A 55,312-nucleotide genomic window follows, 5' to 3' on the forward strand; every position below is an offset into this window, starting at 1 on the left:
ATTCACCGTCCTCACTAGCTTTCCAGCTTCTTAGTTTTGTCAGTCAAGCAGGTTGGTTGCGACAAAACCTCTAGTTGACGCAACACAACCTGGATCGACGCGGATGGAGGCTGTGATTGTTCCGAACGTGGCAGAGTGAATTATGAACAGAGGCACTAACAGTTTCTACTTGTGCTCAAATAATGAAGCAGTGTTTGCTGCCGCTCAACTCGGACGTTAGCCTGAAAGGAGGTTGTGTGCTAGATAAGATCGCACAAGCAATCAAATCACTTCAGAATCCAATAGATTGCGCTGAAGTGAACATTTTTATTGCTAAACAGTTCAATCTCATTCATCAACCCGACAGAGCTTTACCGTATATCGAGCAGGCACTACAAGAAATAGCCCTCATTTCAATTGAGGAAAAATTTGTCATCAACGAGTTGAAGTGTAAGATTGCGGAACAACTCGCCAAAGTAGGACTGCAAAACCGCAGCATAGCCATGCTCACTGAAGCCCTTCAGCAAGCTGATGCCTTTGAGAATCCTGAAGATCGCGACTATGCGCTCATCGCTGTTTCGGAGGCTCATGCCGAGATTGGAATGTCGGATCGGGCAATTCAAATTGGATTGATGCTGGACGATGACTACAAAAGGGTATGGCGGCTATTTGACTCAATTGCTCATATAGCTATCGTTCAGCATTCTCATCATGAACAAATCTTCAACATACTTGCAGTTATAGATGATAGCCAAGATAAAGATCATTTTTTACTAGAAGTGGCAAACACGTATTTTGCTAGTAATCAACCGGAACGAGCGATCGCGTTAGTCCCTCTGATGACCTATTCCAGCAGTAAAGCAGAAGCTTTAGCAGAAGCCGTCAAGGGACGTAGTGAAACGATCGCACGGGATCAACTTTTAGACTTACTTAACCAAGCTGAAGCCCACGCCTTTTTAGAGCAAGACGTAGGCATGAAAGCGCAAGCACTGCGAATGATTGCAAAGCAGCATATTGAGCTAAAACAATTTACCCACGCCCATACCCTTCTAGAACAAGCAAAACAGTTCGCCGTCTCTTTAAGCGCAACCCATCTTTTAGAGCAAATTCCTCGTGATGTCATACTTGGTGGTATTGCAAGGGCATTTGGCAAGCTAGCAGAACATAAAGCTGCTACTCAAACCACAGATGCAATGACAGATAAAATGCTTAGTGCATCGGATCTATCTGTCATTGCTCAGAAAGACAGTGTTCGAGAAAAGCCAGATGGCACCTTGAAAACTCAGACCCTGCAAGAGCTATCTGCTGCCGAAGATGCTCTTGCAGGAGATAATTCTCACTTAGCGGATTTGCGACGGGTGATGCTTGCGGAGGCTTGGTCTGCGCTGAAACTATTTGAACGAGTTCAGTCCATTGCAGGGCAAATTAGTGACCCAAATCTCAAGACGCTAGCCCTGCGATATGCTGGTATCGGAGTTGGTGAGTCCCAGTGCGATAGATTTGAGCGCCTGTCTGCTGCTTGTGAATCTGCAACCAAACAGAGGGATTTTGATAAAGGAGTGAAGATCTTAATCCAATTGCTTGAGCAAATACCTTCTCTTGATGAAAATTATTTTAGACGCTCCTTTGTGATTCGCGTCGTGAACGCCTACTTCAACTTATTAGGAAATCTGTAATTAGTTTCATGATCACTGTTGCCTTTCTCACCCAATGCGATTGCTAAAAAACTACACAGTAGTGCTGTGTTCGGATGATGGGGATTACCCCTACAGTTGGACAGTGTTCTTGCAAGTAGGGTTGGAAACGGGCAAGTAAATGCGATCGCTCATTCTCTAGTATGCAACACCCAATATTTGGGTTATAGTTTTTGGCTATACCTTGGTGTTGTTTGGCAAATTGTGGTATCTCGATCGCATGGTGTGGCTGTATGGGGAGATGAAAGACGTGAATGCAGAGTATCAAAGCTGGCTATATTAATTAACGCTGTCGAACAAGCCGCTTGTACCCAACTGTTTAGAGGCTATCTATGAGTTTTCAGGGTTATCCGTATGTCAAATACGCGATTTGCTCTTACCTAAGCTCACCTCAATTGCGTGCATCACTTTGGCTACACTTTCCTCGATCGTTTCCTCTGTAGTAGAGCAAATTACCTCTGGATTCAACGGTGGCTCATAGGGGGCATCAATACCCGTAAACTGTTGAAGTTCTCCGGCGCGTGCGCGATAGTAGAGTCCCTTCACATCCCGCTGCTCGCACACCGCTAGGGGAGCATGAACAAATACTTCGATAAATGCGCCAATCTGCTGCCGCACTTCTTGCCGGGTTGCCCGATAAGGAGAGATTGCCGAAACAAGAACAATGACATCATTGCGGGTTAATAAATGGGCAACAAACCCAATCCGGCGAATGTTCTCCTCGCGATCGCATTGGCTAAAGCCTAATCCTTTGGTCAAGGTTTGGCGCACCAAGTCACCATCTAAATGTTCGACTTTCAATCCCTGCTCAATCAGCTTTTTGTTGACCTGTTGGCTAATGGTCGTTTTGCCTGCACCACTCAAGCCCGTAAACCAAACTGTCAGCCCATAGTGCTGATTGGTGAAATGACACTCGATTGGATCTAACTGATCGGTATGTAACTTACCAGACGGATGATAAACCATATCTGAAACACCAACTGTTTAGTTAAACGGGTGATTGTTTGGTTAAACGGGTGATTGAGCACAAAGAATTAGGAGGGTTGCAGGAGAGCTGCACTTCGGTAATTGAGGTAATCGGCAGAAGAAATGGTACGCGAACATAAACGCTGGAAATAATTATCTACTAGAGCCACATTGGTATCGGTACACGCTTGATGATGATAGTGAGAACGGTCAACGGCAGCAGCGGCATGAGCGACAGAGCTGAGATCAAGCTTGAACCAACGAGCTAGTTTCTCTGTCTCGTTGTCAGGATTCGTCATGAGATCCTCGTAGCAGAGATAGTAGACAGGAAAATTGCGTGTAAAGTAGGTTGCCGCCAAGTTGAGCTGTAGCCAGAACCGTAGATGTCTGTTCGTATCCCATCCCTCCCAGTTATGAAAAAGCGTTTGATTGGATTTGAGAAAACTGGAAGGACGTCTAAACGCAAGAACAACGTTCAGGCTGTAGCCTGCTGCTGAAAGCACTCGTTGCCAAACAGGAAACGTTAAAGAGAAGCGGGGATCCTTGAGTCCGATCAGGGGTTTGTCGCCCCATTCTTGGATCACTTGTGTATGCAGATTACGTTCAATAGCCGCAAAGTGAGTGCCCTCGAAGTCGCTCTCCACTGGCAAGAAGAAATCTGTGTATTGATGACCTAAAGCATTAATTAATTGGTTGTTGCCGTCGTTCACCCAATTCAGCTCAAAGAAAATTGGATTGTGTCCACCTTGGATAAAGTGTTTGTCAGAGCCAAAGTCAATTCCAAATCTGGATAGAATATGGCTCGTAACAGATGTGCCGCTCCGTTGCCCTCCTAGAACCAAAAACGCTGTTTTCATGCTGTGACTAAGCTACAGTGTTGTCTCCTCTATTACGATTCAGGGTCTGTAGTAGCAACATCATTCTGAGGTATCAATCAAGCCATCTTCAGTTGGGGCAGATGTCAGGCATGGAAGAGGTTTGATCAACAATTGAGAATTCAAAAGGCTCAATGCAAAAAGGGGCACTCCTATTGCGGAGTGCCCCCGAAGATGTAATTTGATTGGCGAGTTATGCGATCGATGCCATTTTCACATCGCTGTTTGCCAGCAAGTCTTGCAGTTCTTCTGCATCAACCGTTTCCTTCTCAATTAGCATCGCGGCTAACTGTTCTAAAACGTGACGGTTATCGATAAGAACCGCTTTTGCACGGCGATAGGCTTCTTCGACTAACGTACTCACTTCTTCATCAATCGTCGCGGCAGTCTCTTCCGAGAAGTCGCGCTCTGAAGCGATGTCACGTCCCAAGAACATGTTGCCTTGCTGACGACCGAGAGCGACAGGACCCAAGCGATCGCTCATGCCAAAGCGAGTCACCATTTGACGCGCCACTCGCGCTACCTGCTGGAGGTCATTGGACGCGCCAGTTGTGACTTCTTCATCCCCGTAGATGATTTCTTCAGCCAGACGACCACCAAGGGCAACCGCCATTTGGTTTTGCAGATACGAGCGAGAGTACAAGCCCGAATCCATCCGATCTTCGCTCGGCGTGAACCAGGTTAAACCTCCCGCACGACCACGAGGAATGATGCTGATTTTCTGTACCGGATCGTAATCTGGCATCAGCGCTCCGACTAGAGCGTGACCTGCTTCGTGGTACGCCACTAATTCTTTGCGCTTTTCGCTCATGACGCGATCTTTTTTCTCAGGTCCAGCCAAGACGCGATCGATCGCATCATTCACTTCGTCCATCGAGACTTCGGTGAGGTTGCGACGAGCAGCAAGAATCGCGGCTTCGTTCAGCAAGTTAGCGAGATCAGCACCCGTGAAGCCAGGGGTACGACGGGCAATTCTTTCTAGGTCAATGTCCTTAGAAAGGGTTTTGCCGCGTGCATGAACGTTCAGAATTTCGAGACGACCTGCATAGTCTGGACGATCGACAACGACTTGTCGGTCAAAGCGACCCGGACGCAGCAGCGCCGCATCTAACACATCAGGACGGTTGGTTGCTGCAATGATAATGATTCCGGTGTTGCCCTCGAAACCATCCATTTCGGTGAGCAACTGGTTAAGGGTTTGCTCCCGCTCATCGTTACCACCACCAAGACCGGCACCACGCTGACGACCGACTGCATCAATCTCGTCGATAAAGACGATACAAGGTGCGTTAGTTTTAGCTTGCTCAAACAGGTCGCGCACCCGAGATGCTCCGACCCCAACAAACATTTCAACGAATTCAGAACCCGAAATCGAGAAGAAGGGGACACCTGCTTCACCTGCAACGGCTTTCGCCAACAAGGTTTTTCCGGTTCCAGGAGGCCCAACCAACAGCACGCCTTTAGGAATTTTTGCACCCACGGCAGTGAAGCGATCGGCGTTCTTCAGGAAGTCTACAACTTCGTTAAGTTCTAGTTTCGCTTGGTCAATGCCTGCCACATCGTTAAAGGTGACTTGGGTTTGCGGCTCCATCTGCACTCGCGCTTTGGACTTGCCAAAGTTCATCGCTTGGCTACCCGGGCCATTCTGGGCACGGCGAAGTAAGAAGAACAGTCCCACCAGCAATAAGACTGGGAAGAACAAGCTGCTTACTGCTCGAATCCAGAAGTCGTTGCCATCGGTTGTAGGCAAGACCGAAATATCAACATTATTTTTAGTCAGAATGTTAATCAGATCGGGGTCATTGGGGAGGTTGACGACGACTTTATTTCCGTCTTGCACCTGCACCAGCGCCTTCGAGCGATCGGCGCTCAAACTGACCTTGTTTACGTTATTGCTTTGCACTTCCTGGATGAACTGGCTGTAGCGCCAAGATTCTCGCGTTTGAGGCTGTTTGTCAAAAAACGCGGTCGCCAGTGCAATGACGACGATCGCAAGGAGCGCATATAGCCCAGCATTTCTCCACCGTTTATTCACCGGGGTCTGTCCTCCTAATGGTTTGGGAACGAGGGGTGTCTCAAAGTTTGATTATGTTAATTAATATTAACGTATCTGAGAGACAGATGAGGGATGAGCGAAGTCTTTGACCCGCTTCGCGAGGAGGGATGAGGGATGCAAGAAAGGGAAGAAGGGGTCTACCTCAGAGTTTGAGGCGTTTTTGACTTTAAACGCAAAACTGAGAAGTAGCCTCTTACATTCATCCTTCATCTCTCATCCCTTTCCCAAACATTTCTCGCAATTTCTGAATTCCAAAGTGTCTTGCATCGTAGGACAGAGTAGTATCGTGGCTCAGAACGGTGTGAATTGGAATGACTTCCACCACGCAGTTCGTGTAGGCGATCGCATCAAATTGTTCTACAAGCGCGGCATTCCAATGGAGTTCAGTGACTTCTTCATTGTGCCATCTCAGCCCAGCGATGAGCCGCGATCGCAGTAATCCGGGCAAAATCTCGCTCTCTAGAGGTGGTGTCCACCAGTGCCCGTCTTTCCAGCCCCAAAGATTGCCTGTACTCGTTTCTAGCCACTCGCCTGCAAGATTGGTAAGAATGGCTTCTTGGGCGCTCGATCGCTCAGCCGCTTGCTTGGCAAGCCAGGGTGCGAGATAGTTTCCGGTTTTATGAGAAGGCAGCGATTGGCTTCGCCAAGCTCCGGTGGATCGCGTTATATCTTGAGTTACCAACGCCGTGACGCCATTTGCTTGTCGCTGCATCAGATCGGGCGGCAAGGATCGCCCAGTAATCCATTCTCGCCCGTCTGGAAACACCGTGATTCTGAGAACGGGATACTGCTGCATCATCCATTCTGCGCCGTGGCGTAGTCGGCTCCAGTCAGGTTGCTGCCAATAGAAGGTTTCAATTGTTGTTTTGAGGCGATCGCAGTGTCCTGTCCAATTCGTCAAGGGATGATCTAACGTGCCATACACGCGCATTGTGGTAAACACCGTCGCACCATAGAGCAGTCCCGGATCTGTTATTGAAAGTTCTATCGTGTCTTTGGCAATTGCCCTGCCGTTGTACCAAGATGCAGTTTCCATCAGGATTTTTCATCCATTCTCAACGCTGTAAACTAAACCATACGTCGTTCATTCCCGTTTGAGTATGAGCAAGTCAGGTCAGCACCTCGGCTGGATGAAAAAAGCTGAAACCTTTGTTGGGTGGAAGCAGTATAAGCAAGCGATCGCGGCGTTTGATAAGGCTATCAAGCTAAAACCTAACTATGTGGAAGCTTGGATGGGCAAGGGTCGGGCGTTGATGGATCTAGAGGATCTCGATGCCGCGATCGCAGTGTTCAAAAAAGTGATCAAACTAGAACCCAAAAATTTCGATGCGTGGCTGATGATCTCGATGGCGCTGGAAGATGCCGAGCGTCCTGAAGAAGCGCTAGCGTGGTTCGACGAGATGGTCACGCAACTGCCAGACAATCCCGGAACCTGGTTCTTTCGGGGGATGCACCTGACGCGACAAAATCGCCACGAAGAAGCGTTGGAATCGTTGGACAAAGCGGTTGAGATGAATTCGAATCCGATGGTGTTGATGGCGCGGAGTATTACCTTGCAGCGCCTCGAGCGCTATGAAGAGGCCCTGTCAGATGTCGATCGAGTGCTAACGATGGGCGATGCCTTTGTTGCATGGCTCGATCGGGCAAAGCTGTTAGAAAAACTAGGACGGAACGACGAAGCGCTGGAATCCTATGACGAAGCGATTATCAGCGATCGCGGCAACCTGGAACTGTGGCAAGAGAAGATCTTGTTTATGGAAAAGATCGATCGTCAAGACGAAGCCTTGGAGTTAGTCAATAAGCTGGCAGAAGCCTTACCGGAACGGTGGGATGTGTGGTGGATGTTGGCAGAGGCGTTGAAGCGACGGGAGCGCTATGACGATGCGATCGCAGCTTACAGTCGTGCCCTCGAACTCGAACCAGAAGAGGCAGAAGTTTTCTATGGGTTAGCAACCTGTTATGCCACGCAAGGAAATAGCGAACAGGCGATGGGCAATTTACAGAGCGCAATTTCGATATATCCCGATTACCAAGAAACCGCTAAAACAGAGTCAGCTTTTGACTCACTAAGAAATCTAGGAGAGTTTAAGGCACTGGCCCATTGACATTCAATCACCGCATGTAGTCGCTATCGTGGATCGCGATTAATCAAACCGAAACCGCGATCGCAGTTACGATCGCGGTTTCTTTAGAGCTATGCTCTGCGCTAATCTCGTGTGAGGGATGAACGCGATCGCGTAAAGATATCTGCTAAAGCAGATCGCGTTCTGTCTATCCTTCTATGAAGCTGAAGCGGCTTGATCCGGTTGATTGGACGCTGTAGTATTCGTTGGCGGCTTGAGAGCAAGCAGCGATCGCGAGATACCAGAGAACAAAATACTTGCGCCAACTAAGGTTCCAAGTAGCCAAGGGGCATCGGACGGAAACTGAAGCCAAACCAGCGCACCAAGACCCAGCGTCACGAGGCCATCGACGAGAATCCACGTCCAGTTAGGCTGCGATTTTAGGCGGAATGCCAAGATAATATTGAATGCTCCTTCTGTAAGAAGGAAGCTACCAAGCAATAGCGTCAGCGTTAGGACGCCAGTCAGCGGTTGGAAAAACAGCGACGCACCTGTTGCAATGTAAAGCGCACCAATCAAAAGCTTCCAAATAAAACCCTCTTCACGGGTCTGGAATGCATAAACAATCTTTGTCACACCTGAAGAAAACAGAATTAAAGAAATCCAGGTTTCAACAACTAGCGAAGAAAAAGTAGGGGCAGCAATTCCTATTACACCGAACACAATTAAAAGCAGACCTGACCAAAATGACGCATGAAATTTATTTGAACCTTTTGGTTCCGTAGCAGCTGTCATAAACGTTTCCTTCTTAAATCAGTACGATATAAGACTAGAAAATCGCTTTAGACCTGAGCAGTTCCTTAGGGTAGAACCTTCTAGGGCCGATAGCCCCGTCATGAGAAGGAGATGTTGATGCTACTCGTAATCTTGCTCGATTTTGGCAACTCCAGTTTTAGGATAATAAGTCGCTAAAATTTGCAGATAGCTATATCCCTGCTCTGCCAGATTCAACGCTCCTAATTGGCTCATGCCCTTGCCTTTGAATGCCTCGACCACAATACTGTCAGAGGCCGCATAGAGAGACTCCACAATTCCGCCCTTATAACTGACAAATTCTCCTGCGGTTTCGTCAACGGCTCGACTCGTGCGATCGTCCTCTCGCTCTGTGCCGCTATAAACCTGGTAGTACTCATCAGAACCCATTTGATAGAGGCTATTCACAGGCTTGAAATAATAGGTCAAGGCATACGATCGCGCCGCGACTGCCTGAGCTTTCAAAGCTTGAGCATTCCAACTCGGTGACACTTCACTCGCGACCACACTATGGAGATAGCGCCGCAGATCAATATAGTTAACCACCCAGACGCGGCTACTTTGAACAGCGAGAACAAACCGTCCTCGATAGGGTTTGTCGCCTAAATAGAGAATGCCACCGGAGGCAGGCTCAATGACTACAATGCTGGGTAATTGAGCGCTTCCTACCGTTAGCGTATCGCCGTTAGCTCCAACCGGATAAGCCGTATTAGCAGCGAGTTGCTGGAGCTTTTTGCCTTGCGAATCGGTGATCGTTGCGCCATTAGACGCCGCGATCGCGGCAGAAGGAACGCCCATTGCGATCGCAACTTGCATCTGAATCAGACTATCTATCGTTCCAGACGATGCGGCATATGCCGCCTTTGACCGAGCATTAATTGCGGCTTGCTCTTTGGTGTATTTAGACGGATCAACGGGAGTTGACGATGCTTTCTTGGAAGGTTGAGGAGACGTTTTGGCTTGAGGCGCAGCTTGAGGCGTCGGAGGAAGTGGCAGCGGAGATGGCAGCGACACAGCAGCGGGCGACGGTGAGAAGGTAGGAGCCAAGACAGGAGTGGGTGTCGCTTCAGGATAGCGGTGATTGACGTACGCACCCGTTAGCGGAATCAAGCCCAACACTGGCAACAAAAGCCAAGGGCGTTGCTGCAACCATTTGACAATATCTTTTTTGACAATATTTTTGAGGGTCATCCTATCGTCAGTCACTCACCTTTAACGGATTTTACCTATCATGACATGCTATTCGCTAGTGTCCTGCACCAGCCGGAAAAACAATAAATCGCTCTGTCGCCTCAATGCGTTTGCCGTTGTGAAATAGCTCCTCGTGACGGTTGGTGTTGAGCGTCACCGTAACGCTGTGAGGACCTGTCGGCAGCTTGTCTAAGTAATACCAAGCTCCGTACAGCCGAGTCAGTTTCTTCCCATTCACGTAGAGGTGAGCGTGACCTTCATTCACGCTGCTGGTCTGGTTGACCTGCTCTGGAGCAAACCTGAAATTCTCTGCCTTGACCTGCACATTCCAGCCTCCCATTGGGTCGGGAGCAACCTTCAAATCAACGGCTGGAACAGCGCTTCCTGTCGGGATTTCTAGCTTACCGTGGGCATGAGTAGGGGTCGAAGAGTGAGAGGGGTTTGGAGAATGCATCTCATCGGCTTTGGCTCCACTGGAAATTAGGATGCTAAGAACTGCGCTAATCGCACTGCCAAAAATTCTATGGTTCATTACTTGAGTTAAATCGACGGATGACTTCTCTATACTGTCGCTCCTGAATTTTGTTCGCCAAACGACACTCTGTAGAACTTCTTAAAACGTGTTTATGGCGATCCTTTGGAGCTTGGCAACGCCAATCGCTTTCCTTTACTCTAGAAACAGCTTGTTTTTATCATCGCTATGGCTCCTCTTCCCGAACACCGCCCAAAACATCTCTCCCTCGGCCCGCTTGAGGCTGAAATTCTGAACATTATTTGGGAACTCGAAGCGGTCACTGTGAAAGATGTCCACGATCGCATTTTGAATGATCCCGATCGCGAGTTGGCCTATACGTCGGTGACAACTGTTCTCAATCGCTTGACGGCGAAGGGATGGCTGGTGTGCGACAAACAAAATCGCTCCTTTACCTGGAAGGCTCGAATTTCTCAGGCAGAAGCAAGAGCCTTGCACGCCTACGAACAGCTAAACCAGTTTCTCGCAGTGGGCAATGCCGATGTTGTAGCCGCCTTTGCCGATAGTTTGGATCAAGCCAGCGTCGAACAACTCGACGCGATCGCGCAACGTCTTAAAGCCGTCCGCCAAGCCAGGGAGGAGAAGTAATGCATCTAGTCTTGTTGATCGTGACGTTAAGTGTTGCCCTCTCCGTTCGCCTGATGTGGAATCCTGTCGCTGATGGATGGAGCCAGCGATGGAATCGAACGCTGGGAGCGTTTTTGTTTTCGCCGTTGCTGGTTGGAGTAAGCGCGATCGCTATTTTATGGATGGGGCCGAAAGGACAGATGGTGCGCTGGTGGGAAGGCTGGGGCAGCTATGGCGTCGCGATCGGCTTTTTAGGAATTGGTTTCGTGTTGGCGATTCAATTAGGCAGTGACGCCCTGCGATCGGCTCGTCGCGTCCAACAGTTGCCTCAACAAGACCTTGGTGGAACTGCCGCTCGATTGCTGGATCAGTCCGCGCCCTTTGTCGCTCAAATCGGCTTTTGGAACCCGGAGTTAGTGATTAGCCAGGGACTACTAGAAACGCTGGAGCCAGGCCATTTAGAAGTTGTCTTGAGACATGAAGAAGCCCACGCCTATTACCGAGATACGTTCTGGTTCTTTTGGTTAGGCTGGTTGCGTCGGTTAACCGCTTGGTTGCCACAGACTGATGCGCTTTGGCAAGAATTGTTGATGCTGCGAGAATTGCGTGCGGATCGGTGGGCAGCACAGCGGGGTGATCCATTACTGTTGGCAGAAGCGCTGCTATCTGTTGTGAGTGCCTCTCAAATGGAGTCTGACCAACTGTGCGCAGCATTTAGCAGTGCGGTTGTCAAGAACCGTCTAGCTGAGCGGATCGATGCCTTGCTCGATCCCTCAGAACCCCTTCCTGAAACCAATTCAGGATCTTGGTTGTGGTTGCTGCTTGTGGTCTTGCCTCTTGCGATCGTACCCTTTCATGCATGATACGATTTGCCTCAATAACTCGTACTGAGCCGCACAGACGCGATCGAAAATTATAGAATCAAACTTTTTTAGGGATTGGCTTTCGCCAATCCCTATCGAATTTAATGGCATTAATTAAACGGAGTGCGTGACCAAGCCCCATAGGAAAATTGCGACCATTGCACTCAAAATGGCGACAACCAGACCGGGAACGCCGGGTAACGTGTTCAACGCGATCGTGCCTGTAACCAAAAGCGTGACAACGCTTCCGCCCAAGAATGCACCCACGACACCAAGCAGCATGGTGTTAACGATTCCGCCGCCTTGGTCTCCAGGATAAAGTAGCTTCGCGATCCCGCCTGCTACGATACCTAAAATTGCCCAAGCAATAATATTCATAGTTCAGTCTCCCAGTTTAGTTAGCGATTTGCTCAACTGTGGATAACCTGATCGATCAGCCATACAAACTGTGAGCAAGCCTAATTGTCGGTCGTAGTATATAGCTTGGTCTTATTATTTTCAAGCGATAATCAAACTACTGTAATGACTCCATCTTCTACGTGATAGGTCTAAAATTTTAAGTAGCATTCTTTATATGAATGCGGTGATATTAAACCTACTTTTTTCTGTGCTTCAGATTTCTCTACCTTCCACCCCATTCCTTTTCTCGGTTGCGTTTTCCGCCCTTTTCTCAGACGGTTTTCCTCCCTAGTTGGTCCCGCTCCCACTCATTAAAGTGAATACATAACTACAAAAAAGTTTACGAGTGAGACTCACTCTGAACTCCTTCGTCTGACTCGGCAATTTGCTCAGCAGACATAGCATAGTGGAGAACGCCCCGATGTTTGAATACTTCACAGACCAAGCGATCGCTACAGTCATGTACGCCCAAGAAGAAGCACGCCGACTGCGGCAAAATTCTGTGGGTACAGAAGCGGTCTTGCTTGGATTACTGAAACAAACGGATACGGTAGCGGCGTCGATTCTGAAAGAATTTGGTGTAACGCTCGACATCGCCCGTGCCGAAGTTGAAAAGATTGTAGGTCGAGGGACTGGATCGACACTAGCGGAACTTCCCTTCACGCCGAAAGGTAAGCAAGTTCTCGAACAGGCGCTTCAAGCGGCTCGTCTTTCAGGAGAGCAATATGTGCGTCCGCGTCATCTATTAGCGGCATTAGCGCAAGACAATCAAGGGGTTGCAGCCAAGGTGTTGACGACGCTAGGGGTAGATTTAGCCGCCCTGCACGCTCAAATGATGCAGTCAGCTTCAGAACCTGCTGTGGTTGGTGGTAGTGCTGCTGCTCAGCGCGTTCAACGGATGCCCACGCTGGACGAGTTTGGTACGAATTTGACTCGAAGGGCATCAGAGGGCAAGCTTGACCCAGTTGTCGGCCGTGCTAAAGAAATTGAGCGTGTGGTGCAAATTCTTGGTCGTCGCTCGAAGAATAATCCGGTGTTAGTAGGTGAACCAGGGGTTGGTAAGACTGCGATCGCAGAAGGATTAGCCCAGCGCATTTACGCTCAGGATGTGCCCGATTTGCTCTATGACAAGCAGGTGATCCAGCTTGATATGGGTAGCTTACTGGCAGGCACTCGCTTCCGAGGCGACTTCGAGGAGCGCATGAAGAACATCCTTGAAGAAGTGCAGCAGTCCGGCAACGTAATTCTGGTGATCGACGAGATTCATACCCTCGTTGGTGCAGGCGGCAATGAAGGTGGCATGGATGCAGCAAACTTGATGAAGCCTGCATTGGCACGCGGAGCGATTCAGTGTCTTGGTGCGACCACGCTCGATGAGTATCGTCAGCACATTGAGCGTGATGCGGCTCTAGAGCGACGATTCCAGCCAGTAATGGTGGGTGAACCCACAGTCGAAGAGACGATCGAGATTCTGAAAGGACTGCGCGATCGCTACGAGCAACATCACCAGCTCACGATTAGCAATGCAGCGGTTGAGGCAGCCGCTATTCTGGCCGATCGCTACATTACCGACCGATTCATGCCTGACAAAGCGATCGATTTGATCGACGAAGCAGGCTCTATGGTTCGATTAAGAAACACCAATCCTGCGATTAAGGTCTTGAAGAAGCAGTTGCGGCAAGTCACGAAAGACAAGCAAGCGGCGGTGATGGCTCAAGACTTTGACAAAGCAGGGCAACTCCGCGATCAAGAACTGGCATTAGAAGCTCAGCTTTCGGGTGGTCAAACTCCATCCACCGCCTCTGGCATCACTCCGGTTGTGGGCGAAGAAGACATCGCGCAAGTGGTTTCGTCTTGGACAGGAGTTCCGGTGAGCAAGCTTACCGAGTCTGAGTCTGCAATGTTGCTGCACTTAGACCAGCGCTTGCATCAGCGCGTGATCGGACAGGATGAAGCTGTGGTTGCGGTGGCACGATCGATCAAGCGATCGCGAGTGGGCTTAAGCAATCCGAATCGCCCGATCGCCAGCTTTATCTTCTCTGGCCCGACTGGAGTGGGTAAGACTGAGCTTGCCAAAGCGCTGGCTGAAGCGGTGTTTGGTTCTGACTCGGCAATGATTCGTCTCGACATGTCTGAGTTTATGGAGTCGCACACCGTTTCCAAGCTGATCGGTTCGCCTCCTGGCTACATTGGCTATGACGAAGGCGGTCAGCTAACCGAAGCCGTTCGCCGCAATCCGTACACGGTGCTGCTCTTCGATGAGATCGAGAAGGCTCACCCTGATGTGTTTAACATGTTGCTGCAATTGCTTGAAGACGGGCGTTTGACCGATTCCAAAGGTCGAACTGTTAGCTTCAAAAACACCTTACTAATCATGACCTCGAACTTAGGCTCGAAGGTGATTGAGAAGGGAGGCGCAGGCTTGGGCTTTGAGATGTCGTCCGAGTCGTCTGAAGCGGTAGCATACAGTCGGATTCGCAATCAGGTGAACGATGAACTGAAGAACTACTTCCGTCCAGAGTTTCTCAACCGGATTGACGAGACTATCGTTTTCCATCAGTTGAACCGCGACGAAGTGACGCAGATTGCAGATCTTATGATTGCAGAAGCTGCCCGACGGATTGGAGAGCAAGGCATTACCTTACAGGTGAGAGATCGCTTCAAAGAGCGGGTCGCGTCCGAAGGGTACAATCCGAGCTACGGAGCGCGTCCGTTGCGTCGTGCGATCGCTCGTCTACTCGAAGATAGCCTTGCAGAAGCCTTCCTCGCAGGTCGAATCCAAGCTGGAGACACGGCGATCGTTGAGGTGGATGAGGATGGTCAAATCCAAGTCAGACGCGAGCAGCCCAAAGTCGCAATGACAGTTTAAGTGGCTATTCGATACGACAGATAAGTAAGACAAAGCCGCCCTCTTGAATATCAAGAGGGCGGCTTTGCTGTTTAAGCGATCATCAGATTGACGACTGTAATTCTATCTGCGACCCAACCACTTTGCTGCGACCGCACCCATCGCCGCACCCACAACAGGATTGCTCAGAAACTTCACAAGGACAGGCTGATCGGCTAAGACCTCATGAAAGATATCAGGATGATTGTGATAAGCAAAGCCTGCTAACTTGCCAACATCATCTGCCGACATCTTACTGCCGTGATGTGATGATAACCCCAGTTGTTGCTCTAAATCTTTCTCGCTCAGCCCCCGTTTTTTGAACTGCTTGAGAAATTCGTGAGCAACATCATCTCGCTCATTCGGTTTGATTTGAGCGATCGCACGCTGCAATTCAGGTTCCATCTCCGCAGAAGAGACGCGATTGTGGTGAAACGCTCGGCTAAACAAATTCCGCCGCTCATCCCGAGAAGACCGTTGAGCAAAGTCATCAAAGTTATCATAATTTTCTAAAGAACCAGATTCATCCGGCAGAGATTCTGTATTCCCGCCAGCAAGATCGTTCATGATCTGGCGCTTGTACTGATCACTACTAGCCATTGTTTTATTCTCCTAATTTCTACAAACGCTTTAAAACTTATTACTAGCTAGGTTGCTGATACTGAATTTGCTTAGATTGAGTATCATACCGAGCCGTTAGAATCAATTTTTTATCAGGTGCATACACTAATACCGACAGATCTTGATTCGGGAAGTTCTTATGAAATCCCTGCATCAAAGATTGAGTCAAAGGCTTAACATCGCTAGGGCGAACTTGAGGTGAAATAACAACTCCTAACTTGTTGTTATCGCGCACATAAGCGTCTTTCAATAATCCTTTAGACGTTTGTACAGCCCAGGTTCCAAAGTCTTGACCTGTGGCAGTATTTCCTCTTGCGATCGAACCATAATCGCTGCTAGCAACTGGAGATTTCGTTTGAGGTTCACGAGCAACCGCAGAACTGCACGCTGTCGTAACGGTGAGAATTAGGACCAATGCCAAAGCCGCTAAAATCCTTCGGCTTCGCTGAAAAAAGCTCATAAGCTACCTCCTAAAGACAATGAGTTAAATCACAAAACGAGTTAAACAACAAAACGAGTTGAATAACAAAGTTTTAACCAGAAAGGAAAGGTCAATTCGGTGCAATGTTGAGTATAAAATTGCAGCAATTGATACAACTGTGCTTTCTGTTCGAGCATAGGAAAGCACAGTTTTACGATCATCTCTCAGTAGGAATAAATAACTCTGTTTATTTCTTTTTAAGTAGTTCTATCCAATCAAAAGAGAGACCAAGTTTTGACACCCGAAGCGCTAACAAATAAATGGCTTCTTTAACACTAAACATCACAATACTTAATCTACTTTTGTTAAATGTGTTCAACACTTAGAGGTGTCAACTAACAACGTTTACACTATTCGATATGACAGCGCCCTTCTTGCTTACATTCAAGCCGCTGCTGCCGATCAGCAACAACGATCGCAAGACTCGGACGGCGGGTGAGCGGAAGTCGCCAATCTGCCCAAAGCTCGTAGAGTTTATCCACAATAAAGCCAATTACGGGCAATTTAGTGGCGGCATAGATCCAGCCCATTCCTAAAATGTCATAAACGCGGCGAAAAACTTCTACATTTTTGACTACTGTTCCGTCTGCAAGCACGGCATGAATTCTTCCCATCGCTGTTTCAAAATCGATTCCACCATTTGCTTCAGGAGTGTAATCATCGTCTGCAATATCAACAAATTCTACTCGCCCTCGACCCGCATCTCGTTTTCTTAGAAAATTGACTTCTCGCATACATAAGGGGCATTGTCCGTCATACAGAAGTTTAATTTGCCAAGATGGAACATTGAGCGACTGCCGAGTATCAGAATTGGAAGGTTGAGAAGTTGGGAGCGCCATATTGGAAGGCAACGTTGGACTCTTCTATTGTAAGAAAATGTTAAGTAATAGGTAGAACCGTGAAGACGCGTTTAGCACTCAGCGCAGCTCCGCAGGAATCGCACCCATGCCTAAATTTTCTTCATTACTTGAACTGCCGAAAAATACTTGGTCTGAATAGTTTCGCCGCATTCTTGCTGTAGCACACTCCTCAGTCCCGCAAATAAAGCCGCTTGGTTCTGTGGCTCCAGCGCGATGTAAGGCGACAACGTACTCAAAAGCGCTAAATAATCATCAAGCTCATAAACGATCTCACAGGGCCTCAGTTCAACTGTTGGCTCACTGAACAAACTAGATGAAATTGCAGCCTCTCCAAACGCGCTAATATTCGATTCGTGCGTTTTTCTGTCCTCATACTTGGCAAGCGACGGAGCATGAAGCTGATATACCTCTTCTAGGGCTTGGTAAACTTCATAGCTGGGCTGGGGCGGAAAATTCCACAGCAAGATTAGAGACCCATTGTTTTGCAATGCGGCTGCGGTTTTGGAGTATCGAGTTTCAGCTGAAACCCAGTGCAGCGAGGACGCAGCGAGGATAGCATTAAATCGCTCAGGCTCTAACGTCCATTCCTCAAACATACAGTTCTGAATCTCGACTTGTGGATACGCTGCACAATTCTGCCCAGCAAATTGACAAGCCTCTTTGCTGGGTTCGAGACAAAGCATTGAAAAGCCCAATTGAGCAAATTCGACTGTTGCAATTCCGGGACCGCAGCCGATCTCAAGCAGGGTAGCTGCGGGAGGAAGTTGAGCCAGCTCAACAGCGCGATCGATAATTTCTCTTGGATAACGGGGGCGCGTTCGATTGTAAGCTTCTGCCGCGCCGCTGTACCAATCTTTTCGTCGCTCTACTGGGTACTCAGCCGACCAAGGATGAGCGTCTTCAAGCTTTTTCATGCCTAACCTATAGAAGATTTAAGCAGATCGTAGGAGATCAGCCACGATTCGGCATCCACCTCAAATTTGCTTAACCGTTAATCCAAATTTTGCACCCGCCTTAATTAATTGACAATGCACTTAATTAGCAACGCATGAGAGTTGAAGTTGACGCAAGATTGAAGTTAGCCCTTCGAGGCGACCTCAACCGCTTCAACAAATTCATCAAACCACTGCTGATGCGGCATCAATGGTTCTGAACGGTAAGGCGTTTTCGCTGCCAGCTTCCAGCGTCGCTTTGCGCTGAGGTGAATGTTGTTGTCAAAGAAGTGTTGATCGAACTTCGCGAGGGGATCACCCGGATCAAGCAACTCCCGATGGAGTGTACCGGTCAGCTTGAAAATGCCACTAATCTCAGAGTCAAACGCGATCGCATAATTGGGTTTCACGCCTCCTTTTACCAACGTCGGGTTAAACTCTAGTCCTAACCCGACCCGATTGGTTTCTTCCATCATCCACTGCAACGCTCCGTCTGATAATCCATGATTGGCGTCGCTACCTCCTCCAACGCAGCCATGAACGCCCGGAAACCAAACCTGCCGTATGTTGGTCGTCGCACCCTCACTAGGCTGCATTCGAGTCACGTCAAACACCTTCCGACGCTCATCAATCGCGACAGCGTGAAATGCATGTTGAATCCGTCGATTCAGGCGCGTGTCATGAAACTTGTACTTTGCGTTCAGCCAATTATCAATCGGAAGGAACGGAATCTGATCTGGAACGCCGAGTTCACCGACGGTATCCCAACAGCCCAGCAGCGTGATCGGGACATTCTCGCCGTAGTCACTACGAAACTGTTTGGCGATCTGATCACTCGGAGCAATTCCGCGATCGCGGTATATCTCATAAGCTCGCGGAATGTGGCGTATGTTCTGGCGTTTGGGTAATCCAGAGCAGTAGATTAACCCTGCTAAACTCCGAACCGTGTAGGCTCCTCGGCTATACCCAAACAGATAAATCTCGTCGCCCTCCATGTAGTTGAGAGAGAGAAATCGGTAGGCTTTTTGAATGGTTTGATCAATTCCCCAGCCGAATGCACCGCCTGTTAGCTTCTCAAAGGGTGAGTCTCCCGTCCCTAAGCCTTCGCTGTAGTAAACCACCTGCGGGACTCCATCTTGAGCGATAGACGTGACCGCTTGAGCAATTTTGACGACATTGGTCGGGTAGGGACTAGAGAGTTGCTGCCAAGTTCCATCACAACAAACAACTAGACGTTTCATACACGATTCTCCTCATAGAGCACGACTAGAGGTATCTTTATAAGACCTGTAAAAGCACCTCGCAGATTTTAGACGAGAATGACAAGGTTGAGCCAAAATTTATACCAAAGTTAGCTGCCAAAGTTAGCTGAACGTTCGATTAATCTCTAATCGTTTCTAGCACAGCCTATCCTTAGTTCACGCTTTGTTCTCATTTCTACACTTGTTCTCATTTCTGCAACCATTGCAGTTCCTAACCTAGATTCATCACTCGCCCAAACTTACTGCTCACATTGGAGGCGCAATCAATTTCACTAAACTTCAGGTCTTAATTGCTAAATCAGTATCCTGTTGCCGCTAAATCGAGCGCATGAGCATAATGAATGCGTTGCACTCTAGTTGTCCAGGTTCCATTCGGATATAGATTGAACACTCGAAATCCCGGCTCCTGATGCCCTAAGGCAAACTCTGTACTTCTGGGTTCAAACTGAATGCAGGTTGAAGGCGTTCCTAAATAAAACACCGATCCACGTTGACGCTGAACCTCTTGATGAACATGTCCAAATACCACGAGTTTTACTTGGGGATGGCGATCGATGAGGTCAAAAAAATCTGAAGCATTTTGCAAGCGGCTGCCATCGATCCAACTAGACTCTACTTCTAGCGGTGGATGATGCATCGAAATTAAGGTTGGAACTTTGGAGCATTGCTGCAACTGTTGCTCTAACCAATCCAAACTGTTAGGCGACAGCACTCCATGAACACAGCCCGGATCTTGAGAATTGAGCAAAATGAACTGCCATCCGCCCGCCTGAAACGATTTGTCTGCACGAAATAGAGGGTGCGTTAGTGATCGCTCCATGTTCTCCAGACAGTCATGATTTCCAGGCAACCAGTAAAGCGGAATTTGCAGCGAACTGAAGCGTTTTTGAAGATGCTGATACGACGCGGCTGTACCATCTTGCGATAAGTCGCCTGTCAGCAGAAATAGATCAGGCAACGGACTAAGCTGGCGCAGGTGTTGAAGCAATGTCTCTAGCGATCGCAGGGTTGAGAAACCGAGGAGATGCTGATCTGTTTCAGCAAATAGATGGGTGTCGCTAACTTGGACGATTTTCAAGGAAGGGGCATCAATCATACGAGCTGGCCTAGAGCATAGTACAAGGTGGAGTTCTATCCGATAGGTTATTGATGGGCAAACCGTTCTGAAACTAGCTGAAGATACACTTCATTACTTAGACTTCATCACTTCAAGTGGTGAAATGTGAATTAGAATTAACAGTATTAATTCCAAATTAATACTGTTAATTTATAAAATTGAGTCAAAAGAGATCAGCGATCTACTCGCGATGTTGCTGTGATCTCAGTCACATTATAGAAATGATTGGTGCTTCGCCAAAGTAGGGATGAGGGCAAGTGTTGATGGAAATGCGAGTTCGACAATTCCTGGTAATGGCAGCAGAAGTCAATTTAGCGATCTCTGTTGCATATTATTCTGTAGATCAAACATGTAGAGCTTACTATTATCTTTAGTAGGGAAATTGAGAGTGCTTAGCGGTTCCCTAACTCACCCACTTAGTCTCAGTGGGTGATAGCACCAGCTTACAAATGATGAATAGCGGTAGGAGCATAAAGCTTTAGCTTTTATACAGATTTGATCAGTGCCTTTGTGAGTATCATTGCTCTATAGCTAAAAACCAACGAGGAAGTTGCCTTAGCTACCATTTGGTCAGCAATAAAGGTAAATTAGTCCACTAACTTGTACTAGTGGATAGACTTCTCAACTTGTAGATAAATTTATCACTTGTAGACAGACCTTAGATGATTTGACACGCATTAAACATCGGTTGGAGATGCTAATTTCGCCAGTACTGTTTCATAAATAGCATGAGGCGAGTTGACTAAAGAGCTTCGTAGGTTAAATGTAGAAATTTAACTTTCTACAGCTTTCTTCATGTCCGTAATATTGTTAAGTTTTGCTGAAAATCAAATCTGTGAAAGGGCACTAAAACAGGGATTCCAGCCAGCCGTTCTGTAAAGTTCCCGTAGATTTGCTTATTTAATTTTGTCAAAATAAATAAAGATACCGAATTCTACAGTGTGGATTGCTTGGGAGATCTAGTTCAATCTGTGCAACACACGGTGAGTTCTATCTTATGAAAATTCAATTAACGACTCAAGACTTAGCCTTGCTTGAAGACCTCCGACTTTATCGTTTGCGCCAACGCTTCACCAAAAGCCTAGGACTTTGTAGCCTGCATCTCAAAAGCGATACTCTCATCGTTCACTGCCCAGAACCCTGGGTCGTCGATCGCTTGCTCAATGACTTGGAGCGATTACTTAAAGCCATTTGGATTATTGCTGGCATCAAGTATGTCTCCATCTGCTACGCCGAGGAAGAAATTCATCGTGCTAAAACCCGCTCGATTCGGCAGCGCAACCTTTCCCAATCGGTCAAGAGTCGCTAGCTTACAGGAATGGGCATAGCAGCCTAGGATGAGGATAGACCACCTTTAAACCGCGATGCTATGACTTCGACTAGTCTTTCTTCAATTCCGGTTGCCCTCACAATCGCAGGGTCTGATAGCGGTGGAGGTGCAGGAATTCAGGCAGATCTACGCACGTTCGCCTTTCACTTAGTGCATGGAACCAGTGCAATTACTTGCATTACGGCTCAAAATACGGTGAGTGTGACCCGCGTTGATGCGATTCCAGCGGCTTCTGTTGTAGCGCAGATGCAGGCAGTGACCACTGATATCGGTGTGCAGGCAGCGAAAACAGGAATGCTGCTCAATGAAGAAATTATTGCGGCGGTCGCTCAACAACTCTCCTCTCATCCGATTCCAAACTTAGTCGTCGATCCGGTGATGGTATCGCGAACAGGCGCACTGTTAATTGATGACGCCGCGATCGCAGCCCTGAAAGCACAACTGCTTCCTCTAGCGACGATTTTGACCCCCAACCGCTACGAAGCTCAAATTCTATCGGGTCTAGACATTTCAACATTAGACGATATGCGTCTCGCCGCAGAGTGCATCCACCAGCTAGGCAGCAAAGCCGTTTTAATCAAAGGTGGCGGCATGAGTGGTGCATTGCGCGGGGTAGATGTTTGGTTTGACGGGGTTCATCAGCACACCCTAACGACACAAATCGTAGACACAACGAATACTCACGGAACGGGTTGCACACTGGCAGCTGCGATCGCGGCAAATCTTGCGCTCGGAAAGGATTTGCTGAGCGCGACCAAACAGGCAAAAGACTACGTGACGACTGCCCTTCGCTATTCTCTCTCCATTGGCAAGGGTCAAGGTCCTGTCGGACATTTCTTTCCACTTTTACAGAACCAGAGTTAACTCTACTTTATTTGGTGCGTATTTTTTTAGCTCAATCATTAAAGCGTGAGCGGGAATTGGGAAGCTTTCAAGAGCTTTGTAGAGAATGACTCCGGATTAAAGAGTATATAAAGATAAAGCTCATCAAATAGTCAGTTCCTCCGTGTAATTGCTAGGATTCCACACATAGATGGATTCTCTATACGACGCCTGATCGAACCGATACTTCCAAGTTTCCGGATTTTTTCGACAGGCGTAAACTTCTGCTGACTTAGCTAAATGTACCTTGAGGGGCATAAATCGGCGGCGCGCCGTTGATCTCACCTCTCCATAGAAGCTGAGTGATATAATTTCCGCAACTATACCGATTCAGACTGTCCCACAAACCCTTAGCGAGAAAGAGGAGACTGCTCTTGTCCCGTCGATATTTCTTCACTTCCGAATCTGTCACTGAAGGTCATCCTGATAAAATTTGCGATCAGATCTCTGACACCATTTTAGATGCCCTCCTCACCCAAGATCCCGCTAGTCGGGTTGCGGCTGAAGTGGTTGTCAACACTGGTTTAGTGCTGATTACAGGTGAAATCACCTCAAAGGCGCAGGTTAATTACATTGAGTTAGCACGTCAAAAGATTGCAGAAATTGGCTACACTGGCGCAGAAAATGGGTTTTCGTCCAATAGCTGCGCGGTTTTGGTGGCGCTAGATGCTCAATCGCCTGACATTGCTCAAGGAGTAGACACCGCTCAAGAAAGCCGCGAACAGCTCAGCCAAGAAGCCTTGGATGCGATCGGAGCGGGCGACCAAGGCATCATGTTTGGCTTTGCCTGCAACGAGACGCCTGAATTCATGCCGTTGCCGATTTGCTTAGCACACCGCGTTTCTCGCAGGCTGACCACTGTGCGCAAGACCGGTCAGTTACCTTATCTGCGTCCCGATGGCAAAACCCAAGTGACAATCGCCTACGAAGACGATCGCCCTGTAGGAATCGATACGATCTTAATTTCGACGCAGCACACGGCAGCGATCGGAGACATTTCTGATGAAGCGGCTGTGCAAGCCAAGATTCAGGAAGACCTGTGGGAATTGGTTGTTCAACCCTGCTTTGCTGATCTTGACATCCACCCTGATGAAAACACGCGCTTTTTGGTTAACCCAACGGGCAAGTTTGTGATCGGCGGACCTCAGGGCGATTCGGGTTTAACGGGTCGAAAGATCATTATTGATACTTACGGCGGCTACTCTCGTCATGGAGGCGGCGCGTTTTCGGGCAAAGACCCCACAAAAGTCGATCGCAGTGCAGCCTATGCCGCGCGGCATGTGGCGAAGAACATTGTAGCGGCTGGCTTGGCAGATAAGTGCGAAGTGCAGTTGAGCTATGCGATCGGGGTCGCACGTCCAGTCAGCATCATGATCGAAACCTTTGGCACAGGCAAGATCAGCGATGAGCGCTTACTTGAATTGGTCAAAGAAAATTTCGAGTTGCGTCCTGCTGGGATCATTCAGACCTTTGGGTTGAGAAACGTGCCTAGTGAGCGAGGCGGACGTTTCTATCAGGATGTCGCAGCCTACGGTCACTTCGGACGCCCAGATCTAGACCTCCCTTGGGAACAGACGGACAAAGCAACGCTTCTTAAGGAAGCAGCGCTCTCGGTGTCAGCAGTAGGTTAAGTCAGCAGACTTGATGCGGATGAGACTGCTGAAGCAAACCATTTCGCGCTAGCTGTGGACATCTAATCGGACTAGAAATCCCTTGTGAGATTTTTTCTCACAAGGGATTTCTATTTTTACGCTCGAACTCAGCAATCTCTCTCTTAAAGGGGACGATAGCGATCGCGTAGACCTTTTACTCTGTGATGCGATGAAAAACTGCACAGAGATGACTCTCATTGAGCGCATTGCACTCAAGGATAAAAGCAGCGTGACCGACAATCAACTTCTTTTGGCTCAGCAGAATCGTTCTGCTTTGGAGCGCTGTAATCTACAATTACGGCGGATAGCTGTTGTTAGAGCATTACCAGGACTAGGAGATTTTTTGTGTGCGATCCCTGCTCTTAGGGCATTGCGAAAGGCGTTTCCTCAGGCCTACATTGCCCTGATTGGGCTACCCGTAGCGCGGAGTTGGGCAGAGCGGTTTGAAGCATATATTGATGAGTTTGTCGAGCTTCCAGGGTATCCCGGACTGCCAGAGCAAGAGGTAGATGCTGAACGGCTAGAGAAATTTTTAGCAGAGATGCGCTCCGGCAGAGCGTTGCAAGGCGAATCACAACCGTTCGATTTAGCCCTCCAAATGCATGGAAGCGGTGTGATCACAAATTCACTCACTTTGGAGTTAGGAGCCGCACAATCCGCCGGATTTTACTTAATGGGGCACTTGTGTCCTGATCCAGCGTTCTTTTTGCCTTACGAAGAATCTGAGTCAGAAATTCGCCGATATTTGCGCCTTCTCGAATTCTTAGGCATTCCTGCTTCAGACGAGAGGCTTGAGTTTCCACTCAAGCCCTGCGATCGCGCGGCGCTCACCGAGATCGAAGCAAAGTACGAGTTGCGCGACAACTATGTCTGTATCCACGCAGGCGCGAGTGTGCCGTCTCGATGCTGGCAGGGATCGCAGTTTGCGGCAGTGGGGGATGCCATCGCACAACTGGGATATTCAGTAGTGTTAACGGGATCAGCGGCGGAGCGAGAATTAGCGAGTGCGATCGCTCAAACAATGCAAGCTCCAGCATTGAATTTAGCCGGACAAACAAGTTTAGGCGCGTTAGCCGCACTGCTGAGTCAGGCAAAACTGCTGATTTGCAACGATACGGGTGTTTCTCATTTAGGAGCCGCTGTTAGCGTTCCTAGCGTCGTGATCTTTAGTGCGTCTGATCCCCGGCGCTGGGCACCACTCGATCAAACGCGGCATCGATCGCTGTCGCAGCCGTCCGGCGTGAGTGTGGCATGCGTGTTAGAGCAAGTTCGCGATCTGCTACATCAGGAGTCGATTTATGTTGCATGAAGAGTGGACGACCGTACAAAGAATTCTGGTGATTCAAGCAGGGGCAAGGGGTGACGTAGCAGAACCAGGCGCTGCGATCTGGAGCTTGGTAGAGCCAATCGCGCGGCTACAGCAAGCTGCTCCCCAAGCAAACATTGTGCTACTCTGCGCGCCTACAGCAAGTCAGACAGCGTTGGCTTTACCGGATGTTGCGGAAATTCTCATTCATCCTGCGGCGTCAGAGCAGGAGTTATCTGATTCGACTAAAGCGTTGGACTTAGTAGATGTGCTGCGATCAGAGAATTTTGATGTTGCCATTGTTTTTTCTGATGGTCAAACGTCTCCTCATCCATTCGCCTATGTGTGTTACCTCGCAGGAATTCCGATCCGGATTGGGCAGTCGCAAGAGTTTGGAGGAGGAGTCTTAACCGATTGGGTGAAGCAAAGAGATGCGGCTGATCATCCTATTGAATTGCTCAATGCAATTGGAATAGGAGCATGAGTAAGGAGGTGGCATCGGTAGAATTTAAGCGAGTTGCAAAAGCAGTGACGCAACGCGTGCAGGAATTGTTGGGTGTGCAAGCATTTGTCATTGATGATCCGGCGATTCTGACCTGCTCTGATCGTGAGTGTGCCGATGTACCCTCGTATCATTCTGCCTTGCGAATTCCTTTTCACGTGGATCAGCAATCGGGAGAAATCGTCATTCCCAATTTGGTCACATCCGAGTTAATTTCGCCTCGTCTAGCACGGGTGTTAGTGGAGCTAGTAATTAGTCAAGCAACTGCGATCGCACGATTGCCCAATCAGCATGACCTCAAAAACAAATTTATTCATGATTTGTTGAGAAGCTCCTGTCAGGAAGAAACGGAAGTTCTGCGAGAGGCGCAGATTTTAGGACTCGACTTTTCGCGTCCGCGAGCCGTGATTCTGATCGATGCTGCCGATTATCTTCTACCCTCTCCCTCCGATACTCCACAAACATTGGATTTTCAGGCTCAACAGCGTGTTCAATTCATTATCGGTAGCATTGTAAATTTCTTTCACCTACCGAGCGATACCATTTGTGCTTACATTGGAGGTAGTGAAATAGCCGTCTTGAAAGCAAGTAGCACTCAGGATTTAGAGGCGTGGACAGACCAGAAAGATTTGACCGGAAACCCATCTTGGGCAAACCTTGCGGCTCTGAAGCGGGCTAGTTCGGCGCTGTTAGAGCGGCTCCGCTCTGACACAAGTGCTAATTTGAGTGTTGGCATCGGGCGATATCATCCCGGTATTCGGGGATTGGCGCGATCGTATCAGGATGCGCGGGCGGCGTTATCACTAGGGCATCATTTCTCGGGCCAAAATCAGGTTTATTGTTTAGATGATTTGGGCGTTGCTGCCTTTGTTGGAATTGCAGACGAAGCGACAAAAATTGATTTAGCAAAACATCTTTTAAGTCCCTTAGATCAAGATCCTGAATTGATCGACACGCTACGCATCTTTTTCGATGAAAACTGTTATCCATCTTCTACCGCCAGTCGGCTTTCAATCCATCGCAATACCCTAAGTTATCGACTTGATAAAATTACATCCCTCACAGGGCTGAATCCTCGCCAATTTGATGCTGCAATTCAAATTCGCTTGGCCTTGTTGCTGCGATCACTCTCGCCTGATTATGACTCATTGGGCAAATGCACAAACCTAGAATCCATAAAATCGCGACATGTTAGGCAAATGCCCAATGCAATTTGCAGCTAAATTTTGCACGATAAATATAGATCAAACTTACTTATTAACGCACTTGATTTGAGACGATTTATTTCTCTGCAATGGAGGAAGTTCTCAATAGAGAAAGTTCTCAACCTTCAATTAGTTGTGCAAACTCGCTACTATAGGAACTCTTAATTCATGAAGCCCCTGAGGATTCTGACTTGGCATGTTCATGGGAGTTATCTCTACTATTTGGTGCAGTCGCCCCATCAGTTTTTCTTACCCGTTAAGCCTGGTTATCCTGAAGGCTATGGTGGGAAATTGGGCGGCTTTGCTTGGGGCGATAATGTGCATAATGTGTCTGCTGAAGACGTTCAAAATTTGGAGTTTGACTGCATTCTATTTCAGTCGCAGAAGAACTATCTCACGGATCAATACGAGATTCTTTCAGAGCAGCAGCGTCAGTTACCACGCATCTATTTAGAACACGATCCGCCTCGCGATCGCCCGACCGACACAGATCACATTGTTAATGATCCCAACGTTCTATTAGTCCATGTGACTCACTTTAATCAATTGATGTGGAATAGTGGACAAACGCCAACCCGTGTAATCGAGCATGGTGTGATTGTTCCAGAGCAGGTTCATTATTCGGGCGATCTAGATCGCGGTGTTGTTGTGGTAAACGGGCTAAAATCTCGTGGGCGGCGACTAGGAGCGGATGTGTTTGAGCAGGTGCGATCGCACGTTCCGTTAGATTTAGTTGGAATGCAGTCGGAAACGCTGAATGGATTAGGTGAGATCTCACACGAAGCGTTACCTCAATTTATGGTGCAGTATCGATTCTTTTTCAATCCAATTCGCTATACCAGTTTAGGACTCGCCATTTGTGAAGCGATGATGCTCGGAATGCCAATTGTGGGATTGGCGACAACAGAATTAGCAACAGTGATTGAAAATGGAGTGTCAGGCTACGTCGATACGAATGTCGATCGCTTAATTGAAGCAATGCGATCGCTAATCAACAATCCGAAAGAAGCGGCGCATCTCAGTCAGGGCGCTCGTCGCACTGCTCAAGAACGGTTTCATATCGAGCGTTTTACCCGCGATTGGAATGCGGCGTTTGCCTGCGTTACGGATACGCCGAGTCCTTATTCTACCGCTCTCGTAGGAGGCAAGATCTGATGAAACGCATTGCTCTCATTAGTGAACACGCATCACCCTTTGGCGTGCTTGGCGGCGTCGATAGCGGCGGACAAAATGTGTACGTGGGTCAAATTGCTAAGCATTTAGCCCAGCGAGGGTACGAAGTTGATATTTTTACACGCTGCGATCGCGCCCTGCTGCCAGAGGTGGCGCAGTGGATTGAAGGCGTTCGACTGATTCATGTTCCAGCAGGGCCCGCAACCGAAGTTCGCAAAGAAGATTTGTTGCCCTACATGGCAACCTTTACGAAGTACGTCCTTAAATTCTGTCAATCAGTTCACTATGATCTGATCCATGCAAATTTTTGGATGTCGGGATTGGTTGCTGCTGAGATTAAGCGTAAATTAAACATTCCTTTTGTCATTACCTTTCATGCGTTAGGGCGAGTCCGTCGATTTCATCAAGGAACTGCCGATGACTTTCCCGATGAGCGATTTGAGATTGAAGATCAACTCGTGCAAGCCGCCGATCGCATCATTGCCGAATGCCCACAGGATGAAGCGGATCTGATTCAGCTTTACAATGCTGATCCCCACAAAATTACGATTATTCCCTGCGGTTTCGATCCGACGGAGTTTTGGTGTCTTGACAAAGCCCTAGCTCGCGCGGCGTTGGGCATTCTGCCCGATGAACGAATTGTGCTGCAACTGGGTCGGATGGTTCCTCGCAAAGGGGTTGATACAGCGATCGGGGGGTTTGCTCAATTTTGTCAAACATCATCGACTCCAGCCCGATTAATCGTGGTTGGCGGCGAGGAACATGATGCTGATCCAAGAATTGCGAAAGAGGTCAACCGATTAGCAGCAATCGCGGATCACCGTGGAATTCGCGATCGCGTTCAGTTTGTGGGACGAAAAGGGCGAGAAGTCCTCCGCTATTACTACAGCGCGGCAGATGTATTCATCACGACGCCTTGGTACGAGCCGTTTGGGATTACGCCCCTCGAAGCGATGGCGTGTGGAACGCCTGTGATCGGCTCGAACGTCGGTGGAATCAAATTCTCAGTGGTGGATGGCGAAACCGGATATTTAGTGCCGCCCAATCAACCCGACGCGATCGCGCACCGTCTCACTCATCTCTACGATCATCCGAACCTGTTAGCCACGTTAAGTCGTCAAGCCGTTACACGAGCAAAGGAGCATTTCACCTGGCAACGTGTAACGGATGCCATTGCAACGCTGTATCGATCTGTTTTAATTAGTAGCGCACCCACACAAGATGCCCTTACAGTGATTGATCAGGGATTCACCAAAGCTATAGACTCGTTGCACACCGCACAACACTCATTACAATCTGAAATTATTGAAGCGGCAACGCTAGTGAAAGATTGTTTTGCTCAAGGCGGCAAGGTTTTAATCTGCGGCAATGGAGGCAGCGCGGCAGATGCTCAACACTGCGCGGCTGAGTTTGTCGGGCGATTCAAGCTCGAAAATCGTCCGGGACTACCTGCGATCGCGCTCACCGCAGACAGCGCTATCCTCACGGCTTGGTCAAACGATGTCGGGTTCGACCAAGTGTTTGCCCGTCAAGTCGAAGCCTTAGCCCAACCGCCCGATGTGCTGATTGGAATTAGCACCAGCGGACGATCGAAGAATTTGATTCGAGCCTTTGAGGTAGCGCGCGATCGCAACATTCGCTGTCTTGGCATCTTGGGCGGCGATGGCGGTACGGCGCGATCGCGCTGCGATCTGTCGATTGTTGTTCCGGCCACCGATGCCCAACACGTCCAGGAAGTGCAGATGGTTGTCATTCATCTGCTCTGTGAACTGGTCGAAGCATGGATCATGGCAGGACAAACAGAATCCTTGACCCAAGAGCGTCAAGAGACGAAAGGACAGCGCTCAACTGGAAACCGCAGAACGCGGAAGCTTAAACTTCCGCTTACCGTGAATTACTAATAGGAGTGAGTTATGACTGATTTAGCTGGAAAAGTTGCGCTGGTAACGGGGGGCGCTCAGGGCTTAGGGGAAGCCATTTGTCGGGCTTTGGCAGCCGCTGGAGTCATTGTTTTAGTGGCAGATATGCGCGAAGAACTAGCGGAAAAAGTTGCTTCAGAAATTGGGTCTGAAGGGGGTAAAGCGATCGCGCTTCGCTTAGATGTTAGAGATGAAGACCAAATTCTATCCAGTGTTGCACAAGCCATTGAACAATACGGTCATCTAGACATTCTCATTAACAATGCTGGAACTGACCTCACGGTTCCGATTGAAGAACTCGGCATTGATGACTGGGATCGTGTTTTATCGGTCAACTTACGTGCGCCGTTTATTCTTTCAAAAGCAGTCATTCCTCACATGAAAGAACGACAAACCGGGCACATTGTGAATGTCGCTTCGACGGCTTCAAAACGGACGTGGGCGAATGCTAGCGCCTATCACGCCAGTAAATGGGGACTGGTTGGATTTAGCCACGCTCTGCACGTCGAGGCGCGTCCTCACAAGGTTAAGGTAACAGCTGTGATTGCAGGCGGTATGCAAACGCCGTTTATTTTAGATCGTTTTCCCGATACCCCGTTAGAGAAGCTTCAAGATCCTAAAAATGTTGCAGATACCATTCGCTACATTTTGACTCAGCCTCCCGAAACGGTAATTCCCGAAGTAATGGTGATTCCGATGCAAGAGTCATCTTGGCCTTAATTCCATTTTGTCTTAATCACTGTGTTAGCAACAGATTTGATAACGGATGCAGCGGATGAATTGAATCATCTGTTACATCTGCTACCAAATCCGTTGCCAATTTGGTTATTACATTTGGTTATTACAGTGGGTGCAATCTTTGAACTTAGTTCCTTTCAAACTTCATCGCTTTGCGATCGAAATTAACTTGCCCTCACTGAAACTGCTGATCTTAATTGCTGTTGCGATACTGATGATGAGCCTGTTGATGCCGCTCGTTAGGCTCGATTAGTGCCAAACGCTATTCAGACGGAACCGCATCTCGCTATTCTAGAAGGGTGAACTGATAGACGAATCGACATGTTTCAAGTGATTAGCCGCGACGTTCGCCAAGAGTTTGAACGGTGGACTGACGCTCTCAATGCTGCAAAAGCACTAATCCCCAACTGCAAATGGTTTCAGGAAATTCGCATTGTTGAAGACCGGAATGTAGTTTGGGTGTACACGCGATCGCACAAATACCCGCAGTTTGTGGGAGCCGGAACCTACAATCGTTTAGCCCGCCGATTTGTGCTAGAGACGCTCGAAGAACCGACTGAAGCGCCTGAGCCTGAGGAACCTTCTAGTTAAAATACGTAAGGATACATAAGTCAGGATTAGTATGTTCAGTTGCCCAGTCGATCAAGGCGTTGTTCTAAAGCTGCTTCAGCCCCATCATAGCGAAGCGCTATTTGCAGTCATCGATCAAAATCGCCAGCATCTTCAAACGTGGATGCCTTGGGTTGATAATAGTCAATCTTCAGAGGATACGCGCAAGTTTATTGAATTATCCCTCCAGCTTTTAGCTGAGGCAAAGGGACTTGCGTGTGGAATTTGGTTTGACGATACTGTAATCGGCAGCATTGGCTTAACCATTGACAAAATGAATCGCTGGGGCGAAATTGGTTACTGGCTGTCGCCCAATCATCAGGGTAAGGGAGTGATGACGAAATCCTGTCGCTGCATGATGGCGTATGCATTTGAGGAGCTGAAGCTAAACCGTTTGGTGATTCAGGCGGCAGTCGAAAATCATCGAAGTCGCGCGATCGCAGAGCGGTTGGGTTTTGTGCAAGAGGGAATTGCACGACAATCGGTTTGGGCGCGCGATCGCTATCTCGATCTCGTTACCTACAGTCTGCTTGCTGAGGAGTGGAAACAGATGTCTTGAATCCAAGCTGCTCAACGTCCCACTGCAAAGACGTGATCTGCTAGAAGATTCAACTCTGGAAACACAGAGGAGAGTAAGCGCTCTGTTCCTCGAAACTGCTGCCCCTGGTAAACGCCATTTATTAAATGATTAATCGTAATCACGGGTTGCTTTGGCGAACCAATATAGCGTTTACCACCAAGACCCAAATAATCAACAATCCAGTACTCCAAAATTCCTAGTGCTTCGTAATCCTCAACTTTTCGAGCATAATCATTTTGCCAGTTGGTGCTAACAACCTCAACAACCAGCTTGACGGAACTTCCCAGCGTAATGACAGGTTCATTCCTCCAGAGCGGTTCGTTGACTAAGGCCGATTGATCTAAAACCACAACATCCGGTCGAAATGCTGAATTCTGGGCAAGAGATTTAATCAAGCACTTCATTGGGATGAACCAATTCAGGGTTGAGCGATCGATCGCGACATTCAGTTTACGGTTGATCAGTCCTGTGACTTGTTCATGAAGTCCCGTCGATTCCAAATCGATTAGCTCTCCATCAATCAACTCGTAGCGGTAACTCTGCTCCTCAGCAGAACCGCCGTCAAAATATTGGGCGACAAATGCCTCATAACTCAATGTTGTTGCATTAGCTGAAACCATAATGAAGCCTGTTGGTAGGAGAGTGAACACAGTCTTCATTCTCCACTTGTGTTCACTCTCTCATTTTAGTGAAGGTTAACTTAAGCGCTAAAGTATTTTGCAACTGAGTGATAAACAATCAGTGCCGTTGTCGATTGTTCTGGATGAAGCTGTTCACTCTCGTCCATCGTCATTCCAATCCGCTCTGTTTCAAGCAACTCCAACTGCTTGAACTGATCGCTAACCGTCGGACACGCCGGATAGCCAAAGCTATAGCGCGACCCTTGATAGCGCTGCGCTAGCATATCGCGAATATTATCAGGTTCTTGGTCGCCAAAGCCCAACTCGCGACGAATCCGGGCGTGAGACCACTCGGCTAGGGCTTCCGCCATTTGTACCGCCATCCCGTGGAAGTAGAGGTACTCTGTGTAGTTATTCGCTTTAAATAACTCTTGAGCGACTTCTGTCGCGATATGTCCCATCGTCACCGCTTGCATGGGGAACACATCAAATTGGTTTTGCTCAATCGGGCGGAAGAAGTCGGCAATGCACAAGCGACGCATCGATTTCTGACGTGGGAAGTTCCATGTTACCACCGGAGTAGCCGTTTTTGGCGTCAGACCGTTCTCGATGACAACCGGATCGTAAACGTGAACAGAGTTACCTTCTGCAACGCAAGGGAAATAGCCATAAATGAGCTGCGGATGTAATAGCGCTTCAGATTGAATTCGGTTCTTCCAACGCTCCAGAACTGGGTATACCTTTTCAGCAAGGAACGCATCATAGTCTTCGCGAGATTGCTCTTTTGGTTTGCGGAACTGCCACTGTCCAGCAATTAGGGCTTGCAGATCGAGATACCAGAAGAGTTCCTCCAGAGAAAGGTCTTCGGGGGTGAGAATTTTGGTTCCCCAGAAGGGCGGAGTAGGACGATCGATGTTGACCTCAACCGCTTCCGAACGGCGTGTGTCAACGACTTCCGGTTCAGACGGTTTCTCTTCAGGAGCATCGCCATTTAGTTGACGTTCTGCTTCTGCGATCGCGTTCCGTCCTTTCTGGTTATACTTCGCGTAGCCTTCTAAAAATCCTTCTTGATCTTTCCACTTGCCGTCTGATTTGGCGGGCATAAGGCGATCCATAAAGGTCAAATCTGCAAACGCATCTCTGCCATAAATCACTTGCCCTTCGTAAGCATTTTGGCAATCTTCGTAAACAAATTTAGGAGTAAGCGCTGCGCCTCCCAAAATCACGGGAACCGAAATTCCACGCTCATTAAAAATCTCCAGGTTCTCCTTCATGAATGCTGTAGATTTCACGAGTAATCCACTCATGGCAATGCAATCAGGCTGATGCTCGTTGTAAGCATCAATGATTTTATCAACAGGTTGTTTGATACCTAAGTTAATGACTTTGTATCCATTATTGGTGAGAATAATGTCAACCAAATTCTTACCAATATCGTGAACATCGCCTTTAACAGTCGCGATCAAAAACTTACCTTTACCGCTATCACTCCCTTCTGTCTTCTCCATGAGCGGTTCGAGAAAGGCAACCGCAGACTTCATGGTTTCTGCTGACTGCAGCACAAACGGCAATTGCATTTGCCCTGAACCAAACAGTTCGCCCACAACCTTCATGCCGTCGAGCAAAAACGTATTGATGATGGTTAGAGGTGGATATTGTTCCAACGCAATCTTCAACGCATCTTCTAGGCCAATGCGTTCGCCATCGATAATGTGTTGCTTCAGGCGTTCTTCAACGGGTAAATCAGCGAGAGAACTGCTGGAGCGAGCATCCTTTGCGCTAACTCCTTCAAACAGTTTTGTCAGTTCTGTCAACGGATCGTAAACGCAAATATCGCCGTCAAATTCGCGACGATCGTAGATCAAGTCCGTACACACTTTTTGGTGTTGCGGATCAATTTTTGAGAGCGGCAAGATTTTAGCGGCAGATACGATCGCGCCATCCATTCCGACTAACGTTGCTTCGTGGAGAAACATCGAGTTCAGCGTAATGCGGGCGGCGGGACTGAGACCAAAAGAAACGTTGGAGACGCCCAACATAAAATGCACTCCGGGCAAGCTTTCACGAATCATTTTGATCGATTCGATCGTTGCCTTGGCGTTCTCGCGGTCTTCCTCAATTCCCGTAGAAATCGGCAGCGCTAATGTGTCAAAGAAAATTTCGTGAGGCGGAATGCCATACTCTAGAGCATCGCGATAGGCTCGTTGGGCAATCTGGAATTTCCTCTGGGCCGTTCGCGCCATGCCCTCTTCATCGATTGTCCCAACAACGATGCCTGCGCCATATTCTTTGGCAAGTTCCAACACTTTGAAGAAACGCTCGTCGCCGTCCTCGTAATTCGTCGAGTTGAGGATGCATTTGCCGCCTGCAACTTTCAAACCCGCTTCCATTTTTGTCCACTCGGTCGAGTCAAGCATGAGTGGCAGCGTAATGTTGGTAACAAGCCGCGATACCAGTTCTTTCATATCGCGTTCGCCGTCACGCCCGACATAATCGACGTTGACATCCAGCACGTGAGCGCCTTCTTTGACTTGAGATTTGGCGATCGCAATCAGCCCATCCCAATCATCCACGTTCAGAAGTTCTCTCACTTTCTTGGAGCCACTTGCATTCAACCGCTCGCCCACAATTAGAAACGAGTTATCTTGCTCATAGGGTTGTGCGGTGTAAATCGAAGCAGCAGAAGGCGTGTAGCCTAGCGGAGGGCGAATTATTGTTGGATCTGCTGTGGCAACTTTTGCGCGAATTGGTCGTTCCTTTGGCTTCATCGTGCTGGCAAGCTCTGCCAACGCTTGAATATGCGATGGACGAGTCCCGCAGCATCCCCCGATTACCTGGACGCCCCAATCTTCGACAAACTTATGTAATGCCATTTGAAGCTCGGTGGCAGTGAGTTTGTAGTGCGCATGACCGCCAACGTTTTCGGGCAAGCCTGCGTTAGGAATGCAGGAAACCACAAATGGCGCATTGTCGGTGAGATATTTGATGTGTTCTGCCATGCGATCGGGGCCTGTCGCACAGTTCAGACCCAAAATATCGATCGGGTATGGCTCCAGAATCGCCAATACACCGCTAATGTCGGTTCCGACTAGCATCGTGCCCTGGACTTCCATCGTCACGGATACCATGAGCGGACGCCGCTCACCCTTCTTCTCGAATACCGCTTCCACCGCATTCAGCGCCGCTTTGATTTGCAGAACATCTTGACAGGTTTCAATGATGAAGAGATCGACGCCTCCATCAAACAAACCTTCTGCCTGAATGGTGAAAGCGTCTTTGAGGCTGTCATAGGTGATGTGTCCTAGGGTCGGAAGCTTGGTTCCAGGACCGATGGAACCTGCTACAAACCGGGGCTTCTCTGGCGTTGAGAATTCAGCCGTACATTTCTTGGCAAGTTCGGCAGCGCGTTTGCTGAGGTCATAGGCCATGTCCTGCAAGCCGTATTCTGCTAAGACCAACGGACTGCTGCCAAACGTGTCAGTTTCGATGACATCTGCGCCTGCTGCTAAAAAGTCCCGGTGAACTTTTGCGATCGCGTCCGGTTTGGTATGAATCAAATATTCATTACAGCCTTCGTACTCTGCGCCGCCAAAGTCATCCGCCGTTAGGTTTTGCGACTGAATGTTGGTTCCCATTGCGCCATCAAACACGATGACGGGACGATCGGGACTGTGGAGACGTTGTAAGAAGGAACTGTTCATAGGGCGTTTGGCGATAGGGAGGTTACGGATCTTCTAATAAACGTTAGATTAATTTTTATTGTGCTGAATCCGCGAAAGTACGAAAAGCAGCCACTGTGACAATTCACGGTAGCTACATACAACTTTTGCACATCTAATTTTTTTTTGCAGGTTTTGCTTTCCGAACTTGGCTACTCGTGGACTGGATCGAAGACGATCGTGTAGGCGTAGTCGGGTGTTAAGCGATTTAGAACTTTGAGAGGTTCTTCGGCATAGCTGCGACTGCGGCATCTCGCGTTGCAATCAACTAATGATGACTTCTGAAGCTTGCTCTAAAATTTGCAATCCATAAAAATACCAAACAAGCCTCAACTTGAAACACGCTTATTCACAAATCAAATCTCAACTTGAAGCATGATTATCATGGAGAAGTGTTCCTAGCTTCTCCCTATGCCCGAAAATATCCAGAGTCCCATGAATTACCAAGGAATTATCACGATCGAGCCAGGTAAGCGCGGGGGCAAACCTTGCATTCGAGGAATGCGAATGACCGTATATGATGTGCTGTCCTACCTTGCTTCAGGCATGACATATCAGGAGATACTAGAAGACTTTCCTTATTTGACTCAAGACGATATCTTGGCTTGCTTGAGCTACGCTGCTGAACGAGAACGGCAAACGCTAATTGTCCAGTCATGAGGCTTTTGTTTGATCAAAATCTATCGCCTCTATTAGTGCATCAGCTTGCAGATTTGTATCCAGGTTCAAAGCATGTCTATCAAGTTGGGCTTGACCAAGGCAACGATGACATTCTATGGACTTACGCCCAATAGAACGAGTTCATGATTGTAACTAGAGATGCTGATTTTAATGAGTTGAGTTTGGTGCGCGGCTTTCCACCAAAAGTTGTATAGATTCGTCGCGGGAATTGTTCGAGAGCGATTGAAGCGATTCTGCGATCGCACCTCGAGGACATTAAAACATTAAACGAAGCATCGAATCTGGGAGTTTTGATGCTGTTTTGAAGTGATTATTTTTGAAGAAAAGCCGTGATCGCACTAACGTTAGCGATCGCAGTGACAGCTCAAAGAAGACTGTGATCCTTCGGAGCTTGCGTAGCAATCGTAATTATTCCACTCACGGATCTACGCTGGTAAACTAAACCTAACAAGACGTGAGAATACTTATGAGCGGATCAATCGAGTGGACACCTGAAGCAGAAGCAAAACTAAAAGAAATTCCGTTTTTTGTCCGTCCGGCGGCACGTAAAAAAATTGAGAAGTTTGCTCAAGAAACCGGAGCTAGCCAAATCACTGTCGAGATTTACGACCAGGCAAAACAAAAGTTTGGCAACTCGTAAATCTCTCCATTAAGTGCTATCTGATCCAACAGACTGAATTGCCATATTTGTAAGTTTGCCAGCACGACAAAGCAGATGCTCCGTTGTCTCGAAGTCGCTTTGCTTCATCCGATGGCAACCGCCTCAGTGTTTTACGATCGCGGGCATAACTAAATGCTTTGTTGCCATCTAGCGAAAGCTCATCGTTCTCCCACGCTAGACGCGTGACGACTCTATCTTGCCAAGTGAGCGCTGCCCCTCCTGCACCCGTTCCCCAGCCCGCCACATGAGTGCAGGTCTGCTTAAGTTCTACTCGGTCACCTCTGAAGAAATAACACGGCACAGATTTTTCAGGAAGTGATCCTGCGATCGCAGGCAATGTAGCTAGAAATGAAAAGCCAAGAGGTAACAAAACTAGAAGATTTTTCACGGCGGTTGACGAAATTCAGGATGTTCTAATGAGTGCTACGCTGCCTAAAAAGAAACTTCCGGATTTGCGCGATCGTTTAGAAAATTAAGGCTCTACTTCATTTCGTTAAATTACTTTTGTTTCATTTGGAACTCTCATTCACCTCAGATTTAGCATAGAAATCTAAAGTGATTCTGGGCGAATGGATTTATGAATCAACTAGACAATCTTTCACAGGGCTTACAAACCCTTCGAGGAGAAGCCATCAATGCGCTTGGCATTCCTAGCCAAGCTGTAGAACAACTGAGTAATGCCGTTGTCACTCGCTCTCAGATTGCTGCTACCTCTGCCCTCCAAAATTGGTTAGACGTTCATCCGATCGCGGCTTGGATGCTGCATCATCCGGTCTGGGCACTGGGACTCGTGGGGTTGATCATCGTGCTGATGTTTGGGTTGCTGGGTGCGATCGGGCGTCTGACCGAAAATCTGTGGCTCTCGCTCTTACAAACCCCGATCAAATTGAGTCAGTGGCTCTTTAGAAAAAGCCCCCGGATGATCAAATCCTTGTTTGCAGCGCAACGCCGACAGCCCGACCCGCAGCAGCAGCTTCTAGAAGCTGTCCAGCAGCTAGAGATCCTCAGAAAAGAACAAGACAAAGTGCTAGAGCAGATTAAAAGCTTGCTTCCTAAATCAGTCTCCTAATCAAAATCGGCGTTCTCATTCATCGTGACTCGCCCCTTGTAGACCTAAGTCGAATCATAGGACCTTAACATTTTGCATTGATCGTGCTCCTTGCGCTATACTACTCGTAGTCGTTATGAGTTCATATAAGTCTTATGGAGAATTCAACCGTAGAAAATTTAGTAATCATTGGTTCTGGTCCGGCGGGCTACACGGCGGCAATTTATGCAGCGCGTGCAAATTTGAAGCCTGTGGTATTTGAAGGCTTTCAGGCAGGAGGGCTTCCGGGCGGTCAGCTAATGACGACAACTGAGGTTGAGAACTTTCCAGGCTTTCCTCAAGGCATCACTGGACCGCAACTGATGGATCAAATGAAGGCTCAGGCAGAACGGTGGGGAGCCGAGCTTTATACCGAAGATGTGACCTTTGTCGATTTTAGCCAACGTCCGTTTACGATTCGGTCAGACGATCGCGAAGTCAAGGCACACAGCGTCGTGATTGCCACAGGTGCAACTGCCAAGCGACTCGGATTGCCCGATGAAGCCAACTTCTGGAGCCGAGGCATTTCTGCTTGCGCAATTTGCGACGGTGCAACGCCACTCTTCCGGGGTGCGCCGTTGGTGATTATTGGTGGTGGCGACACAGCAGCAGAAGAAGCGCTGTATCTCACCAAGTACGGCGATCGCGTCAATATGCTCATCCGAGGTGACAAACTGCGTGCCAGTAAAGCGATGCAAGATCGCGTCTTAAACAATCCAAAGATCACGGTTCACCGGAACACCGAAGCTGTTGATGTGGTTGGCGGTACTGAACACATGACAGGTGTGAAAGTTAGAAATCGTCAGACTGGCGAAGAGAGCGTGATCGAGGCGAAAGGGTTGTTCTATGCGATCGGGCACACGCCAAATACGTCTCTGTTCAAAGGTCAGCTTGAGCTAGATGACGTAGGTTACATCGTCACCAAGCCCGGATCAGTTGAGACCAATATCGAAGGCGTCTTCGCAGCAGGCGACGTACAGGATCACGAATTCCGTCAAGCGATCACGGCGGCCGGCACAGGGTGTATGGCGGCGATGTTGGCAGAGCGCTGGTTGTCGTTCAATGGCTTGGCCCAAGAGTTCCACCAAACTCAAGCGGAAGCGGCGAACGAAGAGAAGACAGCTCACAAGGCAGAAGAGTTCTCTACAGAAGTCGATCCAGAACAAACGAAGCATGTGGGCGGTTACGCCTTGCGCAAGCTCTACCATGAAAGCGATCGCTTGATCATAGTTAAGTATGTCTCTCCGAGTTGCGGCCCATGCCACACGCTGAAGCCAATTCTTAACAAAGTAGTGGATGAGTTTGACGGCAAGATTCACTTTGTCGAGATTGACATTGAGGAAGATCCGGATATTGCAGAATCAGCAGGCATTTCGGGAACTCCGACGATCCAGTTCTTTAAGCACAAAGATAAGGTTGCGGAAGTCAAAGGAGTGAAGCAAAAGAGTCAGTATCGCGAGTTGATCCAAAGCCATTTGTAAGGGCAATAGATTAAATAACGGATAGCGGATGAGTAGACTTGAGGTACTCATCCGCTATTTTTTGATGGGTTGCAAACCAGGATTTATGATGATGAGCGAACTGTTTGCCTTGTCTTATGACTTCGATTCGTCTGCCCCGGTTGTCTCGTGGTGTCGAACGCCCGTCGCTCTCGCGCCAAATGATGCGAATTGGCGCGGCGATCACGATCGCGTTTATTGCGATCGCGCTTCTCGCTCCCCTGTTTCAAGCGATCGGATGGCTGCAAAATCCTACCGAATTTCTTGACAATCCGCCTCACCAAGCGCCTTCTCTGGCTCATTGGTTTGGCACCAGCAGTCTCGGTTACGATGTCTTCTCTCGCACACTGTTTGGCACGCAAGCAGCGCTTCAGGTCGTCTTGTTGGCAACAGGACTCAGTCTGATCATTGGCGTTCCGCTAGGGATGCTCAGCGGCTATCTGGGCGGCAAGCTCGACCGGATTCTAATTTTCTTTATGGATACGATTTACACGCTACCGGGACTACTGCTGTCGGTGACGCTGGCGTTTGTAGTCGGGCGAGGGGTTTTCAATGCCGCGATCGCGCTCAGCATTGCCTATGTTCCTCAGTACTATCGGGTCGTTCGTAATCAAACGGTCAGCGTCAAAACAGAACTGTTCATCGAAGCGGCGCAAGCGATGGGGGCGTCTACCTGGCGCGTTCTCTCTCGCTATCTGTTTTTGAACGTGATTCAAAGTGTCCCAGTTTTGTTTACGCTGAACGCGGCAGATGCTGTGCTAACTCTGGGCGGACTTGGATTTTTGGGATTGGGATTGCCGGACGAAGTGCCGGAATGGGGACATGACCTCAATCAAGCCTTGGACGCGCTCTCCACGGGCGGAATTTGGTGGACAGCCGTTTTTCCGGGATTAGCCATGACCCTGATGGTGATCGGACTCTCCTTGTTTGGCGAAGGATTGAACGAACTGACCGAGCGCAAAACTCGTTAAAACTCCTCTAATAGCCATTCCGACGCGCGATCGCCCAGATCAATCGGAATATTCACCGCTTTTCCGAGCCGAGGCTTTTCGCGCGTCGTTTCAATGAAGGTTTGCACTTGCGCGATCGCATTCCAAGCCGCTAAATAGCTTGTCACTTGATCAAGATGATCTAGATATTCCGATTCAGTCAGCGGAAACGAGCGTTGCTCCTGATAGCGCCACATCACTTGCACAAACAGTTTGCCCATCGCGCGGCGCACCTGAATGTCGTAGGAAAACCCCCACTTGTTAATCAAAAGTTGGCGTAGGTCTTGTCCGGTCATGGCACGTTAGCACGTAAAAATCTTTAACATTTCGTATTAAATTTCGGCTGCGCCGCTTAGCTATGATGCTAGTGTCAAGAAATGTAATAATACATCTAAGAAAAACTACAAATTGGCTGTTCTAAAGGCTTTTCAGCGCTTTGCTTTAGATAAAAAGTTTAGAGATCGCCGTTGTAGTACCCCAAGTAACTAGATCTAAACACAGAGCTTTGACAAAAGTTCTGCGCTTAAATCTTTTTTCACTCCGTTCCGCAATCCCTAGAGAGTAGTCATGGCTCAACTTACTGGACCCGCAGATGATGTACCCAATATGGGTCGTCGCCAATTCATGAACTTCCTGATGTTCGGCTCCGAGGCACTAGTAGCGGCTGGAGCCTTGTATCCGGTAATCAAATATTTTATTCCGCCTTCGTCAGGTGGAGGTTCCGCAGGCGTCACAGCAAAAGATGCCCTCGGTAATGATATTTTAGTCAGCGAGTATCTCGCCAGCCACCCCGCCGGAGATCGTTCGCTCGCGCAAGGGCTAAAGGGCGATCCGACCTACATTGTGGTGGAGGCAGATCAAGCGATCGCGAGCTATGGCATCAACGCGGTGTGTACTCACCTCGGGTGTGTCGTGCCCTGGAACGCCAGCGAAAACAAATTCATGTGCCCTTGCCACGGTTCCCAGTATGACAACACCGGAAAAGTGGTGCGCGGTCCGGCCCCGCTCTCGCTGGCGCTCGCTCACGCTGAGGTTGTGGATAACAAAATCAGCTTTACCCCTTGGGAAGAAACGGACTTCCGCACAGGCGAAGATCCGTGGTGGACTTAATCACACCCTTTCAACCGTTCTGCCTTTATTTATTCCGAGCGAGAGTAATTTGCTAGAGATGAGAACAAACCTGATTAAATTGACAAAGCGGGTCGGAATTGCCTTGGCAGCCGTCGCGATCTTACTGTCGGGGAGCTTGGCTTTGCCGCGATCGGCAGCCGCTTATCCGATTTTTGCTCAACAGCAGTACGAAAATCCCCGTGAGGCCACGGGTCGGATTGCCTGTGCGAACTGTCACTTAGGCGCAAAACCCACGGAGGTCGAAGTGCCTCAGTCGGTTCTACCCGACACCGTGTTTGAAGCGGTCGTTAAAATTCCATTGGATACCAGCGTTCAGCAAGTTCAGGGAGATGGCAGCAAAGGCCCGCTCAACGTTGGCGCACTGCTGATGTTACCGGAGGGATTCCAGTTAGCGCCTGAAGAGCGCCTGCCTGAGGAAATGCGAGAGAAACTAGCTGAGCTATTCATTCAGCCCTACAGCGAAGCGCATCCAAACTGGCTCGTAGTTGGTCCTGTTCCGGGCGAGCAGTATCAAGAGATTGGCTTCCCGATTCTGTCTCCCGATCCAAACACCGATCGCTCATTGCACTTTGGGAAGTACTCGGTTCACGTCGGTGGAAACCGGGGCCGTGGACAGGTCTATCCGACTGGTGAGAAGAGCAATAACGCGGTATTCAATGCGTCTGCTGCTGGAACGATTTCGGCGATCGCGAAAGGCGACGATGGGGGTTACACGGTCAGCATCAACTCTGACAAGGGCGTTGTCGAAGACACAATCCCGCCTGGCCCTGAGCTAATCGTGGCTCAAGGTGATGAAGTCAAGGCAGGCGATGCGCTGACCAACAACCCCAACGTCGGTGGTTTTGGTCAAATCGATGCTGAAATTGTGTTGCAAAATCCGAGCCGCATTAAGGGTCTGCTGGCGTTCTTTGCGATCGTCACCATCACTCAAATCATGTTGGTACTGAAGAAGAAGCAAGTCGAGCGCGTCCAAGCCGCCGAAATGAATTTCTAAACCTTCTTAAGTTTCTTTTGTGTAGGGTTGGGCGAACGTCCAGCCCTTTTTTGTGGCATATGATAGTATTTCTGGTCCGATAAAATGAAGTAGTGATGTAAGGTCAGTAGTTCTTCAAAGAGAAAAGTCATGTTGGATGAAGCAACGCTCGAACGTCGGTTAGCAACTCTTGAGCAAGAGGTCGCTGACCTTAAACACAAGTCCGAGCATAACTTTGCCTCTGGCACTTGGCTCGAGAAACTCGTTGGATCAATTTCTGATGAATCTGCTTTTCTTGAAGCTTTGGAATATGGGCGCTCTTTCCGCCAAGCTGACAAACCAACCGATGATGATGGACAAGCGTGAGATTTTTGCTCGACACTGACCACATCAGTTTTCTACAGCGAGGTTCAGGCTCAGAATTCACAAACCTAACCGCTCGAATTGCTCAACACTCACCCGCAGACTTTGCTTTGTCCGTTGTCAGTTTTCATGAGCAAGTCCTTGGTGCTCATAGCTTTATCAATTGTGCTCGTACACCTGCTGATGTAATTGGCGGATACACACTGCTGCTGGAAACCCTTCAAGGCTTTTCAACGGCTCCTGTTCTAGCGTTTGATGAGGCAGCAATCGTGCTCTTTAACGAGCTACGAGTACACAGAGTTCGTGTATCAACAATGGATTTGAGAATTGCCGCAATTCGCCTTGCGAAGCTCCGAAGGATCGCTCTTTCGCAAAACTTAGTCCTTCTCACCCGGAACTTAAGAGATTTTGAAAGAGTGCCAGGATTAGTGACAAAGGATTGGACGATTTAGAGCTTTTCCGCATACTGCTTGAGTTCCCATGCCATGCGGCGCATTCCCTTTTGCTCATCTTGACGAATAAAGGGAACAAAAAATTTGCTGAGTGCTCCAGAAAACGTTTCCTGATAAATGAATTGGCTGCGATCGCGATCTAGATCTTGGAGCTGCCAAATATACTCGTGCCGAAATCCTGGAATCGACGACCTCCACTTGAGACACGCCTCTGGCTGCACCAGCGTCACAACCGGACGAAACTGAATTTCCTCTTCACCCGGAACTCGCAGTAGCGAAAGCGAGATTTCCCGTCCGGGAGCAATTGTTTGATGAGGATTGCAGTCGTACAGGAAGGTGTTCCAATATTTCCATTTCTCTTTCTGAAGCAAAATTTGCCAAACCCGCGATCGCGGAGCATTGATGTCGATTTCGGTGTAAAGACTTGGCATAAATTCGTGTGTCTGAGTACAGTTCTCTCAAATTGAATTCCCTAAAATAAGTCGCGGCAACTAGTTTGATATTGAACGATATTTTTGTAAATTCTTCCAAGGACGAACTAGAATTCATCTCAGAATTGTTGAGAAGTTTTAACACTCGTTCGCAATTTTCCCGTAAAATCGAGACCTCGGAATTCAACGTGCAAGTTTATGGCAGCCCTCACCCCCAACTCTAGTTTTAGTCTGACAATTCGCTTCCAGGTTCCCAACCGTCCTGGGATGCTGTCGAGCGTGATTCAGGCGATTTCGTCGCAAGGCGGCAACATGGGACAAATCGACTTGATTGAGCAGACGCGAGACATCTCCATGAGAGATGTTACCGTCGATGCTGCCAGTACAGAACATGCAGAAACGATTGTACAAGCGGTGAAAGCGCTACCTGACATTAAGGTGTTGGATATTTACGATCGCACCTTCACGCTGCACAAAGGCGGAAAAATTAGCGTTCACAGCAAAATTCCGCTGAGAGGACAAGCTGATCTGGCAATGGCCTATACGCCAGGTGTAGGTCGGATTTGCCGCGCGATCGCAGACGAGCCAGAGCGGGTGTACGAACTGACGATCAAGCACAACACCATTGCGATCGTCACGGATGGTAGTGCTGTTCTGGGAATGGGCAATCTTGGAGCCGAAGCCTCAATGCCTGTGATGGAAGGCAAAGCAATGTTGTTCAAAGAGTTTGGCGGATTGGATGCCTTTCCAATTTGTTTGGCAACTCAAAGTACCGATGAAATTGTCGAAACGGTGAAACGGATTGCGCCTGTGTTTGGCGGCGTCAACTTAGAAGATATTGCCGCGCCGCGCTGTTTTGAAATCGAAGAACGGCTGCAACGAGAACTCAACATTCCAGTCTTTCACGACGACCAACACGGAACCGCGATCGTTACGCTTGCCGCTCTCACCAATGCGCTAAAACTCGTTGAGAAGTCGATTTTTGACGCCCGAATTGTGATCAACGGGGCGGGGGCAGCCGGAGTTGCGATCGCCAAGCTGCTGCAAAAAGATGGTGCCGCCAGCATTATCATGTGCGATTCCAGAGGCATTCTCTCGAAGAGCCGCACCGATTTAAACCCTCAAAAGCTCGCGTTTGCAATTGAACAAAGCGGCACGCTTGCCGATGCAATGCGAGGAGCAGATGTTTTCCTTGGCGTCAGCGCTCCGGGTGTAGTGACGTCCGAAATGGTGCGATCGATGGCAGCCGCTCCGATTGTATTTGCGATGGCAAACCCAATTCCTGAGATTCAGCCCGAATACGTGCGCGATGATGTCGCAGTCATGGCAACCGGGCGGAGCGACTATCCCAATCAGATCAACAATGTGCTGGCATTCCCCGGCATCTTCCGAGGAGCATTAGACTGCCGAGCGTCTACCTTAACCACGAATATGTATTTGCAGGCAGCGTTAGCGATCGCGTCTCTCGTCACCCCCGACGAATTAACCCATGAACACATTATCCCATCGGTGTTTGATGGACGGGTTGCAACAGCAGTGGCAGCAGCAGTTCAGAGAGCGGCACGTGAAGATGGGGTCGCACACGCGTAGAAATCAGATAGACCAAGTGGCAACGGATAGCATGATTGGGTTGATATCAACGCTTCATCCGTTGCCTCTGCCCTTACCTACTTACTCTTCGCGCCTCTGCATCAATGCGGCTCCGCAGGGCGAGCGTTGCTGCACCATTGACCGGCAAGCCGTATCTGCTCTGGAACTCCCGCACCGCCGCTTGAGTTTGAGCATCGTAGAACTGAGTAATGGGCAAATTACTTCGCAGAACAATTCTGAGACTATTTCTCAGATTTCTGACCAAGGTTGCCATAATTTCCTGAGTGCGCTGATCGGGCCGTCCAGTTGGCGGCAAATTATAGAGAGACTGAATATCTTGAATCGCTCGAACCACAGAAACGTCAGTTAGGGGCTGTTGCGGATTCACGTCATAGCCAAACCCTAGCAGCAGCGATCGCAGTTGTCCTTCAGTGTAAATTCCCAGCGATGAATTTGAAGAACCACTCGACGGACTGCCCGACGAACCTGGTTGACCCGGACGAGGTAGCGCATCGTTCAGAATGTCATTGATGCGCTGGCGAGTTTCTAGCGTTGCTGTTCCTGTGGCAGGTAGCTTATTTTGCTGCTGAAACAACCGCACCGCCGCCTCAGTCTGCCGTCCATAAAATTGACTTCCTGGAAGCGGAACTTCTAATTTCACCACTCGGTTGAGATCGGTTTGTAGTTTTTTCATCAGATCTGCCGCTAGATCTTGCGTCGGTGGATTCAGCGTTCCATCCACTGGCAGGCGATATTGCACCTGAAAATCTCGAATCGCTTGCTGCACGGACGGACTCGAAAAGGGCATCGTTAGCGGGACAGGATAGCCCAGACCATTTAATACAGAAATAAACTGATCTGGCGTATAGTCTTGAGTCCGCGCTGCCCAAGCAATTTGATGAATCGTGATCGGCTCCGCCAAGCTCCAAAGGAGCGCACCCCCTAGCAGCGCCGTTACAGCATTTGTTCTTCCGTTCCACATACTCACACTCTTGTTATTGCTCGAATTGGTCGATGTACTCCCAGATTCATTTTGCGGGATTACTGTAAAAATAGGCGCTTCCTTCTATGCTTTCATGACTTATTCTCTAAGAATTGCTGATATTCCCGAAAGCGAACGACCCCGCGAGCGACTGATCGCTCAAGGTGCAAAAACTCTCTCTACGGCTGAGCTAATTGCAATTTTACTGGGAACGGGTCAAGGACCTGGAAAACTTTCGGCAGTAGGGTTGGGGCAATACATTTTGCAAGAATTAAGTCAGCATCAGCGCGATCCGTTGGGGGTGTTGCGCGATGTCAATATCCAAGAATTAACGAAAGTTCCGGGCGTTGGGCCAGCAAAAGCAACGACAATTTTGGCAGCGATCGAGCTTGGCAAACGAGTCTATCAATCGCGTCCACCCGAAAAAACGGTGATTGACGATCCACAAGTTGCCGCTGCTGCTCTCAGTGGTGAATTGATGTGGCAAGCTCAAGAACGGTTTGCGGTGCTGTTACTCGATGTGAAAAACAAGCTGATTGGGACGCAGGTAATTACGATCGGTACAGCAACCGAAACTCTGGCACATCCCAGAGAGATCTTTCGAGAAATCATTCGCCAAGGTGCAACACGAGCCGTTGTAGAATCCAGAAGCAAACACTAAAAATATATTTTTTATATCCCATTACCCTCTAAGAGATAGAGAAGAGTGCAAAAACCCGTCATAACCGTCATTAACAAGGGTTTCAGCCGTCATAAGTCCGTCACAAGTCCATCACTGCTTCCATCACTATTCGTCATTCTTCGTCATTCTGTCCGTCACTATGAATCAGCTACCCGATACTGATGGATACTGCCGTGTTTCGACTTTGAAACAAATCACGCACGGGCACGGACTAGAACGATACAAAGAGGATCTAGAAGATTGTGGCATTCCTCGCGATCGCATCTTCAGCGATGTTGAATCTGGTTCGCGTGACGATCGCGAGGGATATAACACCGTCCTAGAGCGCGTGAGGCAAGGAATCACTAAGAAAGTCATAGTCCCCTGCTTCGATCGCTTCACCCGCTCTACGCTGCACTGGGAGCAAGTGATGGAAGAGTTTGCGCTATATGAAGCTGAACTGCATTTCACTTCTGGCGGTGCGATCGATTTCATCACGCCTGACGGCAGAAAAGCGGCACGCCAACAAGCGGTAGACGCAGCATGGTGGCGAGAGAAAAACCAATATGCTGCTAAGCAAGGCTGGGCACGCCGCCGCCGCAAAAAGAAAGCGTCTAGTCCACCGTTTGGCTACAAAGTTGAAAACGATGTGTATGTCGTGAACCGAGATGTTTACCCACCTCAGCCAGACAAGACTTACTTCGACGTTGCTCGCGAAATTATCGAAACCTACCTTACGGAGGGGAGTATTCGGAACACATGCCATTTGATGATTCAACGCTATGGAGTGGAGCGCTACGGATCTGGGTGGTGGGAGGACTTCCCGCGCGATCGCATGAAGTTAGATAAATGGTTAAAAAGTCCAACTGTTCGCGGTCATCTTGCCTACTTTGGGAACCGCGGCAAGCCCCAAGAAATTGCTCAATACAACAACCATGAGGCGATCATCGATTCGGACGAAGCACAAAGAATAGATCAGCTGCTCAAAATGAGGGCATCTGGTATCAGTCCATCCTCTGCCGTGCAATACCCCCTCAGTGGCTTAATTTATTGTCAGTGCGGCGCTAAAACCTCAATTAGCGGCAGAAAGCACCGTAGGCGCTATTACTGCGATGATATCTATGCTCCGGCAGGTTCGCGAACCTGCACTTTGAAAGGCGGATTGCTATCGGTTGATGCTGAGCAGTTTGCGATCGCGGCAATTTGCCAACGGGCAGCCCAAGAAATCGCCACTCGAATCGAGCGATCGCAAACACCAACCGTTTCTCAGGACACTCCAGAGTTATTAGCATTACGTCGCAAATTGGCAATGCTAGGCGACGATCCGGATTTTGCTGCCGCAATCCCTGGCATTCAGCAAAAGATTATAGATTTAGAAGCAAAACAGCGATCCGAATCGACTAGTCAGATCCAACGCAGAGAAGATCTCGTCAACGTTGGGTCTGATCCTGAATTCTTTTCAAGTTTGTCGGTTGAAAAACGACGGTTTATCTACACCCAACTTATAAACCGTGTCGTCAAGGCAGGCGACACGGTTCTATTCGTAGAGTTTCTAGGCGACTTGGGAACTGTCCGATTTGACGATCGCGAGTAACCGAACCACTTCAGAACTCGGAACCACATTGTTTGACTTTGCAAGGCGTTCTAGTTCAGCGATCGCGTCTGCCTGCCGTTGCTTCATCTGCTTCCATTGCGCCATGTCTTGCGAGATCGATTGCCAGGTTACAGGCTTACTCATGCCCGTCGCCTCCCCTCAGCGAAGTTCAGAACTTTTTTCTCATCACAAGAAAGTCTGTGGATCGCTTCAATTCGATCTGTGTCTGTTACTTCACTAAACACCGCCGATACAACCTCCTCAATGCAATTTGTTGCAATCCCTTCACGGATAATTTCAACTACATCGCTGACGACTTCTTCGTTGAAGTCGGACTCGGGTTTCCCTGTTATTGGTCGCGGGATGCCAACATCATCGCTAGTACGAAACCTGAGTCCGACAAAGTGAGCACCCTTGCTATCCCTCTCTTTCTTTGCCTCAGCATGTCCAAGCTGCCCAACACAAAGGTCACTAAGCAGTCGACTAAAGCGTTGTAAGCTGACTGGCTTTGTCCCTACAGCGTTGCTGTAAGCGATGTAGCTAGGATAGAGGAGGGTTTCGCTCCCCTCCCAATAAGTACGGGTCGTCCTTGTCGCTCCATCGTCAGGGCTCTCCGAAAATGTGTACTTGACCGCATTTCCAACATAAGTCTTACTGTCAGCATCAAAAACACAACGACTATCTAGCCACGCAGCCAAAGGATTTGATTCTACGATTGACTCCAATCGCGACGCGTTCAAGCTCGGAACTGAAACGTCCGTGTTCTTGATTAAATCGAACATTTGCTGATCAGGCATGTCCAACACCCAATTAACGAGTCCTGGAAGAAATTCCGCAAACTCACCACTTACCCCATTGCGTCCGATGCTAATTAGATCTCGCTGCAACTCTTTCGCGATTTGATTTTCAAATGGAATACTCAACCTTCTGCGGGTAAAACCAGTTGTATAGTCAGCAGATTGGATCGGCTCGTTGCAGGCGATCAATACCATCGCGTTTGGCATAAAGCCTTCTGATTTCTGCTGAATCCTTTTCTCTTCGAGGCGCAGAGCATCCTGTCCCGTAAGAGCTTTTAGTATCGATACGCTACCCCCGTAGCGCTCTGAGTCGGTGATGACCACAAGCCGTTTTCCATAAATCCCAGCCGTCTCAAAACGATTGCCTTCAAGCTGCTTGAGTTCAGTCACGAAGCAATTTCTGAATCCTATCAACGCTTGTGCGAGTCGGATATAAGTAGATTTTCCCGTCCCCCCTTTACCAACACACTCGATGAATCTTTGCAAATCGGCACGTCCACAAAGAATCGCTTTCAGATAGGCTCTCAGTAATTCGACGATTTTTTCGTCTCCATTTTGACTTTCGCGCAACCAATCAATAATCGGTTCGCACGTCGCGCCAGGAACGTAACTGTAAGGTAGTTGCCAGGTCAAGCGATGGTCGGGGGAATGATTTGAGAACTCTCTTGTTGAAAGACGAAGAATTCCGTTTTGGAACGGCAAAAGATCCGAATCCAGTTCCTTGCTCCAATTCCTGCAAGCTAAAGAGCTAGACATTAAGCTGTAGACAGACTTGACGTAATCAGCGCTGTATTCGCAGTCCAACCCGTTAGAATTCAATTCATCTTTAATCAACTGCTCAACAAACTCTCTAGATTCAGACGACCATACGCCTTGAGTCTCGGTCCCATAACGATAAAAGCAAGTGCGATCGGGGTTCCACGAAAGAGTTTTCTGATAGAACTGCGACAAAACGCTGTCAACAACCCCAGCTTTAGGTGTTATTGGTTTTCCAGTTTTGTTGTCAAATTCGATCGGGATATAAGGGCGACTTTCCGACTTCGCCTCTTGCTGCCTGCGTTCCTGCTCAGCCTCCCTCTCTTGTTGCGCCTGCTTTGCTTGCTGTTTACGGCGATCGTAATCCGCCTGCTCTTTGAATTGCTTCAACAACCTGTTTAGCGGCTGCCTTCCTAATCCAGGAATCTCGCTAAGTTTGGCAATTAACAACCTTGCTTCAAGGTCATCGATTTTCGTAGCTGCAATCTCAATCAGGATTTTGGCGATCGCGGTTATATCTTTGCCATCGGTTGGGACGCATCGATCCGCCGCCAATATCAAAATCCTGTTCCAAGGCAAAGATAACGCTTCTTCTAGTTCAATTGCTAATCCAAGGGATTTCAATTTGGCGATCACGCCTTGCAGTTCTTGGTCACTACCACTAGAGGGAGGCTTGTCGCTTGTAGATGACTTTTCACTTGAACCAGCATCACGATCGCGATGCTGCTTGGCTTTGTTGCGATACGCATCTCGCGTCCATTGCGGAAAAGTCCACCCAAACTCATCCTTTGCCGTGTTAATCAGGCTTCCGATCTTCCACGTCCCCTTGGAGGAACGAACCACCTGAGCGACATTCCATCCGCATTGTCTCGACGGAGAATGGCTCTCCATCATGCTGATTGCGGCGGCTTCTCCATAGTGATTCTTCAAGCAAGCAGCAATTTTGCGGTAAAGCTGGTAACTATTACCACCCTTAGATCGCGGCGGAATGAAGCTCAGAATCTCATTAACAAGGCGAGTAGTAATCTCTTCATCGTGTTCGCTGTCGCCTTTCTCAGCCATTTGCTTGAGCCATGCAGCGCGATCGCGTTCGATTCGCTGATCTAAATCTGGGTCATTTAGTGCAATAGCTGGATCAACGGTTGTATTGCCATTTTTCTGCTTGTTACGTTGCGTAACCCATTGACTCCAGCGGTTATCGCTCAAACCGTTCGGGAATGCTCCGGTGGCATCTAAACGTGCCTCAAAATCATTCGGTGAGTAAATCTCGTCAGAAACAAATTCAACCGTGATTTCTTTTGGTTCAAGAAGCCCGAAGTCGTCTGATTTGCGCCGAGGAATCCCAGCAAGCCTCATCGCCCTAGCCGGATTCACGATGTTGTGATCCGCAGACTGGAGAATGCAAAGCTTACGAGAGAGCCGCCGCCAATCAGTCTGACTAACCCCTTCACTCAGCCGGAAATAAACGTGAAGAGATTTGCCGCCTGTAAATACAACAACACAAGGAACCAGACCAGTGTTGGCTTTTAGCCGCTCCAAGGCTTCCCATTGCTCATTCAGTGGCAGATCATCAATCTCGTAGAAAACGAGGTCGGTAGTTTTGATGTGAGCGTTTGAGATGCCGCCAGAGGGCTTGTTGGGATAGAAGTAGACCGTTGCTCCTTCGCTTCCTAGCTGTCGGAAGTGATCGAAGTTGTATGTCTCTCCTGAGGGCTTCCAAATGGAATTCCCGTCTTTGTCTTCGCCCTTCCATTGGCATTTCTGAACGGAGATTCCGTCAACAGTTACTTTTCCCATGAAGACGTAGTTGACAGGCGTTTCCCCATCCTGCTTCATCGCCCACCAGTCAGGCTTGAGAGATGCTTCATGGTCAAAAGACACCTTGATACAAATCTCACTGTCGGAAACAAAACCTAAATGCTGTAGTTGAATTTTGCCGACAGTAGCGGGGTCGCTTGATTCGAGAGTTTGAGCGTCATTAAGTGCTTGAGTTGCGGCCATATTCATAGCACACCCCCATCCACCACTCGCTCGATCGCCGAATAAATCGCCTCTGGATCGCGCTTTCGTCCAATCAGTCCGATCGCTCGATAAGCCTCATCTCTCGTTAACTGGATGCCTGCGGACCAATCGCTGTGCCGGATGTAGTAGCGATCGACTGCAAGTGCGAGGCGTTCAGGAACACGATCGACAATCAAATCTGGGTTCGGCTCTGTGAAGATCCCTAACTGGTCGCCTTCTGTGTAGGTGCTAGAGTTTCTAGTGCAATTAGTTGTGAATAAAGGAGAGTAGTTCATTAAAACTCACCTCTTTTCAATTCATTGACGCGGTCTTGAAAGTCGAGTTCTAGATCCTGTTGTCGGCTTCGTTCGGGCGTCCATCGCTGCTTTGTGCGCTCTACACACCTAATTTCCCTAAATCTACGGTAAGCGTGTCGGGTTTTCGTGTTATGCTTGAGAAGCAGAAAAGCTTGATTGGGTTGCCTTTTTTCGACTACCCTAAGGTGCGGGTAGAAACCAAAATTTTCCATTTTGTTCGCTCGTTAACTGAATTAATTTGACTAGGGCTCCTGCCAGGGAGCCTTATTTTTTGCCTTTTGGTGAGACTCAAAAAGAGAACTACAGACCCCATATCTGGGGGCAATAATCGCTAGAGGAACGATCATCTCGAAACACAAAAAGCTAAACTTAGTCTCATGCCTGTCTCATTTTCAGGATAATTGCATTTTTTGCTAATTTCGCAGAAAGATTTTTTTCGCCGTATCCCTTGCGGCATGAGTTTTCTGGCTACGACAAAATAAAAGGCTTTTTGCCTATTGTTCCGCTTTCTTCTTTCTGCCTTGCCGACTGGTTACAAAACGACCAGCAACCGACTGCTCTAAGCGAAAATTATTTTCGATTTTGAAGGCTGTGAGTCTCTCCCTCGCCCTAACCATTCGGTTGTAGTATTTCTTGCGAAACACGTCGTTGCGCTCCGCAAGCTGGATCGCGCGATCAGTAAATGCCGCTGTTACCGGGAAGGAATCGCGATCAAAAGGGTTGCTTAGCGCCAACAACGCTCTGTTCTGACTTTGCATCAGTTTACGTATGGATACCGCCGTTTCCGTTTTGGACTTATCAGGTTTCAACAGGATCGCAGAATCGAAAGTCAGCACGTCCTCAAGAAATAGAATCTTGAATAAGTCAAACTTTGACACAGACAAAATTCCAGGCGGGAAATCGAGTTGCTTCAGAAGCTCGATCGTTGCTAACCAAAAGTCAGCATTTGCCTCTACCAATGACTTGATATCTCTAGGAATTGAAACAGGCTTGTGTTTTGAATTCCAATCTTTCTGGATGATGCGCATTAACACAAAACGCTTAAGTGCCATCAGTCCGATTAACTGTGGTGGAGCGCCAGAAAAAGAAAAGATCGAATGTTCTACTGCATCAAGCTGCAAGAGCGTTTCCTCCCACTCAATCGTCTCAGGAAGTTCAATATAAGAGTGACCAACAATATCAATCCGCATATTGTTAGACGTTGCCAAACTCGCCCCATCGCTTACGCTCGGAAGTAGCGCTCTTACAAGCGGGCGATATTTACTCGCGTTCTGCTGCCCTGCCAACTGCCCCACATTCGGGGTAGAGGTCTCGATTGCCCGTTCAATGTTGGATTTAGCGCTCATAATTCATCTCCTTCCGGTTCGGAGGCGCGATCTATTGAGAGCGGAGAGAAACGACAAATTGACGTAGCAATGCCGATCGACTAGTGCCGCGTTCACGTGCTAACCGATTAAGCAGTTGTCTGTCTAATGGTGTGACGCGCATGGAGATATACACATCTAGTGTCTCTTCACGAGAGACAGCCTTGTTCAAGAAAAGCTCTTTACTATCCATAGCGTTAAGTACAGCTGTATTGATACGAGGTTATTGTGACACATCTTCAACGAAAGTCAACCTCAAGCGATCGCTTGAAATCCTTACCCTGTCTGGGTTTCTGCTGCTTATAGTTGTAAGCAGCTTATGATTAGGATTACTAGCTGAATCTCTCTCTGTGAAGAGGTTCCAGCCGTTCCGCGCTTAGCAAGATCGCGTTCATTTCTTCATTCAAGCGATCGCTTGAGTTTGACTTTTGCATTTGTTTGTGCTTCAAGTTCACAAACAATATCTATCTTTAGAGGTAGAAGCGTTATTGGGCGCGATCGTCCGGCTTCTTGGGAACCCTTCAAGACCGCAGATGCCTTGGCGGAATATTGTCAGCGAACTTGAGTCCTTTTGGCGCGATCGCCAAACC

Annotated in this window: 55 protein-coding genes and 1 pseudogene (1 of these 56 cut by a window edge); 31 read left to right on the top strand and 25 right to left on the bottom strand. The window is 48.6% G+C overall.

Annotated elements, in window-relative coordinates:
- Window positions 1-182: 182 nt before the first annotated feature.
- On the top strand, window positions 183-1,655 hold the full coding sequence (locus tag AC5I6P_RS26955; RefSeq protein WP_495696858.1) for a tetratricopeptide repeat protein: 1,473 nt from the start codon (window positions 183-185) through the stop codon (window positions 1,653-1,655).
- Window positions 1,656-2,030: 375 nt separating this feature from the next.
- Here the strand turns inward: AC5I6P_RS26955 and cysC are convergent, their stop codons facing one another.
- From cysC to AC5I6P_RS26975, 4 genes are all read right to left on the bottom strand, one after another.
- A complete protein-coding gene (cysC, locus tag AC5I6P_RS26960) occupies window positions 2,031-2,639 on the bottom strand; it encodes an adenylyl-sulfate kinase (protein ID WP_495696859.1) in 609 nt (202 codons plus the stop codon).
- 68 nt (window positions 2,640-2,707) lie between these two features.
- The gene (locus AC5I6P_RS26965) at window positions 2,708-3,496 is read right to left on the bottom strand and encodes a sulfotransferase family protein (RefSeq protein WP_495696860.1); all 789 of its coding nucleotides are present in this window, start codon (window positions 3,494-3,496) and stop codon (window positions 2,708-2,710) included.
- 211 nt (window positions 3,497-3,707) lie between these two features.
- The gene (gene ftsH3 / locus AC5I6P_RS26970) at window positions 3,708-5,549 is read right to left on the bottom strand and encodes an ATP-dependent zinc metalloprotease FtsH3 (RefSeq protein ID WP_495696861.1); all 1,842 of its coding nucleotides are present in this window, start codon (window positions 5,547-5,549) and stop codon (window positions 3,708-3,710) included.
- Between the two features lie 220 nt (window positions 5,550-5,769).
- Window positions 5,770-6,606: an aminotransferase class IV gene (locus AC5I6P_RS26975; protein ID WP_495696862.1), complete on the bottom strand. Its 837-nt coding sequence runs from the start codon at window positions 6,604-6,606 to the stop codon at window positions 5,770-5,772.
- Window positions 6,607-6,670: 64 nt separating this feature from the next.
- Between AC5I6P_RS26975 and AC5I6P_RS26980 the strand changes: the two genes are divergently transcribed.
- Complete coding sequence (locus tag AC5I6P_RS26980; protein ID WP_495696863.1) at window positions 6,671-7,675, top strand: tetratricopeptide repeat protein; 1,005 nt, start codon at window positions 6,671-6,673, stop codon at window positions 7,673-7,675.
- Between the two features lie 174 nt (window positions 7,676-7,849).
- Here the strand turns inward: AC5I6P_RS26980 and AC5I6P_RS26985 are convergent, their stop codons facing one another.
- The 3 genes from AC5I6P_RS26985 to AC5I6P_RS26995 form a co-directional block, all read right to left on the bottom strand.
- A complete protein-coding gene (locus AC5I6P_RS26985) occupies window positions 7,850-8,428 on the bottom strand; it encodes an HdeD family acid-resistance protein (RefSeq protein WP_495696864.1) in 579 nt (192 codons plus the stop codon).
- A gap of 120 nt (window positions 8,429-8,548) precedes the next feature.
- Window positions 8,549-9,637, bottom strand: a complete 1,089-nt coding sequence (locus AC5I6P_RS26990; protein WP_495696865.1) for a SpoIID/LytB domain-containing protein — start codon at window positions 9,635-9,637, stop codon at window positions 8,549-8,551.
- 55 nt (window positions 9,638-9,692) lie between these two features.
- Window positions 9,693-10,169, bottom strand: coding sequence for a hypothetical protein (locus tag AC5I6P_RS26995; RefSeq protein ID WP_495696866.1), 477 nt, complete (start codon window positions 10,167-10,169; stop codon window positions 9,693-9,695).
- A gap of 168 nt (window positions 10,170-10,337) precedes the next feature.
- Between AC5I6P_RS26995 and AC5I6P_RS27000 the strand changes: the two genes are divergently transcribed.
- Entirely contained in the window at window positions 10,338-10,757 is a 420-nt protein-coding gene (locus AC5I6P_RS27000; RefSeq protein WP_495696867.1) for a BlaI/MecI/CopY family transcriptional regulator, read from the top strand.
- Entirely contained in the window at window positions 10,757-11,599 is an 843-nt protein-coding gene (locus AC5I6P_RS27005; RefSeq protein WP_495696868.1) for a M56 family metallopeptidase, read from the top strand. Before AC5I6P_RS27000 ends, AC5I6P_RS27005 begins: the two co-directional genes overlap by 1 nt.
- Window positions 11,600-11,713: 114 nt before the next feature.
- On the opposite strand, the gene AC5I6P_RS27010 is transcribed toward AC5I6P_RS27005, so the two are convergent.
- The gene (locus tag AC5I6P_RS27010; RefSeq protein ID WP_495696869.1) at window positions 11,714-11,977 is read right to left on the bottom strand and encodes a GlsB/YeaQ/YmgE family stress response membrane protein; all 264 of its coding nucleotides are present in this window, start codon (window positions 11,975-11,977) and stop codon (window positions 11,714-11,716) included.
- Window positions 11,978-12,419: 442 nt separating this feature from the next.
- Between AC5I6P_RS27010 and AC5I6P_RS27015 the strand changes: the two genes are divergently transcribed.
- Window positions 12,420-14,867: an ATP-dependent Clp protease ATP-binding subunit gene (locus AC5I6P_RS27015; RefSeq protein WP_495696870.1), complete on the top strand. Its 2,448-nt coding sequence runs from the start codon at window positions 12,420-12,422 to the stop codon at window positions 14,865-14,867.
- A gap of 102 nt (window positions 14,868-14,969) precedes the next feature.
- On the opposite strand, the gene AC5I6P_RS27020 is transcribed toward AC5I6P_RS27015, so the two are convergent.
- The 6 genes from AC5I6P_RS27020 to cpdA all read right to left on the bottom strand — a co-directional run bounded on the left by AC5I6P_RS27020 (window position 14,970) and on the right by cpdA (window position 20,137).
- The gene (locus AC5I6P_RS27020) at window positions 14,970-15,485 is read right to left on the bottom strand and encodes a hypothetical protein (protein ID WP_495696871.1); all 516 of its coding nucleotides are present in this window, start codon (window positions 15,483-15,485) and stop codon (window positions 14,970-14,972) included.
- Between the two features lie 43 nt (window positions 15,486-15,528).
- The gene (locus AC5I6P_RS27025; RefSeq protein WP_495696872.1) at window positions 15,529-15,966 is read right to left on the bottom strand and encodes a hypothetical protein; all 438 of its coding nucleotides are present in this window, start codon (window positions 15,964-15,966) and stop codon (window positions 15,529-15,531) included.
- A 371-nt stretch (window positions 15,967-16,337) separates the two neighbouring features.
- On the bottom strand, window positions 16,338-16,826 hold the full coding sequence (locus AC5I6P_RS27030; RefSeq protein WP_495696873.1) for a thiol-disulfide oxidoreductase DCC family protein: 489 nt from the start codon (window positions 16,824-16,826) through the stop codon (window positions 16,338-16,340).
- Between the two features lie 110 nt (window positions 16,827-16,936).
- Window positions 16,937-17,761, bottom strand: a complete 825-nt coding sequence (locus AC5I6P_RS27035; protein WP_495696874.1) for a class I SAM-dependent methyltransferase — start codon at window positions 17,759-17,761, stop codon at window positions 16,937-16,939.
- Between the two features lie 164 nt (window positions 17,762-17,925).
- Complete coding sequence (locus tag AC5I6P_RS27040) at window positions 17,926-19,020, bottom strand: T6SS phospholipase effector Tle1-like catalytic domain-containing protein (RefSeq protein ID WP_495696875.1); 1,095 nt, start codon at window positions 19,018-19,020, stop codon at window positions 17,926-17,928.
- A 319-nt stretch (window positions 19,021-19,339) separates the two neighbouring features.
- Window positions 19,340-20,137: a 3',5'-cyclic-AMP phosphodiesterase gene (gene cpdA / locus AC5I6P_RS27045; RefSeq protein ID WP_495696876.1), complete on the bottom strand. Its 798-nt coding sequence runs from the start codon at window positions 20,135-20,137 to the stop codon at window positions 19,340-19,342.
- Between the two features lie 1,018 nt (window positions 20,138-21,155).
- Here cpdA and AC5I6P_RS27050 point away from each other — a divergent pair.
- From AC5I6P_RS27050 to AC5I6P_RS27105, 12 genes are all read left to right on the top strand, one after another.
- Window positions 21,156-21,467 carry a hypothetical protein gene (locus AC5I6P_RS27050; protein ID WP_495696877.1) on the top strand — a complete coding sequence of 104 codons (312 nt, stop codon included), beginning with the start codon at window positions 21,156-21,158 and terminating at the stop codon, window positions 21,465-21,467.
- A gap of 60 nt (window positions 21,468-21,527) precedes the next feature.
- The gene (gene thiD, locus AC5I6P_RS27055) at window positions 21,528-22,352 is read left to right on the top strand and encodes a bifunctional hydroxymethylpyrimidine kinase/phosphomethylpyrimidine kinase (protein WP_495696878.1); all 825 of its coding nucleotides are present in this window, start codon (window positions 21,528-21,530) and stop codon (window positions 22,350-22,352) included.
- Between the two features lie 392 nt (window positions 22,353-22,744).
- A complete protein-coding gene (gene metK / locus AC5I6P_RS27060) occupies window positions 22,745-24,001 on the top strand; it encodes a methionine adenosyltransferase (protein ID WP_495696879.1) in 1,257 nt (418 codons plus the stop codon).
- Between the two features lie 190 nt (window positions 24,002-24,191).
- Window positions 24,192-25,331: a glycosyltransferase family 9 protein gene (locus tag AC5I6P_RS27065; protein WP_495696880.1), complete on the top strand. Its 1,140-nt coding sequence runs from the start codon at window positions 24,192-24,194 to the stop codon at window positions 25,329-25,331.
- Entirely contained in the window at window positions 25,321-25,812 is a 492-nt protein-coding gene (locus AC5I6P_RS27070; protein ID WP_495696881.1) for a glycosyltransferase family 9 protein, read from the top strand. Before AC5I6P_RS27065 ends, AC5I6P_RS27070 begins: the two co-directional genes overlap by 11 nt.
- Complete coding sequence (locus tag AC5I6P_RS27075) at window positions 25,809-27,053, top strand: PucR family transcriptional regulator (RefSeq protein WP_495696882.1); 1,245 nt, start codon at window positions 25,809-25,811, stop codon at window positions 27,051-27,053. The genes AC5I6P_RS27070 and AC5I6P_RS27075 overlap by 4 nt, the downstream gene beginning before the upstream one ends.
- A 150-nt stretch (window positions 27,054-27,203) precedes the next feature.
- On the top strand, window positions 27,204-28,190 hold the full coding sequence (locus AC5I6P_RS27080) for a glycosyltransferase (protein WP_495696883.1): 987 nt from the start codon (window positions 27,204-27,206) through the stop codon (window positions 28,188-28,190).
- Window positions 28,190-30,109 carry a glycosyltransferase gene (locus AC5I6P_RS27085; protein WP_495696884.1) on the top strand — a complete coding sequence of 640 codons (1,920 nt, stop codon included), beginning with the start codon at window positions 28,190-28,192 and terminating at the stop codon, window positions 30,107-30,109. The genes AC5I6P_RS27080 and AC5I6P_RS27085 overlap by 1 nt, the downstream gene beginning before the upstream one ends.
- Before the next feature lie 12 nt (window positions 30,110-30,121).
- A complete protein-coding gene (locus tag AC5I6P_RS27090; protein ID WP_495696885.1) occupies window positions 30,122-30,847 on the top strand; it encodes an SDR family oxidoreductase in 726 nt (241 codons plus the stop codon).
- Between the two features lie 139 nt (window positions 30,848-30,986).
- Window positions 30,987-31,118 carry a hypothetical protein gene (locus AC5I6P_RS27095; protein WP_495696886.1) on the top strand — a complete coding sequence of 44 codons (132 nt, stop codon included), beginning with the start codon at window positions 30,987-30,989 and terminating at the stop codon, window positions 31,116-31,118.
- A gap of 68 nt (window positions 31,119-31,186) precedes the next feature.
- Window positions 31,187-31,456, top strand: coding sequence for a hypothetical protein (locus AC5I6P_RS27100; RefSeq protein WP_495696887.1), 270 nt, complete (start codon window positions 31,187-31,189; stop codon window positions 31,454-31,456).
- Window positions 31,457-31,487: 31 nt separating this feature from the next.
- Entirely contained in the window at window positions 31,488-32,033 is a 546-nt protein-coding gene (locus AC5I6P_RS27105; RefSeq protein WP_495696888.1) for a GNAT family N-acetyltransferase, read from the top strand.
- Window positions 32,034-32,044: 11 nt separating this feature from the next.
- On the opposite strand, the gene AC5I6P_RS27110 is transcribed toward AC5I6P_RS27105, so the two are convergent.
- Both AC5I6P_RS27110 and metH read right to left on the bottom strand, forming a co-directional pair.
- On the bottom strand, window positions 32,045-32,674 hold the full coding sequence (locus AC5I6P_RS27110; protein WP_495696889.1) for a Uma2 family endonuclease: 630 nt from the start codon (window positions 32,672-32,674) through the stop codon (window positions 32,045-32,047).
- Window positions 32,675-32,754: 80 nt separating this feature from the next.
- A complete protein-coding gene (gene metH, locus AC5I6P_RS27115; RefSeq protein WP_495696890.1) occupies window positions 32,755-36,375 on the bottom strand; it encodes a methionine synthase in 3,621 nt (1,206 codons plus the stop codon).
- 453 nt (window positions 36,376-36,828) lie between these two features.
- Here metH and AC5I6P_RS27120 point away from each other — a divergent pair, with 453 nt between their 5' ends.
- The 3 genes and pseudogenes from AC5I6P_RS27120 (at window position 36,829) to AC5I6P_RS27130 (ending at window position 37,714) form a co-directional block, all read left to right on the top strand.
- Window positions 36,829-37,053, top strand: a complete 225-nt coding sequence (locus tag AC5I6P_RS27120) for a DUF433 domain-containing protein (protein ID WP_495696958.1) — start codon at window positions 36,829-36,831, stop codon at window positions 37,051-37,053.
- A pseudogene (locus AC5I6P_RS27125) lies at window positions 37,050-37,268 on the top strand (DUF5615 family PIN-like protein). The gene AC5I6P_RS27120 and the pseudogene AC5I6P_RS27125 overlap by 4 nt, the downstream one beginning before the upstream one ends.
- Before the next feature lie 272 nt (window positions 37,269-37,540).
- A complete protein-coding gene (locus tag AC5I6P_RS27130; protein WP_495696891.1) occupies window positions 37,541-37,714 on the top strand; it encodes a PCP reductase family protein in 174 nt (57 codons plus the stop codon).
- A gap of 16 nt (window positions 37,715-37,730) precedes the next feature.
- Here the strand turns inward: AC5I6P_RS27130 and AC5I6P_RS27135 are convergent, their stop codons facing one another.
- Window positions 37,731-38,123, bottom strand: coding sequence for a hypothetical protein (locus AC5I6P_RS27135; RefSeq protein ID WP_495696892.1), 393 nt, complete (start codon window positions 38,121-38,123; stop codon window positions 37,731-37,733).
- A 189-nt stretch (window positions 38,124-38,312) separates the two neighbouring features.
- On the opposite strand from AC5I6P_RS27135, the gene AC5I6P_RS27140 reads away from it, so the two are divergent.
- From AC5I6P_RS27140 to AC5I6P_RS27150, 3 genes are all read left to right on the top strand, one after another.
- Window positions 38,313-38,804: a hypothetical protein gene (locus AC5I6P_RS27140; RefSeq protein ID WP_495696893.1), complete on the top strand. Its 492-nt coding sequence runs from the start codon at window positions 38,313-38,315 to the stop codon at window positions 38,802-38,804.
- A 134-nt stretch (window positions 38,805-38,938) separates the two neighbouring features.
- Entirely contained in the window at window positions 38,939-40,303 is a 1,365-nt protein-coding gene (trxB, locus tag AC5I6P_RS27145) for a thioredoxin-disulfide reductase (protein WP_495696894.1), read from the top strand.
- A gap of 116 nt (window positions 40,304-40,419) precedes the next feature.
- Window positions 40,420-41,292, top strand: coding sequence for an ABC transporter permease (locus AC5I6P_RS27150; RefSeq protein WP_495696895.1), 873 nt, complete (start codon window positions 40,420-40,422; stop codon window positions 41,290-41,292).
- Here the strand turns inward: AC5I6P_RS27150 and AC5I6P_RS27155 are convergent.
- A complete protein-coding gene (locus tag AC5I6P_RS27155) occupies window positions 41,289-41,606 on the bottom strand; it encodes a DUF3067 family protein (RefSeq protein WP_495696896.1) in 318 nt (105 codons plus the stop codon). The two genes, AC5I6P_RS27150 and AC5I6P_RS27155, sit on opposite strands and share 4 nt — an antisense overlap.
- Before the next feature lie 271 nt (window positions 41,607-41,877).
- Between AC5I6P_RS27155 and petC the strand changes: the two genes are divergently transcribed.
- The 4 genes from petC (at window position 41,878) to AC5I6P_RS27175 (ending at window position 44,229) form a co-directional block, all read left to right on the top strand.
- On the top strand, window positions 41,878-42,420 hold the full coding sequence (gene petC, locus AC5I6P_RS27160) for a cytochrome b6-f complex iron-sulfur subunit (RefSeq protein ID WP_495696897.1): 543 nt from the start codon (window positions 41,878-41,880) through the stop codon (window positions 42,418-42,420).
- A gap of 58 nt (window positions 42,421-42,478) precedes the next feature.
- On the top strand, window positions 42,479-43,435 hold the full coding sequence (petA, locus tag AC5I6P_RS27165; RefSeq protein ID WP_495696898.1) for a cytochrome f: 957 nt from the start codon (window positions 42,479-42,481) through the stop codon (window positions 43,433-43,435).
- A 129-nt stretch (window positions 43,436-43,564) separates the two neighbouring features.
- Entirely contained in the window at window positions 43,565-43,780 is a 216-nt protein-coding gene (locus tag AC5I6P_RS27170) for a hypothetical protein (protein ID WP_495696899.1), read from the top strand.
- A gap of 5 nt (window positions 43,781-43,785) precedes the next feature.
- A complete protein-coding gene (locus AC5I6P_RS27175; RefSeq protein WP_495696900.1) occupies window positions 43,786-44,229 on the top strand; it encodes a type II toxin-antitoxin system VapC family toxin in 444 nt (147 codons plus the stop codon).
- Here AC5I6P_RS27175 and AC5I6P_RS27180 read toward each other — a convergent pair.
- Window positions 44,226-44,660 (bottom strand): SRPBCC family protein, encoded by a 435-nt coding sequence (locus AC5I6P_RS27180; RefSeq protein WP_495696901.1) that lies wholly within the window; start codon window positions 44,658-44,660, stop codon window positions 44,226-44,228. The two genes, AC5I6P_RS27175 and AC5I6P_RS27180, sit on opposite strands and share 4 nt — an antisense overlap.
- A 198-nt stretch (window positions 44,661-44,858) precedes the next feature.
- On the opposite strand from AC5I6P_RS27180, the gene AC5I6P_RS27185 reads away from it, so the two are divergent.
- Window positions 44,859-46,250, top strand: a complete 1,392-nt coding sequence (locus AC5I6P_RS27185) for a malic enzyme-like NAD(P)-binding protein (protein ID WP_495696902.1) — start codon at window positions 44,859-44,861, stop codon at window positions 46,248-46,250.
- A 73-nt stretch (window positions 46,251-46,323) separates the two neighbouring features.
- Here the strand turns inward: AC5I6P_RS27185 and AC5I6P_RS27190 are convergent, their stop codons facing one another.
- Window positions 46,324-47,232, bottom strand: a complete 909-nt coding sequence (locus AC5I6P_RS27190; protein ID WP_495696903.1) for a peptidoglycan-binding protein — start codon at window positions 47,230-47,232, stop codon at window positions 46,324-46,326.
- Between the two features lie 94 nt (window positions 47,233-47,326).
- Here AC5I6P_RS27190 and radC point away from each other — a divergent pair, with 94 nt between their 5' ends.
- The gene (radC, locus tag AC5I6P_RS27195; protein ID WP_495696904.1) at window positions 47,327-47,893 is read left to right on the top strand and encodes a RadC family protein; all 567 of its coding nucleotides are present in this window, start codon (window positions 47,327-47,329) and stop codon (window positions 47,891-47,893) included.
- A 160-nt stretch (window positions 47,894-48,053) separates the two neighbouring features.
- Entirely contained in the window at window positions 48,054-49,487 is a 1,434-nt protein-coding gene (locus AC5I6P_RS27200) for a recombinase family protein (RefSeq protein ID WP_495696905.1), read from the top strand.
- On the opposite strand, the gene AC5I6P_RS27205 is transcribed toward AC5I6P_RS27200, so the two are convergent.
- The 5 genes from AC5I6P_RS27205 to AC5I6P_RS27225 all read right to left on the bottom strand — a co-directional run bounded on the left by AC5I6P_RS27205 (window position 49,446) and on the right by AC5I6P_RS27225 (window position 54,915).
- A complete protein-coding gene (locus AC5I6P_RS27205) occupies window positions 49,446-49,631 on the bottom strand; it encodes a hypothetical protein (protein WP_495696906.1) in 186 nt (61 codons plus the stop codon). The two genes, AC5I6P_RS27200 and AC5I6P_RS27205, sit on opposite strands and share 42 nt — an antisense overlap.
- Window positions 49,628-53,047, bottom strand: coding sequence for a DNA primase family protein (locus AC5I6P_RS27210; RefSeq protein ID WP_495696907.1), 3,420 nt, complete (start codon window positions 53,045-53,047; stop codon window positions 49,628-49,630). The genes AC5I6P_RS27205 and AC5I6P_RS27210 overlap by 4 nt, the downstream gene beginning before the upstream one ends.
- Complete coding sequence (locus AC5I6P_RS27215; RefSeq protein ID WP_495696908.1) at window positions 53,044-53,337, bottom strand: hypothetical protein; 294 nt, start codon at window positions 53,335-53,337, stop codon at window positions 53,044-53,046. The genes AC5I6P_RS27210 and AC5I6P_RS27215 overlap by 4 nt, the downstream gene beginning before the upstream one ends.
- Before the next feature lie 515 nt (window positions 53,338-53,852).
- On the bottom strand, window positions 53,853-54,704 hold the full coding sequence (locus tag AC5I6P_RS27220) for a hypothetical protein (protein WP_495696909.1): 852 nt from the start codon (window positions 54,702-54,704) through the stop codon (window positions 53,853-53,855).
- A gap of 31 nt (window positions 54,705-54,735) precedes the next feature.
- Window positions 54,736-54,915, bottom strand: a complete 180-nt coding sequence (locus AC5I6P_RS27225) for a hypothetical protein (RefSeq protein ID WP_495696910.1) — start codon at window positions 54,913-54,915, stop codon at window positions 54,736-54,738.
- A gap of 235 nt (window positions 54,916-55,150) precedes the next feature.
- Between AC5I6P_RS27225 and AC5I6P_RS27230 the strand changes: the two genes are divergently transcribed.
- Window positions 55,151-55,312, top strand: partial view of a hypothetical protein gene (locus tag AC5I6P_RS27230; protein WP_495696911.1) — the 5' portion only. 75 nt of this gene lie beyond the right edge of the window; only the first 162 of its 237 coding nucleotides appear in the window; the start codon lies at window positions 55,151-55,153; its stop codon lies off the right edge, out of view.

It is taken from the genome of Myxacorys sp. (assembly GCF_059501405.1).

What these genes read in the sequence shown, in the direction of transcription:
- AC5I6P_RS27130 (WP_495696891.1), top strand. Translation starts at nt 37,541, where the DNA reads ATGAGCGGATCAATCGAGTGGACACCTGAAGCAGAAGCAAAACTAAAA.
- AC5I6P_RS27155 (WP_495696896.1), bottom strand. Translation starts at nt 41,606, where the DNA reads ATGACCGGACAAGACCTACGCCAACTTTTGATTAACAAGTGGGGGTTT.
- AC5I6P_RS26990 (WP_495696865.1), bottom strand. Translation starts at nt 9,637, where the DNA reads ATGACCCTCAAAAATATTGTCAAAAAAGATATTGTCAAATGGTTGCAG.
- petA (WP_495696898.1), top strand. Translation starts at nt 42,479, where the DNA reads ATGAGAACAAACCTGATTAAATTGACAAAGCGGGTCGGAATTGCCTTG.
- AC5I6P_RS27220 (WP_495696909.1), bottom strand. Translation starts at nt 54,704, where the DNA reads ATGAGCGCTAAATCCAACATTGAACGGGCAATCGAGACCTCTACCCCG.
- AC5I6P_RS26980 (WP_495696863.1), top strand. Translation starts at nt 6,671, where the DNA reads ATGAGCAAGTCAGGTCAGCACCTCGGCTGGATGAAAAAAGCTGAAACC.
- AC5I6P_RS27070 (WP_495696881.1), top strand. Translation starts at nt 25,321, where the DNA reads ATGTTGCATGAAGAGTGGACGACCGTACAAAGAATTCTGGTGATTCAA.
- AC5I6P_RS27205 (WP_495696906.1), bottom strand. Translation starts at nt 49,631, where the DNA reads ATGAGTAAGCCTGTAACCTGGCAATCGATCTCGCAAGACATGGCGCAA.
- cpdA (WP_495696876.1), bottom strand. Translation starts at nt 20,137, where the DNA reads ATGATTGATGCCCCTTCCTTGAAAATCGTCCAAGTTAGCGACACCCAT.
- cysC (WP_495696859.1), bottom strand. Translation starts at nt 2,639, where the DNA reads ATGGTTTATCATCCGTCTGGTAAGTTACATACCGATCAGTTAGATCCA.
- AC5I6P_RS27090 (WP_495696885.1), top strand. Translation starts at nt 30,122, where the DNA reads ATGACTGATTTAGCTGGAAAAGTTGCGCTGGTAACGGGGGGCGCTCAG.
- AC5I6P_RS27170 (WP_495696899.1), top strand. Translation starts at nt 43,565, where the DNA reads ATGTTGGATGAAGCAACGCTCGAACGTCGGTTAGCAACTCTTGAGCAA.
- AC5I6P_RS26955 (WP_495696858.1), top strand. Translation starts at nt 183, where the DNA reads ATGAAGCAGTGTTTGCTGCCGCTCAACTCGGACGTTAGCCTGAAAGGA.
- AC5I6P_RS27105 (WP_495696888.1), top strand. Translation starts at nt 31,488, where the DNA reads ATGTTCAGTTGCCCAGTCGATCAAGGCGTTGTTCTAAAGCTGCTTCAG.
- AC5I6P_RS27075 (WP_495696882.1), top strand. Translation starts at nt 25,809, where the DNA reads ATGAGTAAGGAGGTGGCATCGGTAGAATTTAAGCGAGTTGCAAAAGCA.
- AC5I6P_RS27010 (WP_495696869.1), bottom strand. Translation starts at nt 11,977, where the DNA reads ATGAATATTATTGCTTGGGCAATTTTAGGTATCGTAGCAGGCGGGATC.
- AC5I6P_RS27025 (WP_495696872.1), bottom strand. Translation starts at nt 15,966, where the DNA reads ATGAGCTTTTTTCAGCGAAGCCGAAGGATTTTAGCGGCTTTGGCATTG.
- AC5I6P_RS27200 (WP_495696905.1), top strand. Translation starts at nt 48,054, where the DNA reads ATGAATCAGCTACCCGATACTGATGGATACTGCCGTGTTTCGACTTTG.
- AC5I6P_RS27190 (WP_495696903.1), bottom strand. Translation starts at nt 47,232, where the DNA reads ATGTGGAACGGAAGAACAAATGCTGTAACGGCGCTGCTAGGGGGTGCG.
- AC5I6P_RS27210 (WP_495696907.1), bottom strand. Translation starts at nt 53,047, where the DNA reads ATGAATATGGCCGCAACTCAAGCACTTAATGACGCTCAAACTCTCGAA.
- AC5I6P_RS27150 (WP_495696895.1), top strand. Translation starts at nt 40,420, where the DNA reads ATGACTTCGATTCGTCTGCCCCGGTTGTCTCGTGGTGTCGAACGCCCG.
- AC5I6P_RS27065 (WP_495696880.1), top strand. Translation starts at nt 24,192, where the DNA reads ATGAAAAACTGCACAGAGATGACTCTCATTGAGCGCATTGCACTCAAG.
- AC5I6P_RS27035 (WP_495696874.1), bottom strand. Translation starts at nt 17,761, where the DNA reads ATGAAAAAGCTTGAAGACGCTCATCCTTGGTCGGCTGAGTACCCAGTA.
- AC5I6P_RS27085 (WP_495696884.1), top strand. Translation starts at nt 28,190, where the DNA reads ATGAAACGCATTGCTCTCATTAGTGAACACGCATCACCCTTTGGCGTG.
- AC5I6P_RS26985 (WP_495696864.1), bottom strand. Translation starts at nt 8,428, where the DNA reads ATGACAGCTGCTACGGAACCAAAAGGTTCAAATAAATTTCATGCGTCA.
- AC5I6P_RS27215 (WP_495696908.1), bottom strand. Translation starts at nt 53,337, where the DNA reads ATGAACTACTCTCCTTTATTCACAACTAATTGCACTAGAAACTCTAGC.
- AC5I6P_RS27030 (WP_495696873.1), bottom strand. Translation starts at nt 16,826, where the DNA reads ATGGCGCTCCCAACTTCTCAACCTTCCAATTCTGATACTCGGCAGTCG.
- metH (WP_495696890.1), bottom strand. Translation starts at nt 36,375, where the DNA reads ATGAACAGTTCCTTCTTACAACGTCTCCACAGTCCCGATCGTCCCGTC.
- AC5I6P_RS27225 (WP_495696910.1), bottom strand. Translation starts at nt 54,915, where the DNA reads ATGGATAGTAAAGAGCTTTTCTTGAACAAGGCTGTCTCTCGTGAAGAG.
- AC5I6P_RS27015 (WP_495696870.1), top strand. Translation starts at nt 12,420, where the DNA reads ATGTTTGAATACTTCACAGACCAAGCGATCGCTACAGTCATGTACGCC.
- AC5I6P_RS27110 (WP_495696889.1), bottom strand. Translation starts at nt 32,674, where the DNA reads ATGGTTTCAGCTAATGCAACAACATTGAGTTATGAGGCATTTGTCGCC.
- radC (WP_495696904.1), top strand. Translation starts at nt 47,327, where the DNA reads ATGACTTATTCTCTAAGAATTGCTGATATTCCCGAAAGCGAACGACCC.
- AC5I6P_RS27020 (WP_495696871.1), bottom strand. Translation starts at nt 15,485, where the DNA reads ATGGCTAGTAGTGATCAGTACAAGCGCCAGATCATGAACGATCTTGCT.
- AC5I6P_RS27120 (WP_495696958.1), top strand. Translation starts at nt 36,829, where the DNA reads ATGAATTACCAAGGAATTATCACGATCGAGCCAGGTAAGCGCGGGGGC.
- thiD (WP_495696878.1), top strand. Translation starts at nt 21,528, where the DNA reads ATGACTTCGACTAGTCTTTCTTCAATTCCGGTTGCCCTCACAATCGCA.
- AC5I6P_RS26965 (WP_495696860.1), bottom strand. Translation starts at nt 3,496, where the DNA reads ATGAAAACAGCGTTTTTGGTTCTAGGAGGGCAACGGAGCGGCACATCT.
- AC5I6P_RS26995 (WP_495696866.1), bottom strand. Translation starts at nt 10,169, where the DNA reads ATGAACCATAGAATTTTTGGCAGTGCGATTAGCGCAGTTCTTAGCATC.
- AC5I6P_RS27000 (WP_495696867.1), top strand. Translation starts at nt 10,338, where the DNA reads ATGGCTCCTCTTCCCGAACACCGCCCAAAACATCTCTCCCTCGGCCCG.
- AC5I6P_RS27050 (WP_495696877.1), top strand. Translation starts at nt 21,156, where the DNA reads ATGAAAATTCAATTAACGACTCAAGACTTAGCCTTGCTTGAAGACCTC.
- AC5I6P_RS27080 (WP_495696883.1), top strand. Translation starts at nt 27,204, where the DNA reads ATGAAGCCCCTGAGGATTCTGACTTGGCATGTTCATGGGAGTTATCTC.
- AC5I6P_RS27040 (WP_495696875.1), bottom strand. Translation starts at nt 19,020, where the DNA reads ATGAAACGTCTAGTTGTTTGTTGTGATGGAACTTGGCAGCAACTCTCT.
- AC5I6P_RS27005 (WP_495696868.1), top strand. Translation starts at nt 10,757, where the DNA reads ATGCATCTAGTCTTGTTGATCGTGACGTTAAGTGTTGCCCTCTCCGTT.
- AC5I6P_RS27180 (WP_495696901.1), bottom strand. Translation starts at nt 44,660, where the DNA reads ATGCCAAGTCTTTACACCGAAATCGACATCAATGCTCCGCGATCGCGG.
- trxB (WP_495696894.1), top strand. Translation starts at nt 38,939, where the DNA reads ATGGAGAATTCAACCGTAGAAAATTTAGTAATCATTGGTTCTGGTCCG.
- AC5I6P_RS26975 (WP_495696862.1), bottom strand. Translation starts at nt 6,606, where the DNA reads ATGGAAACTGCATCTTGGTACAACGGCAGGGCAATTGCCAAAGACACG.
- AC5I6P_RS27100 (WP_495696887.1), top strand. Translation starts at nt 31,187, where the DNA reads ATGTTTCAAGTGATTAGCCGCGACGTTCGCCAAGAGTTTGAACGGTGG.
- AC5I6P_RS27185 (WP_495696902.1), top strand. Translation starts at nt 44,859, where the DNA reads ATGGCAGCCCTCACCCCCAACTCTAGTTTTAGTCTGACAATTCGCTTC.
- AC5I6P_RS27140 (WP_495696893.1), top strand. Translation starts at nt 38,313, where the DNA reads ATGAATCAACTAGACAATCTTTCACAGGGCTTACAAACCCTTCGAGGA.
- petC (WP_495696897.1), top strand. Translation starts at nt 41,878, where the DNA reads ATGGCTCAACTTACTGGACCCGCAGATGATGTACCCAATATGGGTCGT.